Below are 55,613 nucleotides of genomic sequence, written 5' to 3' on the forward strand. Positions count from 1 at the left end.
CTGGCGGTCTTACTCTCAATCTTGGTCATGGTGGCGTTCCTTCGCGGGAATCAGGTGACGTTGAACATCACCAGCCTGCCATGACCGCCCTCTCTCAGCGAATTTGCAGAACTCTCAGCACACTACCGCCCGCGAGCCGGGAACCGATCGCCGCACGTCGGGACGGACCGGCTCATCATCCCATCGGGATGGCGGGCGGTCGACGGTGTCATCACCGTCCAGTTAGGGTGGCGGCGTCGCACGGCTGGCCCTCACCGAAACCCAACAAGCGACCGCATCCGGCCGGCTTGCCAGGATGCCTGCCTGATCAGCCCGAGGTTGAAAACTTCATAGTCCTCTTACAGCGCCAGGCTTCCCTGCTCCGCCTCCTCGGCGTTGGGGTCGCCGGGCGCCGTGGCCCAGGCGAGTTCGACCAGCGTCACGGTGCGCCGGCCGGCGCCGTCGAGCTGGCAGACGATGAGACCCTGCTCCTCGATATAGGTGAGCAGCCGCCGGGCCCGGCGCATGGAATGCGAGCCATAGGCGCGGGCGATCGCGCCATCGCTTGGGCACGGCCAGCCCTCCTTCGCCGCGCGCGCGATCATCATGAACACGCCCTGCATGTCCTCCGGCAGCAGCGAGGCGCGCACCGAGACGTCGCGCCACACATCGTCCTCGCTAGTTTCAGACCCCAGCCCGGCACGGGCGCGCGTCAACATGCGGCGGAATGCGGGCAGATCAGGCACGACCGAGGCGAGACCCTCGATGCGGCAGCGTACGACGAACTCCTGGTAGAGCACGCCGATCACGCGGAAGCCTGCGTCAGGTTGTGCAAGAATAGCGCGCAGCACGCGGTCCACCCGCTCGCGCCGCTCCGCCAGATCCTCGGCGCTGATTTGCGGCTCCGCCGGTTCGGGGCGGATGTCGCGCGGCGCCGATTTCGCCGCCATCAGCTGCTCCAGCAGGTCCGGCGACGCCACCCGGCGTGGCGCGCGCATCGTCTCCGGCGGCGGGGCGGCCAGGATGATGGCGCGGGCATCCTCGAGCGCCGCCTCCGGCAGCGGCATCAGCCTGGGCGTGCCGTTGCGCGGGCTGGTGTCGGTCGGGCCGATGCGCAGGCCGAGCGGGCGGCGCGACAGCGCCGGCCCCAGCGCCATGAACTGCCCGCGCTCCAGATCGCGAAACGCTTCCGCCTGCCGCCGTTCCATGCCCAGGAGATCGGCGGCGCGTGCCATGTCGATATCGAGGAAGGTGCGGCCCATGAGGAAGTTGGAGGCTTCCGCCGCGACGTTCTTGGCGAGCTTGGCCAGCCGCTGCGTGGCGATGATGCCAGCCAGCCCCCGCTTGCGGCCACGGCACATCAGATTGGTCATGGCGCCGAGCGAGAGTTTGCGCGCCTCGTCCGATACCTCGCCGGCCACCGCCGGCGCGAAAAGCTGCGCCTCGTCGACCACCACCAGCATCGGGTACCAGTGGTCGCGCGCGACCTCGAACAGCCCGCCGAGAAAGGCGGCAGCCCGCCGCATCTGGTTCTCGGCATCGAGCCCTTCCAGGTTGAGCACGGTCGAGACGCGATGGATACGCGCCCGCTCGCCGGCCGCCTGCAGCCCGCGCTCGGTATGCTCCTCGGCATCTATGACCAGATGGCCGTATCGTTCGCCCAGCGAAACGAAGTCGCCTTCGGGGTCGATGATGGTCTGCTGCACCCAAGGCGCGCTCTGCTCCAGGAGCCGCCGCAACAAATGCGACTTGCCGGAGCCCGAATTGCCCTGCACCAGAAGGCGGGTCGCCAGCAATTCCTCGAGATCGAGCTTCGCCGGGTCGCCCGCCGTCGTGTGTCCCATCTCGATCGCAACGGTCATGCCAGACTCATCAGCTCCTTCGCAGACGGGCTTATCAACCCGATCGCGGCCCGTCGAGCGTGGCATGGCCGGCGATTCGCGTTGCGCACAGCCGAGAGAACGACGACGTGGCCGCGATGGATGGCCGAAACCGGCGGGCCGTCTGCCGTTTACAGCCCTGACCTGTGGATAGTAACCACTTGTTCACCATGGGCCGGTGTTCCGATTGCGGACACCAGGCATCCGCCTAACCTGACCCTGCATCGTGCCCCAACGTGATGCACCCAACGCCCCCAAAAGGCGGCCGGCGTCTTCAAGTTTCTCTCCAAACGTATACGCCGGTCGCCACCCCTTCGGTTACAGCCTCGGCGCCGCCTCATGCGGCTCGATCTGTCCTGGGACTGGCGGCAATCGCGGCGCTTCCAGGCCCTCGAAGGGATCACGCCAGGCGTCGATGGCTTCAAGCCGCCCGTACCAGCGGGTGAGCGCGGGATAATCACCAAGCGGCAGCCCAGCGACATCGTTGAACGGCAGGAAGGTCGCCATGCGGAAGTCGGCATACGAGACTTCGTCCCCGACCAGCCATTGCCGGCCCGCAAGCGCGGTCTCCAGGATCGCCGCCGTCGTGTGAAACAGTTTCAGCCCCTCCTCGACCAGTTGGTGATCGATCGGCCCGATGTGATAGCGCTGCTTGGTGCCGCGCTCGAAATGCACCATGTCGCAGGCCCGCACGAAATTCTCCTTGCCCCAGCTCAGCCAGCGGATCATGTCGGGCTCATCCTCGCCGCTGCGCCAAAAATCCGAACCCATGTCGCGCGACAACCGGCAGGCTATGGCGTCGGCCTCCCACAGGCTGCCGCCCGGCCACGCCAGTATGGGGAGGGAAAGGTTGGGATTGAGTGGCCGGAATCGCTCCGCTTGCCCCGGCGTGAACGGCGACGCGAATTCGAAGGTCACTTTCGCCCCGAGATGACGCGCCACCGCGACCCCCAGGCGCGGATTGGGGTTGCGGCTGAAGTACAGTTTTGTTTCCGCCCCAGCCGGCATCGGCTCGACCTTGTCACTCATGAATGCCTCTCCTTGTCCCGGCGACCATCGCCAGATCAAGGACGGATGCGGCTGGTGCAATCCGACAAATCATACATTCCCCGCGGGCCGGGCGGAATGAGCAGCCCATTGAAACAGGACCGGTCGTGCAAAGTTTGGGTTGACCGCCTCCGGCGGCGAGGCGACACTTCATCCCGCAGCAAGGCAGGAGGAAGAACGATGGATGAGCCCGACCGCTGGCGCCACATGTCCAGCGCGCCAAAAGACGGCAGCCGGATACTCGTTACGGTCCGCCCGTCCGAGCAGGGGCCAGCGGAAGTCGACCTCGCCTACTGGTCACGCGCCGATCAGTTCGGTGAGGAAGGCTGGCGCGCCTCCGATTCCTCGCCCGGCCGCGTCGTCGAATACGCCGAGCCGGAGCTGAAGTGCTGGATGCCGATGCCCTCGGCCAATCTCAGCCGGGGCGCCTCGATGCCGGCGCCATGGGAAGGCGACGACGCGCAACAGCTGGACGGCTCGGGGATTTAACGCGCCGAGGGCGAAGCCGCCGATCTCCCCCCTCGTGGGGGAGATGTCCGGCAGGACAGAGGGGGGCGCCGTAGAGCGCCAACCTCAATCACAATCGAAGCTGCCATGCCGCATACGCCATTGCCCCCACAAAACCGCGCAAACGCTCGATCGATGCGCAAGGTCATGACCGACGCGGAGTTAAAGCTCTGGAATGAACTTCGCGCGCATCGACTGATGGGGCTTGGCTTTCGAAGACAATTGCCTATTGCCGGCTGTATCGTCGACTTTGCGTGCCCTCAGAAGAAGCTCGTCGTCGAACTCGATGGATCGCAGCACGGCGACGCAGAGCTTGCAGCGGCCGACACCTTCAGGACGAAGCGGCTGGAACAGGACGGCTGGACCGTGCTCCGGTTTTGGAATGACGATGTCATCCGCGACATCGAAAATGTCTGCCAACATATTGTCATCGTGGCGGGTTTGGGTGGTACGGACTGAGAGGCCGGCGGGACAGTGCCCCCCTCTGCCCTGCCGGGCATCTCCCCCACGAGGGGGGAGATCGGCCGCTTGGCACGCTCAGAACAAAAAGGCTGCCGTCGCCGGGTTCGGACCGTTGCGGCCGTCGGCCGCATCCATGCCGCCGATCGTCTCCAGGTCCTGCGCGTCCAGTTCGAAATCGAAGACGTCGAAATTGGCCGCGATACGGTCCTGGCGGACCGATTTCGGGATGACGATCAGCCCTTGCTGGAGATGCCAGCGGATCATCGTCTGCGCGGCGGACTTGCCGTGTTTGCGGGCAATGCCTGATATGGTCGGATCGCTCAGCAGGCGGCCGCTGCCCAACGGACCCCAGCTTTCCGTATGAATGTCGTGCCGGGCGTGAAACTCCCTGAGCGCGCGCTGCTGGAAGCGCGGATGCAACTCGACCTGGTTGACGACTGGTGTCACGCCCGTCTCGCCGATGATGCGTTCCAGATGATCAGGATTGAAATTCGAGACGCCGATCGACCTGATGCGGCCGGCCTGCTTCAGCTCGACGAGCGTCTTCCACGCCTCGACATATTTGTCCTGGCTGGGCACCGGCCAATGGATCAGGAACAGGTCGAGCTGCTCGACGCCGAGCTTCTGCATCGTGTCGTCGAAGGCACGAAGCGCCGCATCGCGCTGGTGAGCGCCGTTGCGCAGCTTCGAGGTGATGAACAGCTCGCTTGCCGGCACGCCGGCGGCGCGGATCGCCTCGCCGACTCCTTCCTCGTTCTGCTAACCCTGCGCGGTGTCGACCAGCCGGTAACCGGCCTCGATCGCCCAGCCCACTACCTGCGCGGTGATGTCGTGATCGACCTGCCACACGCCAAGGCCGAGCTGGGGAATGGCGGCGCCGTCGTTCAACGTGATCTGTTCGGGCATGATCTGGTCCTTTTGCGGGGGGATGGTCCAGCCTATCTAGGCCCGACATCGCGCAACGGCCAGTCGCCGAGGGAAAATTCGCGGTCCCTATTTCGGCCGGCGCACCGCCCGCACCACGCCGGCGTTTCCGCTGCCGCAGAAGAGGCGGTCGCCGCCATCGGACTCCAGCCCCGAGACGCCCATGCCGGCAGGCATGTCGAGCTTCTCCAGGACCTTGCCCGTCCGGGGGTCGACGCGGCGCAGATCGCTTTCGTCGCCCTCCCAGGTGGCGTGCCACAATTCGCCCTCGACCCAGGTCACCCCGGTGACGAAACGATTGGATTCGATGGTGCGCAGGATCGCCCCGGTCTCGGGATCGATCTGGTGGATCTTGCGCTCCCGGTGCTGCCCGACCCACAGCGTGCCTTCCGCCCAGGTCAAACCGGAATCGCCGCCATTGCCGGGTGCCGGAATGGTGGAAAGCACCTCGCCCGTGTCGGGATCGATCTTCTGGATGCGGTCCTTGGCGAGCTGGAAGAAATGCCGGCCGTCATAGGCGGTGCCGGCGTGAGCCGCGACATCGATCGAACGCAAGGCCTGCCCGCTCTCCGGGTCGAAGGCGTTCAGCCTGTCGCCCGAGGCGAACCAGACGTTCTTGCCGTCAAAGCTCACCCCGGCCACCGTCTTGGCACCTGGAAAGGGTCCGTATTCCCTCAAAATTTCGGCCGCTGAATGTTTCATTTCCTGATCCTTTAGTGTGGTCGTCATCCCGCTGACCTTTGCAGGCCGACATCACCTGAATATCAACACACTTAGCCGTTTGGCAGCGGCGCCGGGAGTAACAAGGTGGTCGTGAAACCCGCCACCGGCGGCGTCATCCAGCGGCGCGCCCGGCCTTGGCCGAAGGACTGCACCTTGCCGGCCTCGGCAAGCGGCTCGAGCGCCCGTTGCACGCTGCGCTGGCCGGTTCCAAGCGCCAGCGCCAGGGCCGAGCTCGACCAGGCTTCGCCGTCGGCCAGCAAGGCCAGCACGGCCGCGTGCCGCTCCTCGATCGGCCGCGCCAGCACCATCACCGCGCGCGCCTGGCGCGGCGCCAGCGTGAAGCCATGCTTGGTGGCGCTGATGCCGGCCAGTGCGCGAAGCTCTGCGCGCAGCCGCCCGATCTCGACGCGCAGGCGCGCGCGATGCGATTCATCGGCATGCCTGCCGCCGAAGGCCCGCGCCACGAGTTCGCCCCGCGACACATCCCCCGGCCAGGCTTCGGCGAGCGTCCGCGCCAAGGCGAACAGCACAGGCCGGCTTGCCAGCGAAACCGTGGTCCGCCCAACGCGCACGGCGTAGCGGAAAGCATCGACGACCAGAGCCGGCGATCCCTGCAACGCCTCGACCTCTTCGAGCAGCAGCGGCTGCTCCCTGCCGTGCGCGATCAATCGCGCCGCGGGTGTCTCCAGCGCCTGCCATGCGCTGTCGACCTCCGCGATCAGGCCGGGAATGCCGGCCTTGCGGGCGGCATGTCGCGCCCACTCCAGCGCCGCGCGTGCCGGCCTGGTCCGCAGGCGCCGCATGGCAATCCCGGCGACGGCGAGTTCGTGCGCGGCCCTGGCCGCCGGCGGAAGCGGCGCCGGGTCGAGCCCGGCCAGCACATGCTCGGCCTCGTCGAGGCGGCCGATCAGGAGCAGGCGCCGCACCTTGAGGTGGCCGGCATGCGCCGCGTTCAACCGGTCGCCGTGCTTTTCCAGCGCCGTGCGGGCCGCGTCGAGCGCCTTGGCCGGCCAACCGAGATCACGCGAGACCAGCGCGATCTCGGCCTCGGCGACGACGCATCTGGCGCGCGCGACGGCCTCTTTCGGACTGAAGGCGCGCGCGGCCCGCCGCAACAAGAGCTTGGCGCGATCGAAGTCGCCGAGCTGCGCCATGGCGATGCCGCGCAGCGCCAGCGCCGGCGCGTCCTCGCGCAGGGCGACGCGGTCGAGTGCCCCAAGCGGATCGCCGGCCGCCAGCGCCAGCGCTGCCGAGGTGATCAGCGAGTCCATTCAAATCCCGTCACACTTGTAACTCCCACCTCGGCACCGAGCCGCCCTAACTTACGTCAGTACCGTCAACCAGCAAGTCGGCCCAGCAAGTCGGCAATGACGGCACGCATAGGAGATACAAAGATGCCTGCTTCCACCGACCTCGACCTCGACACGGCCAATGATACGGCCAAGCACGCCGCACGCCACCCCTGCTGCGCCGGACCGGATCTCTTGGATTCCGCCGCGCCTGCGGCACCCCGACCTGCCCAGGCAACACCACACCGCAACGACGCCACGACTGGCAAAGGAGAAGACCAATGACCATGACGATGAAGACCCCGCCGATCGTTTCACGGCAAGATTGGGAAGCCGCGCACCAAAAGATGCTGGTGAAGGAAAAGGCGACGATGCGCGCCAGGGACGCGCTGTCGGCCGAACGCCGGCGCATGCCATGGACGGAAGTGGACAAGGCTTATGTCTTTGAAGGCCCCGACGGCAAGGTGAGCCTGCTCGACCTGTTCGAAGGTCGCCGCCAGCTCATCGTCTACCGCGCCTTCTTCGAGCCTGGCGTCTATGGCTGGCCGGAGCACGCCTGCCGCGGCTGCTCGCTCGGCGCCGACCAGGTCGGCCACCTCGCCCATCTCAACGCCCGCAACACCACGCTTGCCTATGCCTCGCGCGCGCCGCAGGCCGACATTGCGCGGCTGAAGCAGCGGATGGGCTGGGAGATGCCCTGGTACACGATCACCGACAGCTTCGACAAGGATTTCGGTGTCGACGAATGGCACGGCCACAACGTGTTCATTCATGATGGCGACCGCATCTTCCGCACCTATTTCATCAACAACCGCGGCGACGAGGCGTTGGGCACCGTCTGGAGCTATCTCGACGTCACGCCGCTCGGCCGCCAGGAGGTCTGGGAAGACTCGCCCGAAGGCTACCCGCAGACCCCGCTCTACAGCTGGTGGAACTGGCACGACAACTACGAAGCCGGAGCCGACAAGAAATGGGCCGAGGTGTCCGCCGCCGGCGAAGCCGCCTTCCGCGACAAGGCCAACCAGTAGCCGGCGCAAGCCTGTCCAGCCTGGGCTCCTCTCCCGCCTCCGGCAGGGGCTGAGGAACCCAGGTCCCGACGGGTCGCAATCACCAAGGGAATAAGACCATGAGCGATATCCAATCCGGCATCGGCAGCGCCGAAAATGCCGCCCCTCGTGGCATCGCCGACTGGCTGTGCCTGGCAGCAGCGCCCACCTTCGCACTGATGGCGCTGCTTTCCCGCCTTCAAGGCGGCGACGGGACCATGCCATGCATGGGCGCCTCGCCGCTGGCCGGACCAATCCTGACCGGGATGCCCGCCATGTACCTGCTGATGAGCGCTTTCCACCTGGCGCCCTGGCTGCGGGTGATCTCCCGCCGGTAGGCGCCCGCTTCCGCCTCACATCGCGATGTCGTTGACCGGCAGCAAGGGCTTGGGAAGGTCGCTCTCGCCGAGCCCGGCGCGCATCTCGATCTCGATGTCGCGGCAGATTTGCGAGATCGGCACATCGTTGGCGTTGCCCTCGAAAGGGTTGGCGCTGCTCTCGCCGACCTGGTCGAGGGACATGTAGGCCCAGCCCAGCAGCGTGCTGAACGGGATCGTCAGCCAGATGGCGATCGAGCCGAGCATGCCGTCCAGTTTGCCCATGTCGGCGAACACCGGAACCACGCCGAACGGCAGCAGCGTGCAGAAGATCATGACGAACATGGAACTGACGATGGCGTATTGCCGGGGATAGGGATTGTTCTTGATGCGGTCGCAGCGCGCCTGCTGGTCGTGGAAGTCGCGGATCAGCTTCGTCAGTTCGACATAGACCTGCGCCGGAACCTTGGCGTCCTTGAGCAGCCCGTTGACCTGGACCGACTGCATTTCGAGCAAGGCTATCGCCGGACGAGGCGATTTCAGGACATCAACGGTCTGGTCGCCCAGCAGCGGGCGCAATTCGTCGACGATCGAGCCCTCGTCCTCCTGGATGTGGTAACGCCGCCGGTATTCGATATTGGCGGCCTTCCCCATCGATTCCCATGGCATCGGCCGCCGCAGCGCGTATCGCAGCGCCGTCATCCAGGCGATGTGGCGGTAGATGAGCTTCCGAGCCGTCGGCGCATCGAGGAAGTCCCGGCAGAAATTGGACCACATCCGGCTGCTGGCCGTGATCTGCGTGAAAGCCTGCAGCGCCTCACCGCTGCGGGTGAGCACCTGCGAATTCTTGAAGCCGGTGACGAGCGATACCGTGGTGCCGAGCACCAGCACCACCGACCATGGCACGGAGAACCCGGCAATGCCCGGCAGGCGGTAGGCCGCCACGGCCAGCCCGCTCACCACCACCATGTAGAGCACGCTGCGCCGCGACCACAGCGCGAAATCGACCACCTTGTAGGAACGGCCTACATACATTGAATGCCCCTCAAATCATCCTGTCGCGCACGGTTGCGCGGCCATTATCCCCGTTCACCCAGCCTTCCCCGCTCCGAACCGCAAGCCGTCCATCAACAGCTTCACCAACCGGCGGGAGCGATCGCGCCATTCCGGCGTGTCGGGTGCCGAATAGATGCCGCCGAGCGCATGCAGCACGTCGGAGGCATCGACGTCGCCGCGGATCGTGCCGTCGGCCACCGCCGCCTCGACCAGTTGCCGCAGCGCCTGCGAAACCCTACCCGACGTGTCGGAGAAGAGCGTCGAATTGGTGGTGAACAGGATGCGCAGGCTGGTCGCCAGGCCGCGCTTGGTGGCGATATAGTCGACGAAGCGGCGCATCCACTCTTCCAGAGCGACATCGGAGGGATGTTTTGCCGCAAGCTCGCCGGCCGCCGCGCATAGCGCCTCCGCCTCGCGGCGGTAGACCACCTCGACCAGATGCTCGCGCGTCGGGAAATGCCGGTAGAGCGTGCCGATACCGACGCCGGCGCGGCGCGCGATCTCCTCCAGCGAGGCATCGATGCCGCGCTCGGCAAACATAGCCGCCGCGACCTCGGCCAGCCGGTCGCGGTTGCGCTGGGCATCCGCGCGCAGCGGTTTGTCGGCGGCGGCGGGTTTTTGGTCGACAGTTGTGACGGGCTCAAAAGCCAATTTTTTTCTCCACCAGGGATATGGGGGCTTGAACCATGCCCGGCCAGCCCCCACGTAAATAAACGGAGGCGCCTCCGTTTTAGTGGAGCACCTTTATCATATAATCAGGGAGCCCGGTATGTCACGTCTTTCGAAGCCGCAAGCTGTCACCTTCCCCACCCGCGGCGGATTGGCTGCCGCCTGACCTTGTCCTTCCCCTCCCAAGCGCCAGATCATCCCCCTCAGCGTCAAGCAACTGGAGCCAGACGCCCATGACCACCCTTCCCATCTCGCTTACCGTCAATGGACACCGCCACGAACTCGAGGTCGACACCCGCGTCACCTTGCTCGACCTGCTACGCGAGCGGCTTGAGCTCTCCGGCACCAAGAAAGGCTGCGACCGCGGCCAGTGCGGTGCCTGCACGGTGCTGGTCGACGGCAAGCGCATTAATTCCTGCCTCGCGCTGGCGGTCAGCCATGACGGCGCCGAGGTGTTGACCATCGAAGGCGTCGCTCACGGTGAAGAACTGCATCCGGTGCAGGCCGCCTTCATCGCCCATGACGGCTTCCAGTGCGGCTTCTGCACACCCGGCCAGATCATGAGCACGCTCGGCCTGATCGCCGAAGGACAGGCTGGAGACGATCCCGAGCGTATTCGCGAGGGGCTGAGCGGCAACATCTGCCGCTGCGCGGCCTATGGCGGCATCGTTGAGGCCGTCCTGGAAGCCCGGCAACAACTTGCCGGAACCGACCGGAGGACCGCGGCATGAGAGACTTCGATTTTATCAGGCCGGCCACCATCTCCGACGCCATAGCGGCGGCGGCCGGACCGGGCTCGGCCTATCTCGCCGGCGGCACCAATCTGCTGGATCTGATGAAGGGCGGCATTACCAGCCCCGAACGGATCGTCGACATCACCCGGCTGCCGGAACTCAATCGCATCGAAACGCTCGATGATGGGGGCCTGCGCATCGGCGCGCTGGTCCGCAATGCCGATCTCGCACACGATCCGGCCTTCGCCAAGGCCTATCCGGCGGTGGCCGAGGCGCTGCTGTCGGGCGCCTCGGCGCAGCTTCGCAACGCCGCCACTGTCGGCGGCAATCTGTTGCAGCGCACGCGGTGCAGTTACTTCTATGACACCGCCAGCGCCTGCAACAGGCGCGAACCCGGTTCCGGCTGCTCGGCCCTTGGCGGCGAGAACCGCCTGCATGCCATCCTGGGCTGGAGTGATGCCTGCATCGCCACCCACCCCTCCGATTTCTGCGTGCCCCTGGTGGCGCTGGACGCCGTGGTCGAGATCGAGGGCAAGGAAGGCCGGCGCCATGTGACGCTGGAGGAATTTCACCGGCTTCCGGGCGACACCCCGCAGCGCGAGACCGTGCTGGAGCCGGGCGAGCTGATCGTTGCGGTGCGCCTGCCGGCGGAAGCAGCTTCCTTCGCCGCTCACGCCCGCTACCTGAAAGTGCGCGAACGCACCTCCTATGCCTTCGCGGTCGTTTCGGCGGCCGCGGCACTTGTCGTCGATCGCGGCAAGATCCGCGGCGCAAGACTGGCGCTGGGCGGTGTCGCGGCCAAGCCGTGGCGTGCGCGTTCGGCGGAAGCGGTGCTGCTTGGCGCCGATGCCGACGAGGCGAGCTTCGTTCGCGCCGCGGATGCCGCGTTGTCCGACGCCAGCCCCTCCGGCGACAATGCCTTCAAGATCGAGCTGGCCCGCCGCATCGTCGTCAGGGCGCTGATGGCCGCAAAGGCCGGAACGCCCGAGCGGATGCCGGCTCTTCCTGCCTCCCCCTTTTCCTCCATTCCCGGAGTGCGCGATGACGCTTGAACTCAGTCTCAACCAGCAACCCGCCCATACGCGGCAGGGCTCCAGCATCGGCCAGCCGCTGACCCGCCGCGACGGATTCTTGAAAGTCACCGGGGCGGCGCGTTACGCCGCCGACAACCACCCGCCCGGCATGCTCTATGCCGTGCTCGCCGTCTCGAGCATCGCGCGCGGCCGGGTCGTGTCGCTGGATATCGAGGCGGCCAAGGCGCATTCGGGCGTGGTCGAGGTGATGACGCCGCTGAACCGGCCGGCGCTCGCCGTCGATCCGGATGCCAAGGACCATCCCTTCATGTTCCGGCTCGACCTGCTGCAGAACGATGGGGTTCGCTATCCCAACCAGAGCATTGCCGTGGTGATCGCGGAGACGCTGGAAGCGGCGACCGAAGGCGCGGCGCTGCTGTCGCCGCGCTATGAAACGCTGCCGGCGCGCGTTGGTCTCGATGGCGGCAAAAGCTTCGTGCCGCGCGGCGTCGGCGTCGGCAACCCGGCGGTGCAGGAGAAGGGCGATGTCGAGGCTGGCCTCGAATCGGCAAGGACGCGGATCGAGGCGGCTTACGAGACGCCGGCACAGTACCACAACGCCATGGAGCCCCACGCAATCGTCGCTGCCTGGGACGGCGACCAGCTGTCGATCGACACGCCCAGCCAGGGCCTTGCCATGGCGCAAGGGCGCATCGCCGGCCTGTTCGGCATCGCGCCGCGGAACGTCCACATCCGCAGCCCATTCCTGGGTGGTGGTTTCGGCTCCAAGGGCATGATCTCCGGGCCACAGGTGCTCGGCATCCTGGCGGCGCGTCTCGTCGGCCGCCCGGTCAAGCTGGTGCTGCGGCGCGAGCAGATGTACGGCCCGGTCGGCCATCGCGCCCCGACCCGCCAGACATTGCGCATGGGCATGGATGGCGAAGGGCGGCTGACCGCGATCTCCCATCACGCCAGGACCACATCGAGCACGTTCGACGATTTCTTCGAACCGGCGGCGGACGCCTCGCACACGCTCTATGCCAGTCCGGCCATCGCCACCTCGCATGATGCCGTGCGGCTCGACACCGGCACGCCGCTGTTCATGCGGGCGCCGGGCGAGGCCACCGGATCGATCGCGCTGGAAAGCGCCATCGACGAGGCGGCCCATGCCTGCGGCATGGACCCGCTGGAATTCCGACTCAGGAATTATGCCGAAGTCGAGCCTATGACCGGCAAGCCGTTCTCCTCCAAGGCGCTGCGCGAATGTTACGAACAGGCGGCCGAGGCGTTTGGCTGGGCGAGCCGGCCGCTGCAGCCGCGGCGGATGCGCGACGCGGACGGTTTCCTTACCGGCTGGGGGATGGGCACGGCGACGTTCCCGGCGCTCATGTTCCAGGCCGAGGCACGCGCGGTGCTGAGGGCCGACGGCAGCGGCTTGATGGAGACCGGCGCTCAGGACATGGGCCAAGGCGCCTGGACGGCCTTTGCCCAGATTGCGGCAGACGGGCTGGGGCTCGACATCGACCAGGTCGATTTCAGGGCCGGCAGTTCCGACCTGCCCAATGCGGGCATCGCCGGCGGTTCGGGTCACACGGCGACGGCCGGCATGGCCATCCACAATGCGGGTGCGGCCGTCATCGCCAGGCTTGCCGATCTCGCCACGGGCAACGAAGCCTCGCCGCTGTTCGGCGCCGGCAATGAAGGTGTCCTGGCGCGCGGCGGACGCCTCTACCGCCGCGATGACGAAAGCCGCGGCGAAAGTTATGGCGAGATCCTCGCCCGCGCGGGTCTTGCCGAGATCGAAGGCCATGGCAAGGGCGCTCCGGATCCGGCGTCGCAGGAGACCTACGCCAAGCACGCGCATGGGGCCGTGTTCGCCGAGGTGAAGGTCGACCCGGATTTAGGCCAGATCCGGGTCACCCGGCTGGTCGGCGCATTCGCCGCCGGACGGGTCATCAATCCGCGGCTGGTGCGCAGCCAGTATTATGGCGGGATGATCTGGGGCGTTTCCTTCGCGCTGCACGAGGAAGCCGTCACCGACCGGCGCTCCGGCCGGATCCAGAATGCCAACCTCGCCGAATACCATGTCCCGGTGAATGCCGACGTGCCGTCGGTCGAAGCGCTGCTGGTTCACGAGGACGACCCTCACGTGAACGCACTCGGCATCAAGGGCGTCGGTGAAATCGGCATCACCGGCACGGCCGGCGCCGTGGCCAATGCGGTCTGGCACGCGACCGGCGTGCGCCCGCGGCGCTTTCCGATCCGGATCGAGGACCTGTTGGGGTGAGGAGCGGTCCGTCCGAAGCAACGGGTTGGACCCTCCCTACCCTAACTCCAATTCATCCCCCAAGCGTCAAGCAACTGGAGCCAGACGCCCATGACGAGCAAGACCACAATTCCTGTCCATCTCGATATCAACGGCCGGCGTCACACGCTGGAACTCGAACCGCGTGTCACGCTGCTCGACGCCTTGCGTGACAGGCTCGGCCTGACCGGCACCAAGAAGGGCTGCGACCATGGCCAGTGCGGCGCCTGCACCGTCCATGTCGACGGCGAGCGCGTGCTGGCCTGCCTGACATTGGCCGCACAGGCCGCGGGTCGCACCATCACCACCATAGAGGGGCTTGCACGGGAGGGCGAACTGCATCCCGTGCAGGCTGCCTTCCTCGAACAGGACGCCTTCCAGTGCGGCTATTGCACGCCAGGCCAGATCATGTCGGCGGTGGCCTGCATTCGGGAGGGCCATGCCGGCTCGGACGAGGAAATCCGCGAATACATGGCCGGCAATCTCTGCCGCTGCGGCGCTTATCCGCACATCGTCGCCGCCGTCCGCCAGGCAGCGCTGGAGGCCGCGTCATGAGGGATTTTTCCTATCTTCGCGCCACTTCGGTCGACGCCGCCCGCCAGGCGGCCGCGCTCCCCGGCGCCATGTTGCTCGCCGGCGGCACCACGCTGATCGACCTCGCCAAATGCGGCGTCGCCGAACCCGACACGCTGGTCGACATCACCCATATCAAGGGACTGGACCGGATCGAGATCGGCGAGCACAGCGCCATCATCGGCGCGCTCGCCAGGATGGGCCATGTCGCCGAGCACGACGACATCAAGAGCCGCTTCCCCGCCATCTCGGAGGCGCTATGGCAGGCAGCGTCGGCGCAGATCCGCAACATGGCGACCATAGGCGGCAATTTGATGCAGCGCACGCGCTGCCCCTATTTCCGCGATCCCTCGAACTTTTCGGCCTGCAACAAGCGTGTATCAGGCAGCGGCTGTTCGGCGATCGGCGGCGTCACCAGGGGCCATGCCGTGCTCGGCACCAGCGACGCCTGCATCGCCATGTACCCAGGCGATCTCGCCACCGTGCTCGTCGCCTTCGACGCGACAGTCCGTCTCGGCGATCGGCGCATCCGGGTCGATGACTTCTTCCTGTTGCCCGGCACGACGCCGGACAGGGAACACGCGATCGAGCCGGGGGAGATGATCACCGCCATCGAAATCCCCTCTTCCGCCGCTGCCCACCGCTCGGCCTATCTGAAGGTCCGCGACCGGCAGTCCTACGAGTTCGCGGCGGCCAGTGCCGCCGTCGGGCTCGAACTGGAATCCGACGGACGCACCATCCGCGATCTGCGCGTGGCGCTCGGTGGTGTCGCCACCAAACCATGGCGGGCGCGGGCCGTCGAAGACGCGCTGAAAGGCAAGGTGCTGGAGCCGGAAGCTGTTCGCGCCGCCAGCCTGCTCGCCGTCGAAGGCGCCGTCGACCAAGGCGCCAACCACTACAAGATCGAGCTCGCGCCGCGCGTCGTCGCACGGGCTATTCTCAAGATGGGAGAAACGGCATGACCGTTCACAACATCAGACATGGCGATGCGTTCGACGGCGGCGCGGACGCGGTCGGCGGCCGGCTGTCGCGCGTCGACGGTCCGGCCAAGATCACGGGTGCCGCCAAATACGCCGTCGAGCAGCAGCTCGAAGGCCTCGCCTACGCCGCACTGGTCGAAAGTACCATCGCATCCGGCAAGGTGCGCGCCATCGACAGCAAGGCGGCCGAGGCAGCACCGGGCGTACTCAAGGTGCTGACCGCGGACACCATCATCAGCCTGAGAACCGCCTCGGACTGGTTCGGCACCCCCCCGCCCGACAAACCCTATTGCCCGCTGGCGCGCGACATCACCTTCTCGGGCCAGCACGTCGCCGCCGTCGTCGCCGAGACTTTCGAGCAGGCGGTCGCCGCGGCGGCGCTGGTCATGGTCAGCTATGACGAGACGCCGGCAATCGTCGACCTCAGCGACGGCAAGGCCGGCGACGGCATTCCGGTCGATGCCATGACCAAGGAATGGGGCGACGCGTCCGCCGCCTTCGCCTCCGCCCCGGTGCGGATCTGCGCCGCCTACAACACACCGCGCGAATACCAGGCGCCGATGGAACCGCATGGCCTGATCGCCCGCTGGGAAGGCGACCATCTCACCGTGTGGGAGCCGAGCCAATGGCTGGACGGCATGGCGCGCACCTATGCCGAATGGTTCGCCGTGCCGTTCGAGAATGTGCGGCTTGTGTCGCCCTATATCGGTGGCGGCTTCGGTTCCAAGGCACTGGCGCTCAGCCATGGCGCGATTGCCGCGAGTGCCGCGAAAATGCTCGGCCGGCCGGTGCGGCTGGTGATGACGCGGCCGCAGACCTTCACCAGCTATGGCGGCCGCGCCGCAACCCGCCAGACGGTGACGATCGGCGCCGACCGTGACGGCATGATCCAGTCGATCGTGCATCGCGGCGTCAACGAAACGTCCATCGACGGCATGTGGGTCGAGCCGCTGGGTTCGGTCACCTCGATCATGTACGCGACGCCGAACTTCTCGTCGAAACAGAATGTCGTGCGGGTGAATTCGGTGGTGCCGGGCGCCATGCGCGCGCCGGGTGAAAACCCATCGGCCTTCGGCATCGAAAGCGCCATCGACGAGCTCGCCTACGAGGTCGGCATCGATCCGCTGGAGATCCGGCTGAAGAACTACGCCGAACAGGACCCGCACGCGAAAAAAGCCTGGTCGACCAGACAGTTGCGCGAAGCTTTTGCAGCGGGCGCCGAACGCTTCGGATGGGCCAGGCGCACAGCTGAGCCGCGCTCGATGCGCGACGGCAACCAGCTGATCGGCTGGGGCGTCGCCGCCGGCACCTATCCGGTGCGGCGCGCCTATGGCGAAGCGATGGTGCGCATTCTGGCCGACGGCTCGGTCGAGGTCGAGAGCTCCTCGATCGACATGGGCCAGGGCACCTACACCATCCTGGCGCAGACCGCCGCCGAAACGGTTGGCGTGAGCGCAGACAACGTCGTGGTGAAGCTCGGCGATTCCCGGTTTCCCCGCGCCGGCGTCACTGGCGGCTCACGGCTGGCCGGCGTGATGACGGGCGCGGTCCACAAGGCGGCGACCTCGGCGCTCGACCAGCTGATCGGCTTGGCCATCATTGATCCGCGCTCGCCCTTCCACACGCTGCAGGCCAACACTTTGGTCGTCGCCAATGGCCGCATCGGCTCGCCTCGCGGCGATGGTCCCGATGTCTCGATCGCCGAACTGCTCAAAAGCATCGGCCGCGACCTCATCGAGGCGACCGGCGACACCATGCCGGCCAATTCGACGGCAGAGGATCGCTACAAGAACTACACCACCATCGCCATGGCGCTGCCGCACACCGAGGGCGACTATTCCCGCCATTCCTGGTGCGCGCATTTCGTCGAGGTGCGCGTCGACGAGGATTTCGGCACGGTGCGCGTGTCGCGGGTGGTGTCGGCGCTGGATTCGGGCCGGCTCTACAATCCGAAGCTGGCCGAAAGCCAGTGGAAGGGCGGCATCATCATGGGTATCGGCCAGGCGCTGCTCGAAGAAGGCATCGTCGACCGCCGCCACGGCCGCATCGTCAACAATAACCTCGCCGACTATCTCGTCCCGACCAATGCCGACATCCCCGAGATCGAGGTGATCTCGGTCGGCATCCCCGACCTGCACTCCTCCGTGCTCGGCGGCAAGGGTGTCGGCGAACTGGCGATCGTCGGCATGGCGCCGGCGATCGCAAATGCGGTGTTCCACGCAACGGGCAAGCGGATCCGGGATCTGCCCATCACGTTGGAGAAGCTGATCTGAGGGTGGAACTGCCAATCTCCCCCCTGGAGGGGGAGATGGCCGGCAGGCCAGAGGCTCGCGTGGAGCGCCGACCTTGATCGGCCGGCGATAGGAAGCCGCTTCCGGTCGAACCGACCCACTCTGTCGCCTTCAGCGACATCTCCCCCTTGAGAGGGGAGATCGGCTGCTTCACCACTCCAGCCCGAACACCAGCTTGCCGAAATGCAGGCCGCCGGCGGCCATGTGGGTGTAGGCTTCGCTCGCTTGATCGGGTGAAAACACCTTGTCGACAACCGGTTCGATCCTGGCCGCGCCGATGGCACGGGCGGCGTCGAAAAGATCGGATACGGATCCGGTGTTGTTGCCGACCACCTTCAGCGCCTTGATGATGATCGGCAGCAGATTGATGGTGGCTTCCGCACCGGTGACGAAGCCGATGGTGAACAGCGTGCCGCCGGGCGCGGTGGCGTTGACGGCACGGGCGAAGGTGGCGGTTCCGCCGGTCTCGACGATGAGGTCGGCGCCGAGGCCGCCGGTCAGCTCCAGCACCTTGCCGTCCCAGTCGGGCGTCGCGCGGTAATTGATGAGATGATCGGCGCCGAGCGCCTTCGCCCGCTCCAGCTTTTCGTCCGACGACGAGGTGATGATGACGGTGGCGCCGGCGGCTTTCGCGAGTTGCAGGGTAAAGATCGAGACGCCGCCCGTGCCAAGCAGCACCACGACCGAGCCCGGCCCGACATTGGCGGCGCGGATGGCGTTCCAGGCGGTGGTGCCGGCGATCGGCAGGGTCGACGCCGCCTCGAAGGAGAGATGCGCCGGGACCGCCACCAGCGAATTGGCCGGCAGCGCCACATATTCGGCCAGCGACCCCGGCATCGAGACGCCGCGCATCTGCGTCATCTCGTAAGGCCGGGGCGGCCCACCGATCCAGCGCGGCTTGGCATGCGTGACGACGCGATCGCCGATGGCGAACCTGGTAACGCCCTCGCCCAGCGCGACGATCTCGCCGGCGCCGTCGGCGACGGGGATGAGCGGGAAACTCGGTCCGGGATAATTGCCGCTCGCCACCGCGACGTCGACGAAATTTAGGCTCGCCGCACGCTGGCGGATCAGCACCTCGCCGCGCTGCGGTTCGGGGGTTGCAACGGTGGCGGCGCGGAAGGCGTCCAGCCTGGGCTGGCTGAGTTCGATGGCTTTCATGGTTTCACTCCGGTGGGACGATTTGTTCGATTGAATGAACCTATTTGCTGCGCTATCTCTGGATAATCCTTGTTTTTTGCAATTGAGAACTGTGAATGATGCAGCAATCTCACGAACCCGCTGCCCTTGCCGAGATGGCCGCCTTCGCTGCTATCGCCGAGGCGCGCTCCTTCACCCGGGCGGCGGCACGTGTCGGGCGCGACGCGACCATCCTGTCGCGGCGCCTGCAATCGCTGGAGGCGCGGCTTGGGGTGAGGTTGCTCTCGCGCACGACGCGCAGCGTGTCGCTGACCGAAGCGGGTGCCGAATTCCTGGTGCGTGTGCGCGCCATCCTCGCATCCGTCGACGAGGCTGAGGCCGCCGCGTCCGCGCATGCCGGGGGCGGCCCGCGCGGCGTGCTCAGGCTGGCGCTGCCCGGCACGTTCGGGCGCATGTGGATCGGGCCGCTGCTGCCTCAGTTCCTCGCCGAATTTCCCGATGTCCGCATCGAGGCCGAATTCTCCAACCGCTTCACCGATCTGGTCGCCGAGAATTTCGATGTCGCCGTGCGGCTGGGCAGCCTGGAGGATTCGCGCCTGGTGGCACGCAAGGTGGCGACGCGACGCCGGTTGCTCTGCGCCGCTCCCTCCTATCTCGCCCGCAAGGGCAGGCCGGAGACACCCCAGGCGCTGCTCGACCACGCCTGCCTGGGCTTCTCGGGCTTCCAGACCTTTCCAGCCTGGGAGATGACCGACCGCGAGGGCCGGCGCGCACGCATCGAGGTTTCGGGGCCGTTGGTCACCGACGATGCCGAGGTGCTGGTCGACGCCGCCGTGCAAGGCGTCGGCTTGATGATGAGCACCGACTGGCTGGTCGGCCGCGAGCTTGCCGACGGACGGCTGGTGCCCGTGCTGGAGGAGTGGACGCTGGCGGACGAAGGCGCGGTCTACGTCGTCACGCCCTCGGCCAAGGGAAAAGCCGCCAAGACCCGCGCCTTCACCGACTGGATCGGCAAGCGCTTCGCGCCGGAGCCGCCCTGGCGGCGGTGAAGGTTGAAGCTATGTGGCTGGCGAAGACGCCGATCGCCCCCTCGTGGGGGAACTACGCGCTCTTCCCGTGCTTCAGGAATTGGCTGAGCAAGTCCACCGGCAGCGGGAACACCACCGTGGATGAGCGCTCGCCGGCGATGTCGTGCAGGGCCTCGAAATAGCGCAGCTGCATGGCCTGCGGCTCGGCGGCCAGCATGCGGCCCGCCTCGACCAGTTTCGCCGCCGCCTGCTGCTCGCCTTCGGCATTGATCACCTTGGCGCGCCGCAGCCGCTCGGCCTCGGCCTGTTTGGCGATGGCGCGGACCATGTTCTCGTTGAGGTCGACATGCTTGATCTCGACATTGGACACCTTGATGCCCCACGCATCGGTGCGCTGGTCGAGGATTTCCTGGATGTCGCTGTTGAGCTTGTCGCGCTCGGCCAGCATCTCGTCGAGCTCGTGCTTGCCGAGCACCGATCGCAGCGTGGTCTGCGCCAGCTGGTTGGTGGCGGCCATGTAGTCCTCGACCTGGATGACCGCCCGCTCGGCGTCGACGATGCGGAAATAAAGCACGGCATTGACCTTGACCGAGACGTTGTCGCGCGAAATCACGTCCTGCGGCGGCACGTCCTGCACCACCACGCGCAGGTCGACCTTCACCATCTGCTGGACGAAGGGGATCAGAATGATCAGGCCGGGTCCCCTGACCCCGCTGAAGCGGCCGAGCGTGAAGACCACGCCGCGCTGATATTCCCTGAGGATGCGGATAGCCGCGGACAGGAACATGACCACAAGAAGCGCAAGTACCAGGTAGGCCACATAACCGATGTTCATTGCCTTGCTCCATTCCTTCCCGCGTCGCGCCGTCGCACGGTCAGCACGAGGTCGGCGATCTCGGTCACCTCGACGCTGTCGCCGGCCGCGACGGGTTCATCGGCCTTCGCCCGCCAGCGCTCACCCAAGGCCAGCACATGGCCCTCGCCGCCCTGCCAGTCGAGGATCTCGGCCGGCTGGCCGCGCATTGCCTCGCCGCCGACGCGCGGCGGCTTCCGGCGCGCCGCCCAGAGATAGGTGCCGCTCAGAAGCGCCAATCCAAGCGTCAGCCCGGCGGTGGGACCGATGACGGCCCATGACAGGGCAAAGCCCGGCCCCTCGACCCGCAGCAGCATGGCGGCACCGAACAGAAAGGCGGCCACGCCGCCGAGCCCGAGCACGACGGTGGGATTGAAGGCCTCGATGATCAGGAAAATGACGCCGAGCAGCATCAGGGCAAGGCCGGTATAGTTGATAGGCAGGAGATCCAGCGCATAGAGGCCGAGCACGAGACAGGTGGTGCCGATGACGCCGGGCGCGACCGCGCCCGGGCTGGTGAACTCGAAGACGATGCCATAGACGCCGACCAGCATCAGGATGACGGCGGTGTTCGGATCGGTGATGACGGAAAGCAGCTGGATGAACCAGCCCGGCTCCAGCGTCTCGACCGGCAGCCCCTTCGTCGCCAGCACCACTTTCTTGCCCGCCACATCGACGGTGCGCCCATCGGCCAGTTGCAGCAGCTCGGTGGCGTCGCGGGCGACGAGATCGATCACATGTTCCTGTAATGCCGCATTGGCCGAAAGGCTCGCCGCTTCGCGCACGGCCTTCTCGCCCCAGTCGCCGTTGCGCCCGCGCAGTTCGGCAAGAGAGCGGATCAGGGCGACCGCGTCATTGGTCACCTTGGCCATCATCGCGTCGCCCGCCGGCCGCCCGCCGGCTTCCTTCTGGTCGCCCCCGCCCTTCTGGTCACCCACCTCCTTCTGATCGCCCTTGTCGCCGCCCGGAAGCGACGGCAAGCCGCCAATCTCCATCGGCGTCGCCGCACCCAGATTGGTGCCGGGCGCCATCGCCGCGACATGGGTGGCATAGAGGATATAGGTGCCGGCACTTGCCGCATGGCCGCCGGCCGGGGCGACATAGCCGATGACAGGCACCGGCGACGCCAGGATGTCGGCGATCATCTCGCGCATCGAGGTGACCAGCCCGCCCGGCGTGTCGAGCTTTAGGATGAGGACCGCCGCGTCCCGCCTGGCCGCGGCATCGAGTGCTTCCTTGAGCTGCCTGCTGCTTGCCGGCCCGATGGCGCCGTCAATGGCGACGCTCAGCGCAACCCTTTCGCTCCCGGCTGAGGAGAAGGGAGAAAGCACAGCCGCGACGACGAAGGCCGCGGCAAGAAGGGCCACCCGCGCGAAGGTCACGCTCAAACTCCTAGCCAAGATATGGGTTCGATCTCACCGAAATCCATGGGCGCGGCCTCCCGATCGCAAGCGGGTGGCCAGATCGGCACGGGTGGTCCGGCAAACGGATGCCGGCGGACATTCACAAAAGTGCCCGAACGCGGCGCGCGGCACCCATCGCCCTCGCGGCACCAGGGCGCCAGCCCAAATTTCGTGTACCTTGGACGCGCATTCCATATCTGCGGGAGGAGCCCGTCACTCGCGCGCCGAGCCCCCACCCTTGGTCCGTCCCAATCACGCGTGCGCGTGCGGGTGACGGAAGTCCCAGACGGCCCAGCCGGATACGGCAACCACCAGCACGCCGAGAACGACGTCAGTGGCCATCGCATGTGTGTTCGCCATGAAACCGAGTAGCCAGGGCGAAACGATCAGCCAGAGCCCGAGAACGACACTCACCCATTCTTCCCACTCGGCGAATGCGGTAAGCGCTGCCAGAGCCATGACACCCAGCACGACGCCAACAACCCAGGCGTTCCATGCAGGTGCGGTTTCAGCAGCGAAGCCGATTATCCAAGGTGAGATGAACAGGCAGATGGCAAGGACCAGATTGAGCCAGTCCTGGCCCTTCTTTCCTTCCATGAGCATGTTAGCCATGACAACCTCCATAGATGAAGCTTGACCAAAGCATTACAGTCGCGTGCGACGCACGCTTAGTCATTGATGTAATTATGCTTCACGTGGCTTGCAAGACCTGCTCGGCGGCAGCCTCGGCTGGGCGTAGGTGGGGTTGTATTCTTGCGAAGTCCAGGAGCCGACGTCGGAGATCGGCGACGAAGAGACGGCCTCTCCTACTCCGGCGACGGCACCGGCGGCTTGGAGGTCAGCGCCGTGCCGGCGGCGGCCACGATTAAGGGCGGCGATGCCGGCCAGTTGCGGCCAGCGCGCCGAGCCCCGGTTCCAGGCGAGTCAGCGTGCCATGGATGCGCGCCGGCATGCGGGTCAGCGACATCGCCATGATAAGCGGATTCAGCGATGTGTCGTACTTCAACCGCTGCTTCCGTCGCCGGTTCGGCCGTACGCAGACGAGCGCCAGATGGACCTGGGCACCTCCGCGACGGGTGAACCGGCGCGGCCATGCCCGATTGTCTCCGTGAGAGACCGAAAAGCCAGGGCACCGGCGGCAATCAGCGGGCCAAACCGCCACAGTGCGCGAAAAAGGCACGGCACCTCACTCCAGTCCAATTCCAGTGCGGCCTTGCCCAAGACAACAGCCGGGCGCCGATGACATGTCAGCCTCAGGGCGAAACGACTGTCATGTCAGGGGATTGAATGCCGCAGAATGGATTTGAAGGCCGCAAGGCGCAGGCGTTGAAATATCTGGCGCTGACGTCGACGGCGCTGATCGGCCTTGGCCAGCCGATCCCTGCATCGGCAGCCGAGGTCTGGACCGGCGCCGCCTCCACGAACTGGTTCGCCACCGGAAACTGGAAATCCGCCGCTGTCCCGACATCGAGCGACGACGTCATTCTCGATCCGGTATTCCCTCACCCGACCGTGGTCGATGCGGCGAATGCGGCCGCCCATTATCTGTTTATGGGCACCATTTCGAGTTACTCGGGCTCGCTGACGATCACCAATGGGGGCACGCTTGCCGACACCGCCGGCTTCGTCGGCTACGTTTCGAACGCGAACGGCACTGTAAAGGTCGTTGGACCAGGCTCCATTTGGAACAACAGTTCGGATCTTTTCCTTGCCTTGGGCACCGGCAGCACCGGCACCTTGACGATCTCCGGCGGCGGCGCTGTGAGCGACACAGTGGGTCATGTCGGCTATGGCCTGGGCACCGGCACCGCAACGGTGGACGGGCCGGGCTCGACATGGATCAACAGTGGGGATCTCTACATCGCCGAATTTGGCACCGGCACGCTGGACATCACCAATGGCGGCTTGGTCAGCAATGCCGTGGGGACCGTAGGTTGGCATGCGGGCTCCACCGGCGCGGTGACGGTCGACGGAGCGGGTTCGATATGGGCGAATTCTTCCCACCTGTTCGTCGGCGATCAGGGCACCGGTGCGCTGAACATTTCGAAAGGCGGCACGGTCAGCAATCAGAGCGGCATTCTGGGCAATCTGGCGGGCTCCATTGGCACAGCAACTGTCGACGGTGCTGGCTCGGCCTGGGCGAACGCGGCGCTCGCGGTCGGGAACGCGGGCTTCGGCGCGCTGACGATCACGAATGGCGGCGTGGTCACCAGTTCGGTGGGTTATGCCGGCTATGATGTGGGCTCCCAGGGCCAGGTGACGGTCGATGGTGCCGGCTCGACCTGGAGCAACACCTCCGACCTCTTCATCGGCTTCCAAGGTGAGGGCAGGCTGGGGGTCTCGAACGGCGGCGCGGTCAGCAACAAAAACGGCATGATCGGCGCGATGGCAGGCTCGACCGGCCTGGCGTTCGTCGATGGCGCCGGCTCGACCTGGAAAAGCAGCTCCAACCTGGCTGTGGGCGATTACGGCGACGGCACCCTGGCGATCTCCCACGGCGGCGCCGTCAGCAGCTTCTGGGCGACCATCGGCGCGAAGGCAGGCTCGACCGGCACGGTGTTTATCGAAAACACCGGCTCGACCTGGACCATCAACTCCAACCTGGCGGTAGGCGATTTCGGCGCCGGCACCCTGGGGATAACCGAGGGCGGCGTCGTCAGCAATGCCTCGGCCTATGTTGGCGACTCGGCGGGTTCGACCGGCACAGTGTTCGTCAGAGGCGCGGGAGCGGCCTGGAACAGCAGCGGGAACCTGTATGTCGGCGGGCTCGGCACGGGCACGCTGACGGTCTCCCAAGGCGGGGCCGTCAGCAGTGGCGCTGCCACCATCGGCGGCGGCGCCGCCGCGGTCGGCACTGTAACGGTCGACGGCGCCGGCTCGACCTGGACGGACAGTTCGGATCTGATTGTCGGCGACCAGGGTACGGGCACGCTGACGATCACCAATGGCGGCGCCGTCAGCGATAACTCGGCCTATGTTGGCGACTTCGCGGGCTCGACCGGTACGGCGCTCGTCGACGGCGCGGGTTCGACCTGGACAAACAGTTCGAAACTGGTCGTCGCCGATCAGGGCACCGGCATGCTGACGATTTCAAATGGCGGCATTGTCAGTGACATCAAAGGCTTCGTCGCGCTCGAAATCGGTTCGGCCGGCGGGGTTTCGGTCAATGGACCGGGGTCGACCTGGATGAATTCGGGCGATCTGTCCGTCGGCTTCAAGGGCGCCGGTTCCCTCCAGATCGGCAACGGCGGCCAGGTCGTCAATCAGGCTGCGACCCTCGGTGAATTCGGTACCGCCACAGCGGCGGTGACAGTGAACGGGCCGGGATCTTCCTGGAGCACCGATAAGCTTCTTACCGTGGGCAGCAGCGGCCATGCGACACTTTCAATCTCCGGCGGCGGTTCAGCGGATGCCGATACCGTTTTTGTCGGCGCGGGAGCAACGGGCACGGGTGGGGTTAGCGTCGACGGCGCGGGCTCCAAATGGACCAACAAGAACGAGATGTATCTCGGCGGCCTCGGAAATGGCACGCTCGCCGTCACCAATGGCGGCGTGGCCTCCGGCGGCCTGGCTTACCTGGCGATCGGTGCCGATGCATCGGGCCAGGCAACCGTCGACGGCCCGACCTCGCTATGGGAGGTCCATGGCGACTTGGCGATCGGTTTCGGCGGCACGGGGTCAGTGACGCTCTCCAACGGCGGCACGGTCATAGCGGACGGCCTTACCGTGATCGCCAGCCAGGCCGGCTCAACCGGCAACCTCAACATCGGCGGCGCGGCAGGCTCCGCGGCGACGGGCGCCGGCATCTTCGATCCGGCGGTCTTACAGTTCGGCAATGGTACGGGCGCGCTCAATTTCAATCACACTGACGCCAACTACGCGTTCGGTGCTGCCGTCAGCGGACTGGGAACGATCAACCAGATCGCCGGCAACACCAACCTGACGGCCAATTCGAGCGGTTTCACCGGTGCGACCAACGTGAGCGGCGGACGGCTGGCCGTGAACGGGTCGCTGGCGAGTTCGCTTGTGACCATCACCGGCGGCACACTGGGCGGCAACGGCACGGTGGGCGCCATCGTGGCGCAATCGGGCGGCATCATCGCGCCGGGCAATTCGATCGGCACACTGCATGTCGCGGGCAATCTCGACCAGGCGGCGGGCTCGATCTACCAAGTCGAGCTGACCTCGACCGGCCAGTCCGATCTTATTGATGCGACGGGTACGGCGACCATCGCCGCCGGCGCCATTCTCGACCTGGTCAAGACGGACGCCGCGCCTTACGTGGTTGGCACGCATTACACGGTACTGGAGGCCGACGCCGGCGTCACCGGCACCTACACGATCAGCGGGCTGGGCCCGTTCAGCGGCCTTTTCGCCAGTTACGACCCGACGCATGTCTATCTTGACGTGATGCAGGCAAAGGCCTTCGCCGACGTCGGCCTGACGCCCAATCAGATCGCCACCGGCGGCGGCGCCGAAAGCCTTGGCAGCGGCAATCCGCTGTTTGATGCCATCTTCGCCCTGCCGAGTGAAGCCGCCGCCCAGGACGCTTTCGACCAGCTTTCGGGCGAAATTCACGCCTCGGCCAAGGGCATGCTGCTGGAGGACAGCCGCTTCGTCCGCGACGCCGCCAGCAATCGCATCAGCGCCGCCTTCGGCGATATTGGTGCGGCAGCGTTGCCGGTCATGGCTTATGGCGAAGGCGGGCCCGAAATGGTCGCCGCCGATATCGACCGCTTCGCCGTCTGGGGCCAGGGCTTCGGCTCCTGGGGCAAGACGGATTCCGACGGCAACGCCGCCGCCTTCGACCGCTCGACCGGTGGCCTGCTGGCCGGTGCCGACACTTTGGTCGGCGGCTGGCGCATTGGCCTCATTGGCGGCTACAGCCATTCCTCCTTTGAGGTGGATGAGCGTCAGTCATCCGGCAAGAGCGACAGCTACCATCTCGGCCTCTATGGCGGCACAAATTGGGGTGCCATCGCCTTCCGCACCGGTGCGGCCTACAGCTGGAGCAGCCTCTCGACAAAACGCTCCGTCGCCTTCAACGGCTTCGCCGATCAGCTCTCGGCCGACTACGACGCCGGCACGGCGCAAGTGTTCGGCGAACTCGCCTATAAGGCCGATGCCGGGCGCTTCAAGTTCGAACCCTTCGCCAATCTCGCTTATGTCAGCCTGCATACCGACGGTTTCACCGAAACGGGCGGTGCGGCGGCCTTGACCAGCACCGGCGCAAGCACCAACGCCACCTTCACCACGCTGGGCCTGCGGGGCTCGACCGGCTTCATGCTTGGCGGCATCGACGCCACCGCGCGCGGCATGCTCGGCTGGCGCCACGCCTTCGGCGATGTCACGCCGACGTCCAGCTTCGCCTTCACCGGCGGTGACGCCTTCACGATCGCCGGCGTGCCTGTCGCCAGGGACGCCGCGGTGATCGAGGCCGGCCTCGACCTCGACATGTCGGCCAATGCGACGCTCGGCCTGTCCTACACCGGGCAGTTCGGCGGCGGCACGGTCGACCAGGGCGCGAAGATCAATCTGGGCCTGCGGTTTTGAACAACCGGCCGTGCAGCGTGAGCCTGCGCCTTCCTCGACCCGACGCTACTCCGGCGAAGGCACCGGCGGCTTCGAGGTCAGCGCGGTGCCGGCGGCGGCCACGATCACGGCGGCGATGCCGGCCAGTTGCGGCATGGTCAGACTTTCCCGCAGGAATAAAAACCCGGCCAGCGCGCCGAGCCCCGGTTCCAGGCAGGTCAGCGTGCCATAGATGCGCGCCGGCATGCGGGTCAGCGCCACCATTTCCAGGAAGAACGGCAGCGCGCTGGAAAACAGGCCGACGAGCAGCGCGCTGACCAGGATCGATGGCGCGAGCAGCGCCGATCCTGCTTCCGCCACGCCGAAGGGCAGCACCAGCACGGCGGCGATGGCCATGCCATAGGCGGTGGTGCGGGTGCCGAGTTCCGCGCCCGCCTTCTGCGCCAGCACGATATAGAGCGCCCAGAACCCGCCGGCGGCCAGCGCCAGCATCACGCCGACCGGGTCAAGCGGCTGCAGCGAGCGGATGAAGGGCGACAACAGGACGATGCCGGCGACCGCCAGCGCGATCCAGGCAAAGTCGCTGGCCCGCCGCGAGGTCAGCGTCGCCACCAGCAGGGGACCGGAAAACTCCAGCGCCACCGCGACGCCGAGCGGGATCCTGGCAAGCGCTGCGTAGAACAGAAGGTTGAGCGCGCACAGCGTCACCCCATAGGCGACGAGCCACGGCAGAGTGGCGCGCGAGGGCCGCATCTGCCAGGGCCGCAGCACCGCGATCAGCATCAGCGCGCCGATGACCAGCCTGAGCGTCGTCGTGCCTTGCGCGCCGATCACCGGGAACAGCGTCTTGGCGAAGGTGGCGCCGATCTGGATCGACACCATGGCGCCCATCAGTGCCGCGACCGGCAAGGGTGCTGCTTCGCGGCTGGCAACCGGCATTGATGTCACTTGTGCTTCATCCTCCATGCCGGCAGGCGCAAACCTGCTGGCAGGAACGCAATAGGCTGAACCGGCCTTGCTGTCGTGAGACAGCGCGGATGCGTCGATGAGGGCACGGCCAAATGGCACGAACGGCGGTCGCGCAGTTCAGCCGGAAAAGGACACGCCCCTGTGGCGCATGCCCGCCTGCACGCCGCGCACGATCAGCCGGGACAGGACTTCCATGTCCAGCGGCATTCCCGGACGCCAGACATCGAGCAGCAGCGCAACGCGGGGCTCGTCGGCGTTGTTCATCACCTCGTGCGGGAAAGTGTCGTCCCAGAGCAGGCCCTCGCCATCCGTGATCCGCTTCTCCCGATGATTGATCATCATGATGGTCGCCGGGCGGCCATCGGCCTGCCGCGGAATGACCAGCCCGAGATGAAAGCGCATGATGCCGCGAAACGGTCCGCGATGGCTGGGAATGTGCTTGCGCGGCGCCAGGAACGAGATGGCCGCCGATTTGACTTCGGGGCACTCGGCGAGCAACCGGCTCAGAACCGGCATCCGCGCCAGGTTTTCGGGTATCCCGATGTCGTAGGCCTTGAGCACGAACATGCGCCAGTCGAGGCCGTCATTGGCCGAGATCTCGGCCTGTTCCGGCATGATGTCGTGGAAGCGCGGCGCCCCACCCGGCCGCACGGCAAGCGCTTCGTCGCGAATGGCCTGCCAGGCGGCGGTGAATTTCGCCGCGTTTGGAAAATCGGTGGCGGCATCGAGGATAGCCGGCGCGTCTATGCGCTTTTCATAGACACGCCGGACCCCATCGGATGCAAGATCGTAGATGCGCGACATCTCATTGCCTCGAGAGCACGATAAACGGGCCGCCGATGGTTCGGGTTGCACTTTTTGTTCATTGCGTCGTGAACTACGATACTATCCGCGGCCCCGTCTTGACGTCGACGATCTCGGGCTTGGCGGTATCGACCGCGCCATCTCAACCGCCGCCGAGCGCCTCATTTCGACGTAGTTGGTCGCCGGCCGGACGCGGCTCCGCAGCAGCGAATCCTCAGCCGAGTAGAGCAAGCGCTGGGCGTGGAGCGCGTCGAGAAGACTTGTCTCGCCGAGCGCGATCAATACCGAAGACCGGTAGGTGATGAAATACTGGTCGCGATGCGCCTGGCGGCCTCGACGGCCGCTTTCGACTGCCCGGCATTGAACAGCGTACGCTGAGCCCGAAGCGCTGGGGCAACGAGACCTGCGAAGCGTGCTACGACGTGGCGCGCAGGTTCCTGCGGATGGGCCGCCTGCCCGTTGCACGGGCTTTCTCGGCCACCACGGCGGCGATCTCCACCACCTCGCCCTCGCGCGGTCTGCCGTTGGTGGCCTTGTGGAGCCGCTCGTAGGGCAGCAATTCCTTGATCCGGGCATTGAGCGACGCGATTTCGGCCCGCAGATCCTCGCATTCCTGCCGTTGGACATCCCGTTGTATGTCCTCCGACGCCTGCTGCAGCGTGAGCTGCGAAAGATTGGCGTTCGCCCTGGAAAGGCTCAGCTTGTCGGCTTCGTTCTCATCCGTGAGCGCGGACAGTCTTTCATCGGCGATCTTCTTTTCGGCCACTGCGTCGTCCAGCTCGGTCTTGAGCCTGGCCATCTCGGCGGCGGCCGCGCTGTTCTCGTTCGAGGCCCTCTCCAGCCGTGATTCCAGGTCTTGTATCTCGGAACGCAATCCGCGCATTTCCGTCTGGGCGCGAGCCCGTTCGGCTTCCCAGTCGCCTTCCATCATGCTGGCCGACTCGGACTTTTCCGCCAGCTTGGCCTGTGTGGCCTCGAGCGCCTTCTGCAGCCGGATCTCCTCTTTCTCGCTCTTGCCGAGCGCCGCCATCAGTTCGGCAAGCCGCGCCGCTTCGCTGGCGTGGATTGTCGAAAGCTCGTCCAGCCTGTGGCGCGCCTGGGTCTCCCGCTTCAGCACCTTGTCGAGCTCGGCCGAAAGGCTGACATGTTTTTCCCGCAGCATCTTGCTCTCGCGCAGGCGCCTGTTGGCTTCGACCGTCCTGGCCGTCAGCCGGTTGGCGATGTCGCCGAATTCGGCGTCGCGTTTGGCGCTGGCATTGGCCGTCTCCGTGAGCTCGAGCCTTACCGCCGCAAGCGTTGCGCGAAGCGTCTCCCGGTCCTGGACCAGGCTTGTCTCGCGCTGCTGCAGCAATTCGCACGCGCCGTCACGCTCGCGCAGCTTTGCCGCCGTGTCGTGCAGCTTTTCCGACAGCGTCCTTTGCTCCGCGATCAGGCCGGCATTCGCGAGCTCCAGCTCGTTGGCGCGAAGAATGTCGGTGTGGAGGATGTTGAGGAATTCGCGCGTCAGATGGTGCGAGGTCGAGATTTCCGATAGTTTGCCGTTGATCTCGTCCAGATAATCCCTGGCGTCGTGGAACATCCCTTCGAAGGCATTCAATGCCGCCAGCCGGGTCTGGGCATGGGGGGTCAGTCGTGGCGCGGTTTTGGCGGTTTCGGCATTGCCCGCGTCATCCGGATTGTCCGCGGCATCCGCATAATCGGCATCGGCTTGTGGCGGCGAGGCATCGGCGCCTGACTCGGCTTCAGGGACACCGTCGCCCTTTGGCGGTGACTCGAATTCGCTATCGAGGCTGGCATCCAGGGCGTCCGCCAGATCGTCCTGCAACTCCTGGAGTGCATTATCTACGTCTTCAGCACGCTTGATCAGGCTCTTGAAGTTCATACGGAACTCCCTCTTACGCAACCAAAACCGGATATTTAACAAACTGCTAATATGTATCCTTACATCCGCTTATTCCGCAGGGGAAGCCCCCGGTGGAAAATGTAAATTTTCGACATTGGCGATCTGGATGCCGCGGGCAGCCGGTGCCAAGCCTCCGGCGCGGACCGTGGCGTTCGCGACGGTGTGAACGTGGTGTGCGGCCTGATATGGTGCCGGCAAACGGTTTGCAGGTCGAACGGGAGGGCGTGGAGATGTCGATCAAGGTGATCGGAACCGGCTTCGGCCGAACGGGCACGGATTCGATGCGCGAGGCGCTGGCCATTCTCGGCTTCGGCCCCTGTCATCACATGCACGAAGTGATCGGCAACGAGGAGCAGAAACGGATGTGGCGCGCGCTGGCCCAAGGTGCCGCGCCGGACTGGAACCGGCTGCTCTCGGGCTATGTCTCCTGTCTGGACTGGCCCTCGGCATACTATTGGCGCGAACTGATCGAATTCTATCCGAATGCCAGGGTGATCCTGACCTACCGATCGGCCGAAAGCTGGTGGGAGAGTTTTGAAAAAACGATCGCGGCGGGACTTGAGCAAAGCGTGGATCGGGAATCGCTGGGCCTTGCCCTGATCGCCAGGCAGGTGTTCGGCGGCCGGCCTGGCGATCGAGCGCATGCCATTGCCTGCTACGAGGCCAATGTCCGTGCCGTGTACGCCGGGGTGCCACCGGAGCGGCTGCTGGTCCACGCCCTTGGCGATGGCTGGGAACCGCTGTGCACCCATCTCGGCGTTGCGATACCGGATCAGGACTATCCCAATCGCAACAGCGCCGCGGGCTTCAGGTCGAGATTTTCGCTGAACTGATCTGGACCAATACCGGCGGTGCCGGCCCGGCAAATCCGGGTTCCTCGCCCCCTCTGGAGCGGGGCGAGGAGAAAGCGTCGACGCTACCCCGCCATGGCCAGCGGCACGGCGCTCTTGTTGGGGATCTGGATGTCGATTTCCAGGGTCGACATGGTCTCGCCGCGGTCCATCGAGACCTGGAGATAATCCTGGTCGATCTGCACATGCCTGGCGATCACAGCCATGATCTCCTCGCGCAGGATGGAGACGAGATCGGGCTGGCCACGGCTACGGCGCTCATAGGCGAGCAGCACCTGCAGCCGCTCGCGCGCCACCGGCGCGCTGGTGCGCCGCTTGAAGAGGTCGAGGATACTCATGCGGCCCTCCTTCCGAGCAGACGGTCGAGAAAACCCTTGCGTTCGAAGGGCACCACCACCGGCAAATCTTCGCCTTCGAGCCGCCTTGCCGCTTCGAGATAGGCCTTGGCGGCGTTGTTGAGCGGTTCCGACAGCGTCACTGGCGAACCGAGATTGGAGGCGCGCAGCACATCCTGGCTTTCGGGGATGATGCCAAGCAGCGGCACGGAGAGGATTTCCAGCACGTCGTCGATCGACAGCATTTCGCCGCGCGCGGCCCGCGCCGCGTCATAGCGCGTGACCAGTACGTGCTTGGCGATCTGCTCGCCCTGTTCGGCGCGCATGGTGCGGGCGTCGAGCAGGCCGATGATGCGGTCGGAATCGCGCACCGACGACACTTCCGGATTGGTGACGATGACGGCCTCGTCGGCGAAGCGCATGGCGAGCTGCGCGCCGCGCTCGATACCGGCCGGGCTGTCGCAGAAGACATAGTCGAAGACCGATCGCAGCTTGTCGATCACCTCGCCGACGCCCTGCTCGGTCAGCGCATCCTTGTCGCGCGTTTGCGAGGCCGGCAGCAGGAACAGCGTGTCGACGCGCTTGTCGCGGATCAGCGCCTGCGACAGCTTGGCTTGACCCTGGATGACGTTGACGAGGTCGAACACCACGCGCCGCTCGGCGCCCATGATCAGGTCGAGATTGCGCAGGCCGACGTCGAAATCGACCAGCGCTACCTTCTTGCCGGTCTTGGCGACCGCGGCACCCAGCGCGGCCGTCGAGGTGGTCTTGCCGACGCCCCCCTTGCCCGATGTGACGACCACTACCTTGCCCATGGAAAAAGCCTCCGTTGCCTGTTGTCGTTTGTTATGCCGTGCGCCGCACGGTCAGAGCCTGCCATCATGCCATCCCAAGCCGGTCCGAGGCTTGCGCGCAGTGCCTCGGCGCATGTCCGGACCGGAACCGTGAAACCGGGCGTCAGCATCCCGCCGCCCTAGTTCAGCGGCACGACGGCGAGCATGTCGCCTTCGAGGAAGGCCTGCACCGCCTTGCCGCGCGAGACGCCTTCCATCTCTTCGGCGGTGGTGTACCAGCCGTCGACCGAGATCAGTTCCGCCTCGTTCCTGCGGCAGAAGATGCGCGCCGACCGATTGCCCTGCGAGCCGGCGATGGCGCGGCCACGCAGCGTGCCATAGACATGGATCGAGCCCGCCGCGATGATCTCGGAGCCGGACGCGACCGAGCCGAGCACGATGACATCGCCATGCGGATGGAAGATCGACTGGCCCGAGCGGATCGGCGACTTGACCATCAGCGTGCCGGCCTGGACCGCTTCCACCACGCCGGCTTCCGCCGCCTTGGCAGCCTTGCCCTTGCCGGCCTCGGCCTTGATTTCGACCGGCTTGCCCTCTTCGGGCTTGCCGGCATCCTTGCCGCGATCCGAAAACACCGTCTCCAGCTTGCCGGCTTCTTCCAACGCCTCCGCCTTGCCCTTGCGGCCGGAAAGCAGGCCGTCCGAAGTCGCTTCCTTGGCGCCGGTCAAAAGCGGCGGCAGGTCAAGCCCCAGCGAAGCCCCTTCGAGCTCGATCGCATAGACCCGAATACCGCGCGCGCCAAGCGAAGCGACCAGCAGCGCGATATCGGCGACCTCGGGCTTCAGCACGTTCAAATCGAGCACCACCGGCCGCCCGGCAAAATAGCCCGGCGAATTGCCGATCCAGTGATCCAGCCCCTCCAGCCAGGCCGAAATCGGCGCCTCCGGCGTAAGCGAAAAGGCCACGAAAGAACGGGCGCGAAAACGAATGGATTTTGTTTCGACGGGGGCGGCAAAGGTCACGGCCAGCGAATCCTTACTGAGAGGTAAACGCTAGGGGGTTAATGGTTAACGAATGGTTAACGGGGAGGGCCAACCTGGCAGCACGCACGGGAAATTGGAGGCCGGCTACGCGCCGGCAGCGGACACCGGCCTACATGTTGGAGTGTGTTGATTTGGGCCGCTCCAAGACGGCCCCCGTAAAACCGGCGCTTAGAATTTGGTCCTCAACGTAGAAGGCGCTGGCGTTCAAGGGAGCTAATCGCGTTGCCGACACCGTCTTCGGCCCGGATCGCTTCGCCGAGCTTGCTTGCTCTCTGATGCATAAATGCACTCCCCGTGGCCTCTGCGATGGCCGCGGCCAGCAGGTCCGCGGATAGCTTCTTCTTGTCGATTGCGGCAGGTCCCGCGCCCAGATCCTCGATCCGCTTTGCCCAGAACGGCTGGTCACCAAAGAACGGACAAATGACGTTCGGCTTGCCGGCTCGAAGCGCGGCCGCTGTTGTGCCAGCGCCGCCGTGATGGACGCAGGCCGACATGAGCGGGAACAGCATCTCGTGCGGTGCGCCCTCGATGAAGTGGACATGACCGATCCCGAGATCGCTTCTAATGGCGCCGCCGCCGATTGCGAGGACGCCGCGTCTTCCGGCCTTGGCCAGCGCGTCAACCACGAGTTTCGTCAAGGACAGCGGATCGATGCCCGGCATGCTGCCGAAGCCGACATAAACAGGCGGCTCCCCACCCTCTATGAAACTTTGGAGGTGTGCGTTTGGACGCCAATCGGTATTGCCGCTCAGGAACCAGTAGCCCGTCACTGCAACCGTGTCCGGCCAGTCGGGCGGAACGGGCAGGACGTGTGGACTGTAAGCATAGAGCGTTGCTCGGGGGCGCAGCTTTTTCTCCGGTTTCCGCGGGAGTTCGAGCTCGGTGGCGCGCCACTCGCCGACCATTTTACGAAAAAGCGCATCGCCGCTATGCGCCATCACACTGTGCGTAAGCTTGTTGAGGGGACCAAGCGAACGGAACTGAACCAGCGGGCTTGCAAATGCGGCTGTCGGCGTGAAGCCTGGCAGGGGCGAGGCGAGAACGGCTGGACAGGATTGCTTTTCCGCGATGTGCGGCGCGGCGATCGCCTTGGGATGATAGATGAACAACTCAGGGCGAAACTGCCGGGCGGCCTGCCACTCGGCCGTGAGTTGTTTGCGTCCGATCGGCCTGAACTGTTTGATCATCTTGAAGCCGGCAGCGAAGCCGGCACTGCCGGCCATCGCTGCCTTTGCTTCCGGGGTTTCCATCAGCTCGAGGAATTCAGCGGGCAGATGCGCGAACGCGATCCCACGCGTCCGGACGAAAGATTCGAACTGAGAGGGCGCGGCGATCAGCACCTCGTGCCCCGCTTGCCTAAGACCGAGTGCGAGAGCCAGATAGGGCTGCACGTCGCCGCGTGTGCCAAGGGTGTGGATTGCGACTCTCATAAACTCGCTCCTGAGAAATGCTTCTCCGGAGGACAACACAGAGTGCCCAGATGAACTCGTTGCTGAAAGGCCATAAGCCGTTCCGAAGGGACTACTCCCGTTGGCGGCCCGACCAACGTTCATACCTGCCCAGCGGAACTGACCGGACACCCGCAGTTTCTATGGCAGCCCAGGCGTCAGCTTTCAAGTCGAATGTCCGCTCCGGGCCCACCAGCGGCCGGCAGATCAAGAGCTAGCTTGTGCCCTGGACACCGACAATGTCCGCGTCCGCTTAGTAGAGGAGCCGGGCTCTAAGAATGCCCGACATGCGGGCATTGCTGCCATTCGTACGCGCTGCCATTCGTACGCAGAGGATGGCGAGGCTCCAAAGGGTCAACAACGGTCTTAGGCTGGTCGCTGGAGCGCGTCGTGATAGCTATGCAGCCGGCAAGATGCGGTAATCCCCTCACCCCCGCTTAAAATACTGCACCTCCCGTTCATGCTTCTCCGCCGCTTCCCTTGTATCAAACGTCCCCAGATTCCGCCGCTTCCCCGTCTTCTCGTCCTTCTTCCTTGAATATAGCCGGTATTTTCCGTCTTTCAGCTTCCTGATCATCGGTCTCTCCCTTGGCGAAGGACCCGGCGATCGCCGAGCCCTTCCTGTTGTCAGTCGCGGTGTTCGGGCATGGCTTTCAGCTGGTCCTTGGTCCAGCTGGTCACGGCGTGGACGTCGCCGTCCTCGTCGCGCATGAAATCGAGTTCGTTGGCGGCGACGGCGACCGGTTTGGCGCCGATGCCGAGGAAGCCGCCGACATCGATGACGACCTGGCCGCTGCCATGCATATGGTCGACGGAGCCGATCTTTTCGTCGTTGGGGCCGTAGATCGTCGCGCCTTCAAGCGTGTCCGGGGTCAGTTCGGCGGGGCGGAGCCTGACGTGGTTTGCGTGGTCCATGAGTGCATCTCCTCTGGGGGGTTGGGACAGGGTGAACCTCCGAGGCGACCAAGGGTTCCGACATTGCCGCGGATGACGGAAGTAGCGGGCGCAGATGACAGAGGGGGGCGTCGTAGAGCACCGACTTCGCGGATTTTTGGGGCCGGCTCGATGAATCATCTTCTCATCAAGCCGCGCCAACGCATTGTCTCTAAATGCCTCGCGTTCAGCGCCTGCGCTTCGCCTTGAGGTTGCGCGCGGCCTGCTCGATCGCGGCGCGGTCGGTGCCCAGCCTGTCGATCAGCTCCTGCGCCTCGTCACCCGATATGCCCGTGCGTGCCGCCAGCGCTTCAACCTGCAGCACGTCTGAGCTGGCGATCTCGCCGGTCTGCGGCAGCGCATCGTCCGCCGTCAGCGGCAGGGCGGCTTCCCGGTCGATCTCCATCTCGGCCTGGCGCCAGTGCCGGTCATGGTCGCCATGCGCGCCGCCTTCGCGCTGCCAGATCTCGTAGGCGCGGTTCCTGATCTTGTCGTCGCGGTCGTCGCTCATCTCGATTCCTCCACTCATGTGAGGCATGAACGCCGCGCTTATCCGAACGATCCAAAAAATTTGCGTGATCGTTGGCGATCAAAAAGGGCGCCGCCTTCCAGCGCCCGCATCCGGCGGCTATTCGCACTGGCGCCTGGGTCCGCCGGAATAGGGCTGGTAGCTGTTGTCCTCCGGCCGGTAGGAGCGGTAGCGGTTGAAGCAGGAACCGACATGGTCGGCGGAAAGCCCCGCCGTGGCGGCCGAAGCGGCGTCGCCCGTTTCGGCATAGCTGACTTCGGCTGAAGGCTTTGCGCCCTGGTCGGCGCCGGCGTCGAGATAGGGCGAGACGCAGGGGCGTAGCCGCCCGCTATAGGACAAGTAGCTGTTGTCGTCGGGATGGTAGGAGCGGTAGCGGCTGGCGCACCACTGGAGATGGGACGCCGGCAGCGCCGCGTCGCTTGCCGCGGGCTCGATCGAGCCGGTCGCGGCCGGATCGGGTGCCGGCTCCTTGGCGGCGATGTCGGGCGGGGCGGGTTGGTCGGCCGGCAAGCGTTCGAGGTTCTGCGCCGCCTTGTTCACCGGCCGCGCGTTCCTGGTCCAGAGCTCCGCCACGCTGACGGTCGGCCTTGCCTCATGCGCGGGCTTGGCGGCAAGCAGCCAGGCGGCAAAGGCGAGCCCGCTGCCGAAAACCGCCAGCGTCAAAACGAAGCCGCTGACCAGTGCCACAATCGCTTTCACGTCACGCTCCTTCAGCCCCTGCTTATAGAATGCGGAGCATCAAGGCTGGTTCCAGCAAAGTGCGTGTCGCGTGCTTGGACGAGGCGCGGGCCCAGCTCCCCCTCAAACCGGCAGCCTCAGGGAAAACTGGTCTCCACCGCCAGCAGCGCCGCCACCATGTCCTTGTCGCGCCGCCGCTGCTGCAGGTAGCCGGCCAGGAGCCAGTCCAGCGAGAACCTGCCGGCGCCGGCCGCGGCCAGCACGAACATGCCGCCTGATATGGCCAAATCCTTTTCGAAATGCAGCAGTTCGTTCTGGCTGGCAAAGTCGGTGTGGAACAGGGTTGCCGTGGCAAGGCAAAACAGGCCGAGCCCGATGGCGCCCAGCCGCGTCAGCAGGCCCGTTGCGACGGAAAGCCCTGCCCCCAGTTGCAGGGCTACGATAGCGATGAACAGCGGCAGGCCGACGCCAAGCGCCGCCATTGCCTTGGCGGCGCCTTCGAAATGGGTGGCCAGCGTGGCGCCCTCATGCAGGAAGATGAGGGACAAAAGCAGGCGGCCGGCGAGCAGCGCCACGTCCCTCAGATACAGTCTGGTGGCGAGCAGCTTCGCGGCGCGTTGGTTCAGGGTCATGGTCGGCTCCAATATTTTGGGCACAGGCGACGCCAAGCGGGAATGGCGCCTGCCGAATGTGATGTCTGAAAGGGCCGGAGCCGGCTCGAGGGAGAGGCGCCGGCTCCGGCAATGGGCGCCAGCCACGAGCGCCCGAATTTTGGTGTGTTGGGGACGGGTTCGCGCCAAGGCCCCCTCATCCGGCCGCTGCGCGGCCACCTTCTCCCCGCCGGGGGAGAAGAGGCAGGCGCTTGTGCCGGCCTCCTCCTCTCCCCTCGGGGAGAGGTCGGATTGCCCCGAATTGCCCTTCGCAATTCGGTTGGCAATCCGGGTGAGGGGGAACTTACTTCGTCACCGTGGTGTCGATGGCCTTTTGCAGGTCGGAAAGCTCCTCGCAGCCGGCGGGGCAGAGTTTCTGCAGTGAGGCCAGTTGCTGATTGGCCTTGGCCATGTCGCCGGTCTCGACATAGAGCTCGCCCAGATATTCGCGGGCCGCCTTGTGGTCGGGCTTCAACTCCAGCGCCTTGTTGTAGTAGGTCAGCGCGGTGTCGAAGTCGCCGGTCTTGCGCAGTGTGAAGCCGAGCAAATTATAGACGTCGGCCTGCTGGTTGTCCTGCGCAAGGTCCCGCAGATCGGCCAGCGCGCCCTTATAGTCCTTGGCGTCGAGCTTGGCCTTGACGGCGGTGAGGTCGGGCGCGTCGGCGCCCTCGATGTCGTCCACCGCAAAGGCCGGCATGATTGTGGCGACGGGAACGACGGTCAGCACGGCAATGGCGCCGAGCAGGCCGAACAGGGCGTGCTTGCCCCGGTAGGATTGTTTCATTGTCTTTCTCGCTTGGGTTGGGTGCTGGCGCTCAAATCTGGACCGGAGTGAAGCCATAGGCATTGCCGTCTTTCACAAAGACGCCGGTGCCGGGGAACGGGAAGTGCGAGCCGGAAATGCGGATGTTGTCGGCGATCACCCGGTCGATGATCTTGTGGCGCGTGGCGATCGCCGTCGGCCCGTCCTGGTCGTAGGCGCCCTGCCATTCCGGGTGCGGCGCCAGCAGCGCCGGCACATACATGGTGTCGGCCGAGATCATCAGCTGCTCCTTGCCGGAGTTGGCGAGGTAGACCGAGTGGCCGGGCGTGTGGCCCGGTGCGGCGACGATCTGGATGCCGGGCGCCACCTCGGCGCCGTCCTCGACCAGTTTCCAGTTCTTCCATTTCGGGAAGTTTTCGGCGATGCGCTTGCCCGCCGGCTTGCGGCCTTCGGGCAGCTTGGCCAGCCGGCTCGGGTCGGTCCACCAGTTGTATTCGGTGGCGTTGACGATCAGCTCGGCATTGGGGAACACCGGCGTGTTGGTGCCCTTCTCCATCAGGCCCCAGACATGGTCGGGGTGGAAATGCGAGATCATGATGGTGTCGATCGCCTTGTAGTCGATGCCGGCGGCGGCCATGTTGGCCGGCAGATGCGTGGCGTTGGCCTGCCACTGGCCGACGCCGGAGCCGGCATCCATCATGATCAGCTTGCCGCCCATCTTGAGCACGGCGACGGTGAGCGGAATGGGCATGAAGTCGGTGGTCAGCCCGGCCTTGGCGAGTGCCGCCTTGGTGTCGTCGACCGAGACATCCCTGATGAAGGCCGGGTCATGCGGCTTCTTCCAGATACCGTCATAGATGGCGGTCACCTCGATGTCGCCGACCGTGTATTTGTAGAAGCCGACGGTGGGCTCCACCGGCGTCTGCGCGAAAGCGGGCCGGGTGAATTCCAGCTTGCCGGCAAGGCCGAAGGCGGCAGCGGCGGCGGCGGATTGAAGCACTGTGCGGCGTGTCATGCTGAACATGGTGATCTCCTCTGTTGAGTTGTGGCTACCTTTGACGGAATGACGGAGGACCGCTGGCCCTCAGTCGCTGACCGCGGATCGGAGCGGCACCGTCGGGATCCGGTGCCGGCCCATGAACTCAGTTGCCCCAGATGCCCTGGCCTGGTTCCTCCGCATCAGAGTGCATTGCCGCCTGCACGCCGTGGCGGACCATGCGCGGCGTGGCGGTAGAGGCGGTGTGGGTGTTGTCGACGGTCACGGCGGCCGGCGTGAGGGCGCTCGTGCCGAAACAGTCGCTGCCGGCAAAGGCAGAACTCGAGGCGAGCAACATCGCAGCCACGCTGAGAGCGAGCTTTGTCATTTCGGTAAATCCTTGTTTCGTTTTCCTAGAGATCGCGGCCGCAAAATTGCCCCGCTTGCAGAGAGGACTCGGAAGGGCTCCGCTTTATTCCCGGGGGCGGTGAGATTTTTGGAACGGGCCGAAACCGGCGGCAGCGGCCATGCGGAAGGGCGCACCCAGACACAATCCAGAAACAAGTTTCAACAGTTCGGAAAAACTGGCGAAAAGATCGGATGGCATAAGCATCCCTCAACGGCCGGAAATCCGGCCGCCGCACAGGCATACGGGGTTTGGGTACGGGCGATGCAACGAGGTTCGAACGGATGGATGGGTGCCCTGCCCGGCCTGTCGCTCGCCGCCGGCAGCGCCCAGGCGATGCGCACGCCTCCGCCCCGGGCCGATGCTCCCGAACATGTGAAAACGGAGCGGCTGGTTCTGTGATAACCGCCCGGCCAAAGAGGACCCGGCGGTCAGCGATCGCCGGTCGGGATACCGGAATCTTCCATTTTGGAAGCTTCGGTCATTCCACCTCCATCAACAACGACCAAATTGCAGCGGCGGCACAGCCGACAATGCCTGCTCGCGCGGCGGCATGATCGAGATGTGCCTGTGAAAGCTTTGCCAGGACGAGAAAGTTTGGAAATGGACCACGGTATCGATATCGCCGAACTGGACAGGGAAGCGGCAAGATCGGGCGGAGAGCCCGAGACCAGCCCCGACAGCGCCGATGCGCTTGCGGGAATTGCCTCCGGAGCGCGCAGCCAGGTCCTGGTGGGTGCCGATTTTGCCCGCGCAGGTCAGCCGGGCGAGCGGCTCGACAAGGTCTTCGAGCAACTCGCCGAAACATTCGCCACGCTGCCGGCGGTGATCTCGGAGGGCCGCGGCTGGACCTATCAGGAGCTGGATAGCCGTGCCAACCAGTTCGCCCGCCTGCTGGTCAAGCGCGGCGTGCGGCCGGGTCACCGGGTCGGCCTCATCCTCGACCGGTCCGCGGAAACCTATGTGGCCCTGCTCGCCGTGGTCAAGGCGGGCGCCGCCTTCGTGCCGCTGGCCACCGCCTTTCCCGAAGAGCGCATGGCGCTCATCATCGAAGATGCCAGTGTCAGCCTGATCGTCACCATCGCCACCTATGCATCGCGGGCCGACCAGCTGCCGGTTCCGCATCTGTTGATCGACAGCGCCGCCGCCGAAATATCAGCCCAGTCCGACGCGCCGCTGAAGCCGCACAACGCGCCGGCCGCCACTGCGATCGAAGACATCTGCTACATCCTCTATACGTCGGGCACGACCGGTCGGCCCAAGGGCGTGGCCATCCGCCACCAGAGCTTCGTCAACTTCATCCGCGTCGCCGCCGCGTCCTACGGCTACCGGCCGGGCGATCGCGTCTACCAGGGCATGACCATCGCCTTCGACTTTTCCTCCGAGGAGATCTGGGTGCCGTTCGTCGCCGGCGCGACCGTCGTGCCAGCACCCGGCCAGATGCCTCTGGTGGGCGAAGAGCTCGCCGATTTCCTGCGCCATCACGACATCACCTGCATGGCCTGCAGCCCGACGCTTCTGTCGTCGATGACGTCGGACGTGCCCAGCCTGCGCACGCTGCTGGTGGGCGGCGAGGCCTGCCCCCACAATCTGGTGGCGCGCTGGTCGAAGCCCGGCCGGCAGATCCTCAATACCTATGGCCCGACCGAGGCGACCGTCACGGCAACAATGGGTGCGCTGACGCCGGACCGGCCGGTGACGATCGGCGCGCCGCTGCCCACCTATTCGATCGTCATTCTCGACCCTTCGCTGCCGCAACTTGCCGAACCTGGTGAACTGGGCGAGATCGGCATTGCCGGCATCGGCCTGGCCGTCGGCTATCTCAACAGGCCGGACCTGACCGAACAGAAGTTCATCGCCGATTTCCTCGGCCTGCCGAACAACCCGTCCAAGCGCATCTACCGCACCGGCGACCTTGGCCGGATCAACGACGCCGGCGAGATCGAGTATGCCGGGCGCATCGACACCCAGGTGAAGATCCGCGGCTATCGCATTGAACTCGGCGAGATCGAGGCCGTGCTGCTGGACCAGCCTGAAATCGCGCAGGCCGCCGTCACCACCTGGGAGATCGAGCCCGGCCGCGTCGAGCTCGTTGCCTATTACGCGCCCAAGGCCGGCCAGCCGGCGCTCTCGCGCGCCGACATCGCCCAGACGATGAAGCGGCGGCTGCCGGATTACATGGTGCCCTCCTATCTCGAGGAACTGCCGGCGATCCCGATGACGGTCTCCAACAAGGTCGATCTTCGCCAGCTTCCCAAACCGACGACCGTACGGCTTTCGGCCGACCGCGCCATGGTGCCGCCCGGCAATGACGACGAGCGTTTCCTGGCCGACGCGCTATGCGCCGTGCTGAGATTCGACGACGTGTCCGTCGAGGACAATTTCTTCGACGATCTCGGCGCCAACTCGCTGCTCATGGCGCATTTCTGCGCCCGCGTGCGCACCCGCAAGGAATGGGCGACGACGTCCATGCGCGACATCTATCTCTATCCAACCGTGGCGCGCCTGGCCAAGCACCTGAGCGTGGCGGAAGAGATGACGACGGCCACCAACGAGCCCGTTCTCACCCGCCAGGCGTCCAACCTCGCCTACTGGACCTGCGGCGCGGCGCAGCTGCTGTTTTACGCACTCTACAGCTACGTGGCGCTGTGGGCGGTCAATGACGGCCTCAACTGGGTCTATGACACGCTCGACGACCCGCTTCAGCTATATGTCAGGTGCGTGGTGCTCTCGGCCGGCGTGTTCTTCGGCATGTCGGGCTTCGCCGTTGCCGCCAAATGGGTGCTGGTCGGCCGCTGGAAGGCGGAAGTGTTCCCGATCTGGGGCCTGCGCTATTATCGCTTCTGGGTGGTCAAGACCTTGATCCGCACGGCACCTGTCGTGCTGTTCCGCGGAAGCCCGCTCTACAGCCTGTACCTGCAGCTTCTGGGAACCAGGATCGGCAAGAACGTGGTCATCGAATCCCGTGCCGTGCCCGTGTGCACGGACCTGATTTCGATCGGCGACCGTACGATCCTGCGCAAGGAATCGCTGATCCTCGGCTATCGCGCCCAGGCCGGCTATATCCACACCGGGCCGCTGACCATCGGCCGTGACGCTTTCGTCGGCGTCGGCTGCACGCTCGACATCGACACCGCGATCGGCGACGGCGGGCAGCTCGGCCATTCCTCCTCGCTCCAGCGCGGGCAAAGCATCCCGGACGGCGAACACTGGCATGGATCGCCGGCGGTGCCGACCACGGCGGACTATTGCAAGGTGCGCAACGTCAACCCTCCCCGCATTCGGCGTTTCCTCTACGAAGCCGTGCAGCTGATAGGGCTGTTTGCCATCGTCACCCCGCTGCCGCTTTTGTTCCACAGCTATTGGGAGAATGTCGGCGACGACTATCAGGAGACGATCGGCATCGTGGCGATCGGCACTACGGTCACGCTTTTCGGCTACATCGCCGCGGCCTTCCTCGCCGCCACGGTGGTGCCGCGCCTGTTCAGCCTGATCCTGAAACCCGGCCGCACCTACACGCTTTACGGCTTCCGCTACTGGCTGCAGACGGTTGCCGAGTTCTCGAGCAACTCGCGCGTGCTCGGGCTGCTGTTCGGCGACAGCTCGGCCATCGTCCACTACATGAGCGCCATCGGCTGGAACCTCAACAAGGTGGTGCAGACCGGCTCCAATTTCGGCTCCAACCAGCAGCACGAAAACCCGCTGCTCTGCGAGATTGGCACCGAGACCATGGTGTCGGACGGGCTTTTCATGATCAACATGCACAAGTCCGCCTCCGCGTTCCGGCTCGAGCCGACGCGGATCGGCGAGCGCAACTATCTCGGCAACAATATCTACTATCCGCCGGATGGACGCACGGGCGACAACGTCCTGCTCGGCACCAAGGTGATGGTCCCGATCGACGGGCCGTTGCGCGAGAATGTCGGCCTTCTGGGCTCGCCGCCCTTTGAAATCCCGCGCATGGTGAACCGCGACAAGGAACTCATCGCCGGCATCGACGAGGCAGACCGGCGCCAGCGCATCCCGCTCAAGAACCGTCACAATCTGGTGACGATCCTCCTGTTCATGGCCACGCAATGGGTCATGCTGTTCGCCACGCTGGCGATCTGGGACCGGGCGCTCAACTATTACACCGAATGGGCGGAAATCGCCCTCTTCGCGGCGGTGCTTTTGACCTCGGCGATCACCATTCCGTTCTACATCTTCGTCGAGCGGGCAAGCCTTGGTTTCCGCAGGCTGAAGCCGCGGATAACGACGATCTACGACGTCACCTTCTGGCGCCATGAGCGCCACTGGAAGCTCGCGGATTCGCCTATCGTGCGCCTTTTCGCCGGCACGCCGTTCCGGCCGATGATCCTGCGCATGCTGGGCGTCAAGGTGGGCAAGCGCGTCTATGACGGCGGCGCCAACCTGACCGAGCGTTCGCTGGTGGAGATTGGCGACGATGTCACGCTCAACGAGGGCTGCGTCATCCAGGCCCATTCGCTGGAGGAAGGCGCGTTCAAGTCCGATTTCATCCGCATCGGCGATGGCTGCACGCTCGGGCCGTCCGCCTTTGTCCATTACGGCGTCGTGATGGGCAAGGGATCGATGGTCGATGCCGATTCCTTCGTGATGAAGGGCGAAGAGCTGGAGCCCAACTCCATCTGGCGCGGCAACCCGGCCAAGCTGCACCGGTTCGTCGAGCCGATCATGGAAGACGGCTCCAGGGCGTCCTGACGCTTGAGCCCGATATCATCGGAGGCTACGTGGCAGAGCGATCGGAAGGCACGGTGGACATCCGTATCGCTCCCGTGACCAAGGCCAATCGCGCTTTGGTCACCGCGTTGCAGCTGGCGCCGGAGCAGATGGATTTCGTCGCCAGCAATGCGGACTCCCTGCGCGAAGCCAGATCCGATCGGGACGCGCGGCCGCGCGCGGTGACGGCCGGGGCCCAGCTTGTCGGATTCCTGATGTACGAGGCGCCACGGGACGACGACGAGGCGCGCATCTACCGTTTCATGATCGACCGCGCCTGGCAGGGCCGGGGCTACGGCAAGGCCGCGCTGCGGGCGGTGCTGGAGGAAATCCGCGGGCTCGGCCACATCAGGCACGTGTCGATATGCTACGAACCGGAGAACGAGGCGGCACGGCGGCTCTATCGCAGCGCCGGTTTCGTCGAGGAGGGGCTCGACGAGGACGGCGAAATGATCGCCGATCTCGTCCTCCCGGCCGGCGACCGATGACGCCATCAGCCGATCCGTCCGAGGAAATCGCCCTGGCGCGCGCCATGGCCGCCATGGCCCCGGCCGGGGTCCGCACCGGTTGCCGGATCATCCGCGACGGCGACGAAGTCCATCTGTTGCCGGCGGAGGCAGGCTCGATCCCCGCACGCCAGCCGGCCATGCGGCGGGCCAGTGGCGCGGCGCGCTGGATCGCGCACCGGCTGCTCGCGGACGTCGGTTTCGACGGTTTCGCCCTCTTGCGCACTCCATCAGGTGCACCCGCCTGGCCGGAGGGGATAACGGGCTCGCTCGCGCATGACGATGACATGGCGGTGGCGGCGGTCGCGCCCGTTGCCGGCATCGGCTCGCTCGGCATCGACGTCGAGCCGGCGCTGCCCCTGCCCGATGACATTTTCTCGCTCGTAGCCATTCCCGCCGACCGGATGGGTGCAGCAGACCGGCAGCTTGCCGGCCGCATCCTCTTCGCCGCCAAGGAAGCGGTCTACAAGGCTGCCTATCCGCTGGATCGCGAAGTGCTGGGCTATGAGGATATCGCCGTGGACCTTGAAACCGGCCACGCGACGACGAGCATCGGCCGCAAGGTCAGCATCGCATACTGCATCGCCCCGCGCGTGGTCGTGGTGGCGTTTATTGCAAAATAGGCATCGGCCTATTCGCCAACCACCTCGCGATAATCCCTCACCTCCCCATCCAGCCCGCGTATCCGCCAGCTCTGCCCGTCCTGCCCCTCGACATGGCAAGGTCCGAGCGGCACCTTGCCTCCCCCATCCGGCAGGTCGATGACATAGACCGGATTGCAGATGCCCGACAGGCGCGCGCGCAGCGCTTCCACCAGCGCCTGGCCCTCGGAGATCGTGGTGCGCCGGTGCGCCATGCCACGCGCCAGATCGCCATGGTGCAGGTAATAAGGTTTGACGCCCAGTCGGTACATCAGCTCGCGGCAGAGCTCTTCCAGCACCTCGACCGTATCGTTGACGCCTTTGAGCAGAACGCTCTGGTTGAGCAGCACGAACCCCGCCTGCCGCAAGGTGCGGCAAGCCGCTTCGGTGGCATCGGTGATCTCCCGAGCGTGGTTGAAGTGGGTGACCACCGTGACCATCAGCCGGCCCTGCAGCGCCGCGACGAGCCCTGGCGTGATGCGCGAAGGCAACGCCACCGGCACACGCGTGTGGATGCGCAACAGCCGCACATGGGGGATGGTCTCGATGCGGGCACGGATTTCGGCAAGCGCCGCATCGGGCAGCGACAGCGGATCGCCGCCGGTCAGGATCACCTCGCGGATTTCGGGGTGGCCGGCGATATAGGCCAGCGCCGGCTCCAGCGCCTCGCGCGTATAGCCCCGGCCGATCGAGGTCAGCGATTCCTTGCGGAAGCAGAACCGGCAATAGACCGCGCATTGATAGGTCGGGAATAAAAGCACTCGGTCGGCATGGCGATGCGTCAGGCGAGGCACCGGGCTGAACTGGTGATCGGCGATCGGGTCGCCGAGCTCGCCCTCCGCCTCGTCCAATTCCCCAGGCGACGGGATCACCTGCGCCCGGATCGGATCGGCGGGATCGTTCCAGTCGATCAGGTCGAGATAGCTCTTTGGCGCGCGCACCTTGTGGAGCGTGGCGGCGGCTTGCGCGGCTTCACGTTCGGCCGGCGAGAGCGGCAAGGAGGCGAGGTCGCGCACATGGCGCACGCCGGCGCGGACGTCGTCCTGCCAAGCGGCGTCGGCGGCGCGGGTTGCATCTTTGAGGTTTGGCATCGGGCGTCTCGGGCTGTTCGCGCGGACCTATCGGCTGGATGGGCTGTCGGGTCAACCGCTGTAGCAACGCCAACCATGTCCGCCGCGCTCTACGGCGCTCCCGGACATCCCCCTCAAAAGAGGGGAGATCGGATGTCGCGACGGCCTTCGCCAATCTCCAAATTTACAAGGGGAACGCCGGCGCCCGAGCTGCCAATCTCCCCCCTTGAGGGGGAGATGTCCGGCAGGACAGAGGGGGGCGCCGTAGAGCACCGCCTTTGCCTTCACAACCTCCGCCCACCCGCGCCCGCCATAGACACAAAGGCGCTTTCTATGTTTTCGAACCTCAGTTCCGGATAGAGCGTCCCGGCTTCAGGCGTGGCCATCTCCAGCGCGGTCTCGCCGCGGATCCAGAACGCGCGCAGCAACCCAAGGCCGGGAACCGCCGCGATCAGCGCCTCAAGCTCCTCGGCGCTCATCTGCTTGACGCGCGGCGAGCGGCCGCTCACCCGGCGCCACAACTCGATCATCGCGCTCTGCGTGATCTTGTTCTGCGCGATCCGGATTTCGCCGCGAACGGCGTCCGGATCCTCCAGCGCGCGCATTGTGACCGCCGCGATATCCTTCTCGCTGACAAACGTCGCCGGCACATTGCCGTCGCCATAAAGCGTCACCTCGTCGGGCGGCAACGGCGACGAGCCGAAGCGCGTCAGGTCGCCCAGTGTCGCCACCCAGGTCGAGAAGAAGCCGTTGGTGTAGATCACCGTATAGGGCAGGTCGGCCTCCCGGACCGCGTCGAAGACGGCCCGCTTGATGTCGAGCGGTTCGATAGAGCCGGGTGCGGCGGCCGCAAAGTCGAGGCCGAAGCCGGCGGACGGCACATAGCGGGAGACGCCGGCATCCCTGACGGCGCGCACCAGCGTCATTTCGCTGGCCGATCCGACATGCACCGAGCTGATGACACGATCGACCTTGCCGACGGCGCGCACAAGGCTGTCGTAGTCGTCGAGATCGCCGACATGCACCGTGGCGCCCAATTCCTTGAGCGGGCGCATCCGCGCTTCATTGACTGATGTGGTCGACCGGACGAGGACATGGAGGCTGTCGCCATTGCGCGCGCTGGCCTTCGCCATCTCGCTGCCGAGAAGTCCAGTCGCGCCGATGATCAATGTGCTGGTCATATCCCCCTCCCATTGCCAAGGACGGAACCGTCCCAGTCGCGTTCGAGGCCAATGTCATGCAAACGGCGATCGGAAAGCCGGGAGATCTGGCGCAGCGTGCGGCGGCGCTCGAACGCTGCCGCGCTTCGCATGGCAAGGCCGCTCACCACGGTGCCGATGGGTCGAAGGGTCAAGGTCATGATCCGTCTCCTGTGTTTCACTGGGCGCAAGCCTGCCGATGTCGCCCGGGCGGGGCGAGCATGACGATTGCTCACACTTGTCTGGTCAATTCAGCGCATCGATGAACCGGAAGTCCGGTATGGATGCTTGGTACGCCTGAATATTGGGTCATTCGCGGCTGGACGACAAACGACTCTTTGTGCAGGATTTGTGAGCAACGCTCACAGGTCGAACCATGCCGCGCAGATTGCCGCCCCTCACCGCTTTGCCCGCCTTCGACGCGGCCGCGAGACATTTGAGTTTCTCCAAGGCCGCCGAAGAGCTCAACCTCACCCATGGCGCGGTCAGCCGCGCCATCCGCAACATCGAGGACAGGCTGGGCATCCAGCTCTTTGATCGCGGCACACGCTCCGTGCGCCTCACCGCTGTCGGCGCGGCCTATGCGGCGGAGGTCGGCAAGGCGCTCGACCAGATCGCCGCCGCCACCATCGCCGCCACGCCCGACCGCTCGACCCGCATCCTCAACGTCAGCACGTCGGACGGTTTCGCCGGCCGCTGGCTGGTGCCGAGGCTGCACCGCTTTCATCGCGCCAATCCCGACATCGACGTGCGGCTGGCGACCTCGGGCGTGCTGGCCGATTTCGTCAGCGACGGCATCGACATATCCATCCGCTACGGCCGTGGCGGCTATACCGGGGTGACGGCGGAATTCCTCGCCGATGAAGAGGTCTTCCCCGTCTGCAGTCCCGAACTCCTGGAAGGCGACCATCCGCTGCGGCAGCCCGGGGATTTGAGGCATCACAAGCTGATCCACGACGCCTTTCGCATCGACTGGGCGACATGGCTTGAACAGGCCGGCGTCGAAGGCATCGACCCCAAGCGCGGCGTGCGCTTCGATTCCGCCACCTTCGCCGTCGAGGCCGCGGTGCATGGCGAAGGCGTGCTGCTCGGCCGCAGCGCGCTGGTTTCGGCCGATCTCGCGGCAGGCCGGCTGGTCCGGCCCTTCGACCTCGCGTTGAAATCAGCGGCCAGCTACTACGTCGTCTATCCCGAAGGCGCGCTGCGCCAGAAGAAGATCAGGGCCTTCCGCGACTGGCTGTTCGCCGAGATCGCGGTCGACTGGGTCGGCGCGAAGAAGAGCGGCTGATCCGAACGCTCACCTTCCCTCTCTTGCCGGCGAGATATCGCCGTCCGTTCGGAGCGGAGGCTGCGCAGCCAGTCAGTCCGACGGCTCGTCAGGCCGCTTGGGCATCACGATCTGGATGGGACGGCTGCCGATCGGCGCTCCGGTCCCGCGATCGATGCTGACCGGGTCGATTTCGGTTCCTGTCTCGGCGTCGAAGAACCGGGTGAAATCGCCGCCGCCGCGGTGCCTTGCCCCCCATGCGGCGAGCGAAAACAGCACGGGAAGCAAATCCTGACCCGCCTGGGTCAGCACATATTCATCGCGTGGCGGCCGCTCTGAATATCGCCGTTTCTCCAGCAATCCTTCCTCCGTCAGGGTTGCCAGCCGGCTGGCCAGCATCGTCGGGGCAATGCCGAGGTTCTTGCGAAATTCGTCGAAACGGCTGAGCCCCGCATGGGCGTCGCGCATGATCAGCATGCTCCACGTGTCGCCCACCGAGCCGAGGCTGCGGGCGATCAAACAGGGCTGGTTGGAAAGATTCTTCACGTCGATACCATTTTGATAGTGACTTACTACTAATTTGATAGTATCTGATCCCGCGAAGCCGTTCCACCGAAAAGTGAAGGTGACGGCCGGACCTCGCGCCGCTGGAGTTCCCAAATGAAGTTCTATCTGTGCAAGTACATCCCGCCCCGCGCCGACTTTCTCGCGACCATGACCGGCGACGAGCGGGAATGGATGAAGCAGCATGGCGCCTTTCTGGACGAGCTGCTCGATCGCGGACTGATCGTCGCCCATGGTCCGGTGATGGATCCAGGCGGCGGCTATGGCCTGTCGCTCTACCGGATCGCCGACGACCAGGACATCCAGGCGATAACCGCGCAAGATCCCATCGTGAGGAATGGCGCCGGCCATTACGAACATCACCCCATGCTTCACCTGAGCGTGCGCGGCTGACCCGTGCGTCAGCACAAGCGCCATGACCATGCATCTCGAAGGATATTGAAATGAGTACCAAAAATCGCGGCGTCGCCGTCGTCACCGGGGCAGCCGGCGGTATCGGGCTTGCAACGGCCAAGGCCCTTCTGTCGGCCGGCTACCGCGTCTTCGGCACGAGCCGGAAAGCCGCAGCCGGGTCGCCAGCCGGGATCACCATGCTGAGCTGCGACGTGACCGATGCGGACTCCGTCGCACGCATGGTGTCGGAGGTGATAAGCCAGGCCGGGCGCATCGACCTGCTCGTCAACAATGCCGGCAATGCACTGATCGCGGGTGCGGAAGAATCGTCGGTCGAACAGGCAAAGGCCCTCTTCGACGTCAACGTCTTCGGTCTCATCCGCGTCACAAACGAGGTGCTGCCGATCATGCGGCGCCAGGGCAGCGGCCGGATCGTCAACATCAGCTCGGTCGTCGGCTTTGTCCCCAGCCCGTTCAGCGCGCTCTACACTTCCACGAAACATGCCGTCGAGGGCTATTCCGAATCGCTGGATCATGAGGTCCGCCCCTTCGGTGTTCGCGTCCTGCTGGTCGAACCGGCTTTCACCCGCACCGCTCTCGATCACAATGCGACGAAGCCGGACAGGATGATGAGCGTCTATGATCAGGCGCGGGCAACGGCGACCGCGGTCTGGAACAGTGCGATCGAAGCCGGCGATGCTCCCGAGATCGTCGGCCAGGCGGTCGTCACCGCGGCCACCGCGACATTGCCGAAGCTGCGCTATCCCGCCAGCAAGCAGGCGCGCCGCCTGTACCTGCTGCGACGGTTCGTTCCCGCGAATGCTTTCGACAAAAGCCTTCGAAAACAGATGAACCTGCCGGCGTGACAAACGCCACCGTTCGGCGGGCCAGTTTTGAGACGCCGCCCTGAACGAAGCGAGACAGGTGGACAGCCAGGAGCTGCCCACCCGCCCCCCGCCACCATACCCCCACGAAGAGAGCGGACGTTGGTATGCGCGGCCACCAGTCGTCATATGGCGGGTATCGCGTTCGAAGGCCTATTCCTTGGCGCGAAAAGCTTCCGGCACGATGAAAACCTCGTCGGCGCGGCCATAGCCGCCGTCGGCGACTTCCTCCACCAGCACCATCGTGTAGGGCCGCACGCCTTCACCAAAAAAGTCGACGAACATGGCCGTCGTGCGATGGATGAGGTCTTCCTTCTGCGCCTTGGAGAGCGCCGCCTGTGGCATCTTGATGTTGGCGAATGGCATGATCGGTCCTTGTTTCTGGAGGTTGGTTTCAGGTTTTGGGATGGAGCAGGTCGGCAGGCAGCAGCGGCCTGCCGCCTCAGATCACGCCGCCATTGGCGCGGATGATCTGCCCATTGACCCAGCCACTGTCCGGTCCGGCCAGGAACGAGACCACGCCGGCAATGTCGTCGGGCTGGCCGAGCCTGCCGAGCGGGATCATTTTGGCGGTGGCCTCGATCTGCGCCGCGCTCTTGCCGTCTGTGAACAGCGCCGTCTCGACCGGCCCGGGCGCCACCGCGTTGACGGTGATGCCGCGCGCGCCAAGCTCCTTGGCCAGGATATGCGTCATCGCCTCGACGGCCGCCTTGGTGGCGGCATAGACGCCGTAACCCGGCTGGTAGAGGCCAACGACGCTGCTGGAGAAGTTGACGATGCGGCCGCCATCGCGAAGGCGTTTTGCGCCTTCGCGCATGCCACGGAACACGCCGGCGAGATTGATCGCGACCTGGGTGTCGAAGAAGGCGTCATCGGCCTGCGCGATCGGCGAAAGCTTCATGATGCCGGCATTGTTGATAAGGATGTCGATGCCGCCGAACGCCTTCTCGCCGGCGTCGAAAAGGCTGGCGATGCCGGCCGGATCGGCGATGTCGGCCTGCACGGCGATCGCCTTGCCGCCATCGGCTTCGATGGCGCGCACCAGCGCCTCGGCCTCCGCGTGTCCCCGCGCATAATTGACGACGACGGCGATACCGTCGCCGGCCAGCCGCCGCGCGATCGCCGCACTGATGCCCTTGGAGGCGCCAGTCACGATCGCCGCCCTGGTTTGTCCCGTACTTGTTTGGTCAGATGTCATGGAAGTCTCTCCGTTTTCTCGGTGAGACGGATATAGGCGAGGCCAATTTCCGGATAATCATCCGCGACTTGACATCACTATTCGGAAACTGCGAACAAAGGTCATGGATCGGCTCGACACGATGCGGCTCTTCGTTCGCGTGCTGGAGCGGCGCAGCTTCACCGCTGCCGCCGCCGATCTCGGCCTGCCGCGCTCGACCGCGACGGAAGCGGTCCGGCGGCTGGAAGAGCATCTTGGCGCGCGGCTGCTGGAGCGCACGACGCGCCAGGTGAACGCCACGCAGGACGGCGAGGCCTATTACCGGCGCTGCCTGTCGATCCTGGCCGAGATCGAGGATGCCGAGGCCGCCTTCCGCGATGCCGAGCCGTTCGGCCTGCTGCGCATCGACGCCAGCACGCTGCTCACCCGCACCTTCCTGTTGCCGCGCCTGCCGGAATTTTTAAGCCGCTTTCCCCGCATCGATCTGCAGATCGGCCAGGGCGACCGGCTGGTCGACCTCGTGCGCGAGGGTGTCGACTGCGTCATCCGCGTCGGCGAACCGCCCGACAGCGGCATGATCATGCGGCGCCTTGGCGTGATCCGCGAGATGACCTGCGCCAGCCCCGTCTATCTCTCTCGCCACGGCACGCCCGCCTCCCCCGATGCGCTGGATGGCCATCAGGCGATCGGCTTCGTCTCCTCGCGCACCGGCGAAGTGCTGCCCTTCGAATTCACCGTCGCCGGCAAGACGCGCGAGGTCAGGCTGCCCGGCCGCGTCGCCGCCAACAATTCCGACACCGCCGCCGACCTCGCGCGGCTCGGCCTCGGCCTCATCCAGGCGCCGCGCTATCGCTTCGAGAAGGACCTTGCCGACGGCACGCTGGTCGAAGTGCTGGCCGAGTACCCGCCTTCGCCGACACCGCTGTCGGCGCTCTACCCGCAGAACCGGCAGCTCTCGCCGCGCCTGCGCGTCTTCCTCGACTGGGCGGCACGCATCTTCGCCGAGGCGAACTTGTAAGAGCAATTCCAGGAAAAGTGTGTAGCGGTTTTCCGTCCGGAATTGCGTCAACACAAAGGAACTGGCACCCGCCGTTGCCCATCGGCGCCATCTGGTGTCAATGTCGCCGCGACAGTGCGCCATGGGACATGGAGCGCCGTCAGGGAGGATTTCCATGACCACGACACAGACCGGCTTGCCGCGCTATGACGATGCCGTTGCGGGCTTTCGTATCGAGGATGAGATCGCCAGACTGCAGGGCGACCCCGCGACCGGCATCAACGCCTATGTCGAATGCTGCGGCCGGCACACCGGCGGAAACCGCCTGGCGCTGCGCGCCATCTCAGCCGGGGGCGAACTCAGCGAATTCAGCTTCGACGATCTCGCCGACATGTCGGGTCGTGTCAGCACTCTGCTGAAGCAGTTGGGCGTCGGCCCCGGCGATGTCGTTGCCGGCATGCTCCCGCGCATACCCGAACTGGTGGCGCTGATCCTCGGCGCCTGGCGCATCGGCGCCGTCTACCAGCCGCTGTTCACCGCCTTCGGCCCGAAGGCGATCGAGCATCGCCTCGGCTACAGCGCGGCTAAGCTGGTGGTGACCAATCCCGCCAATCGCGGCAAGCTCGACGAGGTCGCGAACCCTCCGCAAATCGCTGCCATCCTCGGCGCTGGCGATGCGGTGGCTGAAGGCGACATCGATTTCCGCACCGCCCTCGCCGCCGCCTCCCCCGACTGCGAGCCGGTGATGCGCAAGGGCGAAGACCTGTTCATGATGATGTCGACCTCGGGCACCACGGGCCTGCCCAAGGGCGTGCCGGTGCCGCTCAGCGCGCTCATGGCCTTCGGCGCCTATATGCGCGATGCGATCGGCCTGCGCCCCGACGACATCTTCTGGAACATCGCCGATCCCGGCTGGGCCTACGGCCTCTACTACGCCATTACCGGCCCTCTGCTGCTCGGCATCGCCACCACCTTCAACGAAGGCGTCTTCACCGCCAACAGCACCTATGACGTCATCGAGCGGCTCGGCGTCACCAGCCTTGCCGGCTCGCCCACCGCCTTCCGCCTGCTGCTCGCCGAAGGCCCCGAGGCGGCCGCGCGTGTAAAAGGCCGGCTGCGCGTGGTGAGCAGCGCCGGCGAGCCGCTCAACCCGGAAGTGATCCGCTGGTTCGACGCCCATCTCGCCGCGCCAATCCATGACCATTACGGCCAGACCGAGAACGGCATGATGGTCAACAACCACCATGGCCTCGCGCACCCTGTCCGCGCCGGCTCCGCCGGCTTCGCCATGCCGGGCTACCGCATGGTGGTCCTCGACGACGCCGGCAACGAACTCGGTCCCAAC

Annotated in this window: 54 protein-coding genes and 2 pseudogenes (1 of these 56 running past the window's edge); 23 read left to right on the plus strand and 33 right to left on the minus strand. The window is 65.7% G+C overall.

Annotation, left to right across the window (positions count from 1 at the left end; translation table 11 throughout):
* Positions 1–338: 338 nt before the first annotated feature.
* Both O7B34_RS18130 and O7B34_RS18135 read right to left on the minus strand, forming a co-directional pair.
* Entirely contained in the window at positions 339–1,841 is a 1,503-nt protein-coding gene (locus O7B34_RS18130; protein WP_337140157.1) for an ATP-binding protein, read from the minus strand.
* A 336-nt stretch (positions 1,842–2,177) separates the two neighbouring features.
* A complete protein-coding gene (locus O7B34_RS18135; protein WP_337147327.1) occupies positions 2,178–2,888 on the minus strand; it encodes a glutathione S-transferase family protein in 711 nt (236 codons plus the stop codon).
* A gap of 198 nt (positions 2,889–3,086) precedes the next feature.
* On the opposite strand from O7B34_RS18135, the gene O7B34_RS18140 reads away from it, so the two are divergent.
* Positions 3,087–3,395 (plus strand): hypothetical protein, encoded by a 309-nt coding sequence (locus O7B34_RS18140; RefSeq protein WP_027146346.1) that lies wholly within the window; start codon positions 3,087–3,089, stop codon positions 3,393–3,395.
* A 153-nt stretch (positions 3,396–3,548) separates the two neighbouring features.
* On the plus strand, positions 3,549–3,872 hold the full coding sequence (locus O7B34_RS18145) for an endonuclease domain-containing protein (RefSeq protein WP_337147329.1): 324 nt from the start codon (positions 3,549–3,551) through the stop codon (positions 3,870–3,872).
* 78 nt (positions 3,873–3,950) lie between these two features.
* On the opposite strand, the pseudogene O7B34_RS18150 reads toward O7B34_RS18145, so the two are convergent.
* The 3 genes and pseudogenes from O7B34_RS18150 to O7B34_RS18160 all read right to left on the minus strand — a co-directional run bounded on the left by O7B34_RS18150 (position 3,951) and on the right by O7B34_RS18160 (position 6,793).
* Positions 3,951–4,781, minus strand: a pseudogene (locus O7B34_RS18150) (aldo/keto reductase).
* 87 nt (positions 4,782–4,868) lie between these two features.
* Positions 4,869–5,501 (minus strand): Vgb family protein, encoded by a 633-nt coding sequence (locus tag O7B34_RS18155; RefSeq protein ID WP_140509462.1) that lies wholly within the window; start codon positions 5,499–5,501, stop codon positions 4,869–4,871.
* Positions 5,502–5,572: 71 nt separating this feature from the next.
* Complete coding sequence (locus O7B34_RS18160) at positions 5,573–6,793, minus strand: helix-turn-helix domain-containing protein (RefSeq protein ID WP_337147331.1); 1,221 nt, start codon at positions 6,791–6,793, stop codon at positions 5,573–5,575.
* 299 nt (positions 6,794–7,092) lie between these two features.
* Here O7B34_RS18160 and O7B34_RS18165 point away from each other — a divergent pair, with 299 nt between their 5' ends.
* A complete protein-coding gene (locus O7B34_RS18165; RefSeq protein ID WP_140509458.1) occupies positions 7,093–7,839 on the plus strand; it encodes a DUF899 domain-containing protein in 747 nt (248 codons plus the stop codon).
* A 98-nt stretch (positions 7,840–7,937) separates the two neighbouring features.
* A complete protein-coding gene (locus tag O7B34_RS18170) occupies positions 7,938–8,195 on the plus strand; it encodes a hypothetical protein (protein WP_337147332.1) in 258 nt (85 codons plus the stop codon).
* Positions 8,196–8,210: 15 nt separating this feature from the next.
* On the opposite strand, the gene O7B34_RS18175 is transcribed toward O7B34_RS18170, so the two are convergent.
* Positions 8,211–9,209, minus strand: a complete 999-nt coding sequence (locus O7B34_RS18175; RefSeq protein WP_337147334.1) for a bestrophin family protein — start codon at positions 9,207–9,209, stop codon at positions 8,211–8,213.
* Positions 9,210–9,263: 54 nt separating this feature from the next.
* Positions 9,264–9,881 carry a TetR/AcrR family transcriptional regulator gene (locus O7B34_RS18180; RefSeq protein WP_337147336.1) on the minus strand — a complete coding sequence of 206 codons (618 nt, stop codon included), beginning with the start codon at positions 9,879–9,881 and terminating at the stop codon, positions 9,264–9,266.
* A gap of 251 nt (positions 9,882–10,132) precedes the next feature.
* On the opposite strand from O7B34_RS18180, the gene O7B34_RS18185 reads away from it, so the two are divergent.
* From O7B34_RS18185 to O7B34_RS18210, 6 genes are all read left to right on the plus strand, one after another.
* Positions 10,133–10,630 carry a (2Fe-2S)-binding protein gene (locus O7B34_RS18185; protein ID WP_140771420.1) on the plus strand — a complete coding sequence of 166 codons (498 nt, stop codon included), beginning with the start codon at positions 10,133–10,135 and terminating at the stop codon, positions 10,628–10,630.
* Positions 10,627–11,685: an FAD binding domain-containing protein gene (locus O7B34_RS18190; RefSeq protein WP_337147337.1), complete on the plus strand. Its 1,059-nt coding sequence runs from the start codon at positions 10,627–10,629 to the stop codon at positions 11,683–11,685. Before O7B34_RS18185 ends, O7B34_RS18190 begins: the two co-directional genes overlap by 4 nt.
* Positions 11,675–13,933: a xanthine dehydrogenase family protein molybdopterin-binding subunit gene (locus O7B34_RS18195; protein ID WP_337147338.1), complete on the plus strand. Its 2,259-nt coding sequence runs from the start codon at positions 11,675–11,677 to the stop codon at positions 13,931–13,933. The genes O7B34_RS18190 and O7B34_RS18195 overlap by 11 nt, the downstream gene beginning before the upstream one ends.
* A 90-nt stretch (positions 13,934–14,023) precedes the next feature.
* Positions 14,024–14,506: a (2Fe-2S)-binding protein gene (locus tag O7B34_RS18200; RefSeq protein WP_337147340.1), complete on the plus strand. Its 483-nt coding sequence runs from the start codon at positions 14,024–14,026 to the stop codon at positions 14,504–14,506.
* Complete coding sequence (locus O7B34_RS18205; protein ID WP_337147341.1) at positions 14,503–15,486, plus strand: FAD binding domain-containing protein; 984 nt, start codon at positions 14,503–14,505, stop codon at positions 15,484–15,486. Before O7B34_RS18200 ends, O7B34_RS18205 begins: the two co-directional genes overlap by 4 nt.
* Positions 15,483–17,777, plus strand: coding sequence for a xanthine dehydrogenase family protein molybdopterin-binding subunit (locus tag O7B34_RS18210; RefSeq protein ID WP_337147342.1), 2,295 nt, complete (start codon positions 15,483–15,485; stop codon positions 17,775–17,777). The genes O7B34_RS18205 and O7B34_RS18210 overlap by 4 nt, the downstream gene beginning before the upstream one ends.
* Before the next feature lie 168 nt (positions 17,778–17,945).
* Here the strand turns inward: O7B34_RS18210 and O7B34_RS18215 are convergent, their stop codons facing one another.
* Positions 17,946–18,956, minus strand: coding sequence for a zinc-dependent alcohol dehydrogenase family protein (locus O7B34_RS18215; protein ID WP_337147344.1), 1,011 nt, complete (start codon positions 18,954–18,956; stop codon positions 17,946–17,948).
* A gap of 98 nt (positions 18,957–19,054) precedes the next feature.
* Here O7B34_RS18215 and O7B34_RS18220 point away from each other — a divergent pair, with 98 nt between their 5' ends.
* The gene (locus tag O7B34_RS18220; protein ID WP_337147582.1) at positions 19,055–19,984 is read left to right on the plus strand and encodes a LysR family transcriptional regulator; all 930 of its coding nucleotides are present in this window, start codon (positions 19,055–19,057) and stop codon (positions 19,982–19,984) included.
* A 52-nt stretch (positions 19,985–20,036) separates the two neighbouring features.
* Here the strand turns inward: O7B34_RS18220 and O7B34_RS18225 are convergent, their stop codons facing one another.
* From O7B34_RS18225 to O7B34_RS18240, 4 genes are all read right to left on the minus strand, one after another.
* A complete protein-coding gene (locus O7B34_RS18225) occupies positions 20,037–20,798 on the minus strand; it encodes a slipin family protein (protein WP_337147346.1) in 762 nt (253 codons plus the stop codon).
* Positions 20,795–22,198 (minus strand): NfeD family protein, encoded by a 1,404-nt coding sequence (locus O7B34_RS18230; protein WP_337147347.1) that lies wholly within the window; start codon positions 22,196–22,198, stop codon positions 20,795–20,797. Before O7B34_RS18230 ends, O7B34_RS18225 begins: the two co-directional genes overlap by 4 nt.
* 273 nt (positions 22,199–22,471) lie before the next feature.
* Entirely contained in the window at positions 22,472–22,831 is a 360-nt protein-coding gene (locus O7B34_RS18235; RefSeq protein ID WP_337140140.1) for an SPW repeat protein, read from the minus strand.
* Positions 22,832–23,084: 253 nt separating this feature from the next.
* A complete protein-coding gene (locus O7B34_RS18240) occupies positions 23,085–23,225 on the minus strand; it encodes a hypothetical protein (RefSeq protein ID WP_337147589.1) in 141 nt (46 codons plus the stop codon).
* Between O7B34_RS18240 and O7B34_RS18245 the strand changes: the two are divergent.
* Positions 23,173–23,331, plus strand: a pseudogene (locus tag O7B34_RS18245) (AraC family transcriptional regulator); the annotation flags it as partial. The gene O7B34_RS18240 and the pseudogene O7B34_RS18245 overlap by 53 nt on opposite strands.
* Before the next feature lie 175 nt (positions 23,332–23,506).
* Positions 23,507–27,772: an autotransporter outer membrane beta-barrel domain-containing protein gene (locus O7B34_RS18250; protein WP_337147348.1), complete on the plus strand. Its 4,266-nt coding sequence runs from the start codon at positions 23,507–23,509 to the stop codon at positions 27,770–27,772.
* 45 nt (positions 27,773–27,817) lie between these two features.
* Here the strand turns inward: O7B34_RS18250 and O7B34_RS18255 are convergent, their stop codons facing one another.
* From O7B34_RS18255 to O7B34_RS18265, 3 genes are all read right to left on the minus strand, one after another.
* On the minus strand, positions 27,818–28,699 hold the full coding sequence (locus O7B34_RS18255) for a DMT family transporter (RefSeq protein WP_337147350.1): 882 nt from the start codon (positions 28,697–28,699) through the stop codon (positions 27,818–27,820).
* A gap of 138 nt (positions 28,700–28,837) precedes the next feature.
* Positions 28,838–29,524 (minus strand): aspartyl/asparaginyl beta-hydroxylase domain-containing protein, encoded by a 687-nt coding sequence (locus tag O7B34_RS18260; RefSeq protein WP_337147352.1) that lies wholly within the window; start codon positions 29,522–29,524, stop codon positions 28,838–28,840.
* A 415-nt stretch (positions 29,525–29,939) separates the two neighbouring features.
* Positions 29,940–31,406: a hypothetical protein gene (locus tag O7B34_RS18265; RefSeq protein ID WP_337147354.1), complete on the minus strand. Its 1,467-nt coding sequence runs from the start codon at positions 31,404–31,406 to the stop codon at positions 29,940–29,942.
* A 251-nt stretch (positions 31,407–31,657) separates the two neighbouring features.
* On the opposite strand from O7B34_RS18265, the gene O7B34_RS18270 reads away from it, so the two are divergent.
* Positions 31,658–32,260, plus strand: a complete 603-nt coding sequence (locus O7B34_RS18270) for a sulfotransferase family protein (RefSeq protein ID WP_337147355.1) — start codon at positions 31,658–31,660, stop codon at positions 32,258–32,260.
* Between the two features lie 83 nt (positions 32,261–32,343).
* Here O7B34_RS18270 and minE read toward each other — a convergent pair whose 3' ends face one another.
* From minE to O7B34_RS18330, 12 genes are all read right to left on the minus strand, one after another.
* Positions 32,344–32,616, minus strand: a complete 273-nt coding sequence (gene minE / locus O7B34_RS18275; protein ID WP_027144293.1) for a cell division topological specificity factor MinE — start codon at positions 32,614–32,616, stop codon at positions 32,344–32,346.
* Entirely contained in the window at positions 32,613–33,428 is an 816-nt protein-coding gene (minD, locus tag O7B34_RS18280) for a septum site-determining protein MinD (RefSeq protein ID WP_027144292.1), read from the minus strand. The genes minE and minD overlap by 4 nt, the downstream gene beginning before the upstream one ends.
* A gap of 158 nt (positions 33,429–33,586) precedes the next feature.
* The gene (minC, locus tag O7B34_RS18285) at positions 33,587–34,429 is read right to left on the minus strand and encodes a septum site-determining protein MinC (RefSeq protein WP_337140134.1); all 843 of its coding nucleotides are present in this window, start codon (positions 34,427–34,429) and stop codon (positions 33,587–33,589) included.
* Positions 34,430–34,632: 203 nt separating this feature from the next.
* On the minus strand, positions 34,633–35,880 hold the full coding sequence (locus tag O7B34_RS18290; RefSeq protein ID WP_337147356.1) for a glycosyltransferase: 1,248 nt from the start codon (positions 35,878–35,880) through the stop codon (positions 34,633–34,635).
* Between the two features lie 445 nt (positions 35,881–36,325).
* Complete coding sequence (locus tag O7B34_RS18295) at positions 36,326–36,475, minus strand: hypothetical protein (protein ID WP_140509404.1); 150 nt, start codon at positions 36,473–36,475, stop codon at positions 36,326–36,328.
* A 50-nt stretch (positions 36,476–36,525) separates the two neighbouring features.
* Complete coding sequence (locus tag O7B34_RS18300; RefSeq protein WP_027144288.1) at positions 36,526–36,813, minus strand: hypothetical protein; 288 nt, start codon at positions 36,811–36,813, stop codon at positions 36,526–36,528.
* Positions 36,814–37,018: 205 nt separating this feature from the next.
* Complete coding sequence (locus tag O7B34_RS18305; protein WP_027144287.1) at positions 37,019–37,342, minus strand: DUF2934 domain-containing protein; 324 nt, start codon at positions 37,340–37,342, stop codon at positions 37,019–37,021.
* 117 nt (positions 37,343–37,459) lie between these two features.
* The gene (locus O7B34_RS18310) at positions 37,460–38,059 is read right to left on the minus strand and encodes a BA14K family protein (RefSeq protein ID WP_337147357.1); all 600 of its coding nucleotides are present in this window, start codon (positions 38,057–38,059) and stop codon (positions 37,460–37,462) included.
* Between the two features lie 116 nt (positions 38,060–38,175).
* Positions 38,176–38,670, minus strand: a complete 495-nt coding sequence (locus O7B34_RS18315) for a DoxX family protein (RefSeq protein ID WP_337147358.1) — start codon at positions 38,668–38,670, stop codon at positions 38,176–38,178.
* Between the two features lie 322 nt (positions 38,671–38,992).
* Positions 38,993–39,472, minus strand: coding sequence for a tetratricopeptide repeat protein (locus O7B34_RS18320; protein WP_337147359.1), 480 nt, complete (start codon positions 39,470–39,472; stop codon positions 38,993–38,995).
* 31 nt (positions 39,473–39,503) lie between these two features.
* Positions 39,504–40,475 carry an MBL fold metallo-hydrolase gene (locus tag O7B34_RS18325; protein WP_337147360.1) on the minus strand — a complete coding sequence of 324 codons (972 nt, stop codon included), beginning with the start codon at positions 40,473–40,475 and terminating at the stop codon, positions 39,504–39,506.
* Positions 40,476–40,593: 118 nt separating this feature from the next.
* Complete coding sequence (locus tag O7B34_RS18330) at positions 40,594–40,815, minus strand: DUF680 domain-containing protein (RefSeq protein ID WP_337147362.1); 222 nt, start codon at positions 40,813–40,815, stop codon at positions 40,594–40,596.
* 108 nt (positions 40,816–40,923) lie between these two features.
* Between O7B34_RS18330 and O7B34_RS18335 the strand changes: the two genes are divergently transcribed.
* The 4 genes from O7B34_RS18335 to O7B34_RS18350 all read left to right on the plus strand — a co-directional run bounded on the left by O7B34_RS18335 (position 40,924) and on the right by O7B34_RS18350 (position 46,699).
* Positions 40,924–41,235, plus strand: a complete 312-nt coding sequence (locus O7B34_RS18335; protein ID WP_337147363.1) for a hypothetical protein — start codon at positions 40,924–40,926, stop codon at positions 41,233–41,235.
* A gap of 201 nt (positions 41,236–41,436) precedes the next feature.
* The gene (locus O7B34_RS18340; RefSeq protein ID WP_337147364.1) at positions 41,437–45,552 is read left to right on the plus strand and encodes a Pls/PosA family non-ribosomal peptide synthetase; all 4,116 of its coding nucleotides are present in this window, start codon (positions 41,437–41,439) and stop codon (positions 45,550–45,552) included.
* Positions 45,553–45,611: 59 nt separating this feature from the next.
* Positions 45,612–46,058 carry a GNAT family N-acetyltransferase gene (locus O7B34_RS18345; protein WP_337147583.1) on the plus strand — a complete coding sequence of 149 codons (447 nt, stop codon included), beginning with the start codon at positions 45,612–45,614 and terminating at the stop codon, positions 46,056–46,058.
* Entirely contained in the window at positions 46,055–46,699 is a 645-nt protein-coding gene (locus tag O7B34_RS18350) for a 4'-phosphopantetheinyl transferase family protein (protein WP_337147365.1), read from the plus strand. The genes O7B34_RS18345 and O7B34_RS18350 overlap by 4 nt, the downstream gene beginning before the upstream one ends.
* 8 nt (positions 46,700–46,707) lie before the next feature.
* Here the strand turns inward: O7B34_RS18350 and O7B34_RS18355 are convergent, their stop codons facing one another.
* The 3 genes from O7B34_RS18355 to O7B34_RS18365 all read right to left on the minus strand — a co-directional run bounded on the left by O7B34_RS18355 (position 46,708) and on the right by O7B34_RS18365 (position 49,147).
* Entirely contained in the window at positions 46,708–47,808 is a 1,101-nt protein-coding gene (locus O7B34_RS18355; protein ID WP_337147366.1) for a KamA family radical SAM protein, read from the minus strand.
* Between the two features lie 263 nt (positions 47,809–48,071).
* A complete protein-coding gene (locus O7B34_RS18360; protein WP_337147368.1) occupies positions 48,072–48,968 on the minus strand; it encodes an NmrA family NAD(P)-binding protein in 897 nt (298 codons plus the stop codon).
* Positions 48,965–49,147 carry a DUF1127 domain-containing protein gene (locus O7B34_RS18365; protein ID WP_337147369.1) on the minus strand — a complete coding sequence of 61 codons (183 nt, stop codon included), beginning with the start codon at positions 49,145–49,147 and terminating at the stop codon, positions 48,965–48,967. Before O7B34_RS18365 ends, O7B34_RS18360 begins: the two co-directional genes overlap by 4 nt.
* A gap of 215 nt (positions 49,148–49,362) precedes the next feature.
* Between O7B34_RS18365 and O7B34_RS18370 the strand changes: the two genes are divergently transcribed.
* Positions 49,363–50,274, plus strand: a complete 912-nt coding sequence (locus O7B34_RS18370) for a transcriptional regulator GcvA (RefSeq protein ID WP_337140119.1) — start codon at positions 49,363–49,365, stop codon at positions 50,272–50,274.
* Positions 50,275–50,346: 72 nt separating this feature from the next.
* On the opposite strand, the gene O7B34_RS18375 is transcribed toward O7B34_RS18370, so the two are convergent.
* Positions 50,347–50,799, minus strand: coding sequence for a winged helix-turn-helix transcriptional regulator (locus O7B34_RS18375; protein WP_337147370.1), 453 nt, complete (start codon positions 50,797–50,799; stop codon positions 50,347–50,349).
* Between the two features lie 114 nt (positions 50,800–50,913).
* Between O7B34_RS18375 and O7B34_RS18380 the strand changes: the two genes are divergently transcribed.
* The gene (locus O7B34_RS18380) at positions 50,914–51,210 is read left to right on the plus strand and encodes a YciI family protein (protein ID WP_337147371.1); all 297 of its coding nucleotides are present in this window, start codon (positions 50,914–50,916) and stop codon (positions 51,208–51,210) included.
* Positions 51,211–51,260: 50 nt separating this feature from the next.
* A complete protein-coding gene (locus O7B34_RS18385; protein WP_337147372.1) occupies positions 51,261–52,076 on the plus strand; it encodes an oxidoreductase in 816 nt (271 codons plus the stop codon).
* Between the two features lie 171 nt (positions 52,077–52,247).
* Here the strand turns inward: O7B34_RS18385 and O7B34_RS18390 are convergent, their stop codons facing one another.
* Together O7B34_RS18390 and O7B34_RS18395 are read right to left on the minus strand one after the other, a co-directional pair.
* Complete coding sequence (locus O7B34_RS18390) at positions 52,248–52,460, minus strand: tautomerase family protein (protein ID WP_027144271.1); 213 nt, start codon at positions 52,458–52,460, stop codon at positions 52,248–52,250.
* 76 nt (positions 52,461–52,536) lie between these two features.
* Complete coding sequence (locus O7B34_RS18395) at positions 52,537–53,292, minus strand: SDR family oxidoreductase (RefSeq protein WP_337147373.1); 756 nt, start codon at positions 53,290–53,292, stop codon at positions 52,537–52,539.
* A gap of 103 nt (positions 53,293–53,395) precedes the next feature.
* Here O7B34_RS18395 and O7B34_RS18400 point away from each other — a divergent pair, with 103 nt between their 5' ends.
* Together O7B34_RS18400 and O7B34_RS18405 are read left to right on the plus strand one after the other, a co-directional pair.
* A complete protein-coding gene (locus O7B34_RS18400; protein ID WP_337147375.1) occupies positions 53,396–54,289 on the plus strand; it encodes a LysR family transcriptional regulator in 894 nt (297 codons plus the stop codon).
* 154 nt (positions 54,290–54,443) lie between these two features.
* Positions 54,444–55,613, plus strand: partial view of an acyl-CoA synthetase gene (locus O7B34_RS18405; protein WP_337147376.1) — the 5' portion only. 489 nt of this gene lie beyond the right edge of the window; the window shows 1,170 of its 1,659 coding nt (coding positions 1–1,170); its start codon is at positions 54,444–54,446; the stop codon falls past the right edge of the window.

The organism is Mesorhizobium sp. Cs1299R1N3 (assembly GCF_037179625.1).
Taxonomy (GTDB): Bacteria; Pseudomonadota; Alphaproteobacteria; order Rhizobiales; family Rhizobiaceae; genus Mesorhizobium; species Mesorhizobium salmacidum.

What these genes read in the sequence shown, in the direction of transcription:
- O7B34_RS18260 (WP_337147352.1), bottom strand. Translation starts at nt 29,524, where the DNA reads ATGTCGCGCATCTACGATCTTGCATCCGATGGGGTCCGGCGTGTCTAT.
- O7B34_RS18350 (WP_337147365.1), top strand. Translation starts at nt 46,055, where the DNA reads ATGACGCCATCAGCCGATCCGTCCGAGGAAATCGCCCTGGCGCGCGCC.
- O7B34_RS18140 (WP_027146346.1), top strand. Translation starts at nt 3,087, where the DNA reads ATGGATGAGCCCGACCGCTGGCGCCACATGTCCAGCGCGCCAAAAGAC.
- O7B34_RS18325 (WP_337147360.1), bottom strand. Translation starts at nt 40,475, where the DNA reads ATGTTCAGCATGACACGCCGCACAGTGCTTCAATCCGCCGCCGCCGCT.
- O7B34_RS18135 (WP_337147327.1), bottom strand. Translation starts at nt 2,888, where the DNA reads ATGAGTGACAAGGTCGAGCCGATGCCGGCTGGGGCGGAAACAAAACTG.
- O7B34_RS18165 (WP_140509458.1), top strand. Translation starts at nt 7,093, where the DNA reads ATGACCATGACGATGAAGACCCCGCCGATCGTTTCACGGCAAGATTGG.
- minD (WP_027144292.1), bottom strand. Translation starts at nt 33,428, where the DNA reads ATGGGCAAGGTAGTGGTCGTCACATCGGGCAAGGGGGGCGTCGGCAAG.
- O7B34_RS18390 (WP_027144271.1), bottom strand. Translation starts at nt 52,460, where the DNA reads ATGCCATTCGCCAACATCAAGATGCCACAGGCGGCGCTCTCCAAGGCG.
- O7B34_RS18295 (WP_140509404.1), bottom strand. Translation starts at nt 36,475, where the DNA reads ATGATCAGGAAGCTGAAAGACGGAAAATACCGGCTATATTCAAGGAAG.
- O7B34_RS18170 (WP_337147332.1), top strand. Translation starts at nt 7,938, where the DNA reads ATGAGCGATATCCAATCCGGCATCGGCAGCGCCGAAAATGCCGCCCCT.
- O7B34_RS18340 (WP_337147364.1), top strand. Translation starts at nt 41,437, where the DNA reads ATGGACCACGGTATCGATATCGCCGAACTGGACAGGGAAGCGGCAAGA.
- O7B34_RS18290 (WP_337147356.1), bottom strand. Translation starts at nt 35,880, where the DNA reads ATGAGAGTCGCAATCCACACCCTTGGCACACGCGGCGACGTGCAGCCC.
- O7B34_RS18250 (WP_337147348.1), top strand. Translation starts at nt 23,507, where the DNA reads ATGCCGCAGAATGGATTTGAAGGCCGCAAGGCGCAGGCGTTGAAATAT.
- O7B34_RS18395 (WP_337147373.1), bottom strand. Translation starts at nt 53,292, where the DNA reads ATGACATCTGACCAAACAAGTACGGGACAAACCAGGGCGGCGATCGTG.
- O7B34_RS18155 (WP_140509462.1), bottom strand. Translation starts at nt 5,501, where the DNA reads ATGAAACATTCAGCGGCCGAAATTTTGAGGGAATACGGACCCTTTCCA.
- O7B34_RS18360 (WP_337147368.1), bottom strand. Translation starts at nt 48,968, where the DNA reads ATGACCAGCACATTGATCATCGGCGCGACTGGACTTCTCGGCAGCGAG.
- O7B34_RS18300 (WP_027144288.1), bottom strand. Translation starts at nt 36,813, where the DNA reads ATGGACCACGCAAACCACGTCAGGCTCCGCCCCGCCGAACTGACCCCG.
- O7B34_RS18185 (WP_140771420.1), top strand. Translation starts at nt 10,133, where the DNA reads ATGACCACCCTTCCCATCTCGCTTACCGTCAATGGACACCGCCACGAA.
- O7B34_RS18265 (WP_337147354.1), bottom strand. Translation starts at nt 31,406, where the DNA reads ATGAACTTCAAGAGCCTGATCAAGCGTGCTGAAGACGTAGATAATGCA.
- O7B34_RS18205 (WP_337147341.1), top strand. Translation starts at nt 14,503, where the DNA reads ATGAGGGATTTTTCCTATCTTCGCGCCACTTCGGTCGACGCCGCCCGC.
- O7B34_RS18225 (WP_337147346.1), bottom strand. Translation starts at nt 20,798, where the DNA reads ATGAACATCGGTTATGTGGCCTACCTGGTACTTGCGCTTCTTGTGGTC.
- minE (WP_027144293.1), bottom strand. Translation starts at nt 32,616, where the DNA reads ATGAGTATCCTCGACCTCTTCAAGCGGCGCACCAGCGCGCCGGTGGCG.
- O7B34_RS18130 (WP_337140157.1), bottom strand. Translation starts at nt 1,841, where the DNA reads ATGACCGTTGCGATCGAGATGGGACACACGACGGCGGGCGACCCGGCG.
- O7B34_RS18320 (WP_337147359.1), bottom strand. Translation starts at nt 39,472, where the DNA reads ATGAAACAATCCTACCGGGGCAAGCACGCCCTGTTCGGCCTGCTCGGC.
- O7B34_RS18380 (WP_337147371.1), top strand. Translation starts at nt 50,914, where the DNA reads ATGAAGTTCTATCTGTGCAAGTACATCCCGCCCCGCGCCGACTTTCTC.
- O7B34_RS18315 (WP_337147358.1), bottom strand. Translation starts at nt 38,670, where the DNA reads ATGACCCTGAACCAACGCGCCGCGAAGCTGCTCGCCACCAGACTGTAT.
- O7B34_RS18385 (WP_337147372.1), top strand. Translation starts at nt 51,261, where the DNA reads ATGAGTACCAAAAATCGCGGCGTCGCCGTCGTCACCGGGGCAGCCGGC.
- O7B34_RS18190 (WP_337147337.1), top strand. Translation starts at nt 10,627, where the DNA reads ATGAGAGACTTCGATTTTATCAGGCCGGCCACCATCTCCGACGCCATA.
- O7B34_RS18145 (WP_337147329.1), top strand. Translation starts at nt 3,549, where the DNA reads ATGCGCAAGGTCATGACCGACGCGGAGTTAAAGCTCTGGAATGAACTT.
- O7B34_RS18210 (WP_337147342.1), top strand. Translation starts at nt 15,483, where the DNA reads ATGACCGTTCACAACATCAGACATGGCGATGCGTTCGACGGCGGCGCG.
- O7B34_RS18200 (WP_337147340.1), top strand. Translation starts at nt 14,024, where the DNA reads ATGACGAGCAAGACCACAATTCCTGTCCATCTCGATATCAACGGCCGG.
- O7B34_RS18220 (WP_337147582.1), top strand. Translation starts at nt 19,055, where the DNA reads ATGCAGCAATCTCACGAACCCGCTGCCCTTGCCGAGATGGCCGCCTTC.
- O7B34_RS18400 (WP_337147375.1), top strand. Translation starts at nt 53,396, where the DNA reads ATGGATCGGCTCGACACGATGCGGCTCTTCGTTCGCGTGCTGGAGCGG.
- O7B34_RS18195 (WP_337147338.1), top strand. Translation starts at nt 11,675, where the DNA reads ATGACGCTTGAACTCAGTCTCAACCAGCAACCCGCCCATACGCGGCAG.
- O7B34_RS18355 (WP_337147366.1), bottom strand. Translation starts at nt 47,808, where the DNA reads ATGCCAAACCTCAAAGATGCAACCCGCGCCGCCGACGCCGCTTGGCAG.
- O7B34_RS18160 (WP_337147331.1), bottom strand. Translation starts at nt 6,793, where the DNA reads ATGGACTCGCTGATCACCTCGGCAGCGCTGGCGCTGGCGGCCGGCGAT.
- O7B34_RS18270 (WP_337147355.1), top strand. Translation starts at nt 31,658, where the DNA reads ATGTCGATCAAGGTGATCGGAACCGGCTTCGGCCGAACGGGCACGGAT.
- O7B34_RS18370 (WP_337140119.1), top strand. Translation starts at nt 49,363, where the DNA reads ATGCCGCGCAGATTGCCGCCCCTCACCGCTTTGCCCGCCTTCGACGCG.
- O7B34_RS18215 (WP_337147344.1), bottom strand. Translation starts at nt 18,956, where the DNA reads ATGAAAGCCATCGAACTCAGCCAGCCCAGGCTGGACGCCTTCCGCGCC.
- O7B34_RS18330 (WP_337147362.1), bottom strand. Translation starts at nt 40,815, where the DNA reads ATGACAAAGCTCGCTCTCAGCGTGGCTGCGATGTTGCTCGCCTCGAGT.
- O7B34_RS18175 (WP_337147334.1), bottom strand. Translation starts at nt 9,209, where the DNA reads ATGTATGTAGGCCGTTCCTACAAGGTGGTCGATTTCGCGCTGTGGTCG.
- O7B34_RS18305 (WP_027144287.1), bottom strand. Translation starts at nt 37,342, where the DNA reads ATGAGCGACGACCGCGACGACAAGATCAGGAACCGCGCCTACGAGATC.
- O7B34_RS18235 (WP_337140140.1), bottom strand. Translation starts at nt 22,831, where the DNA reads ATGGCTAACATGCTCATGGAAGGAAAGAAGGGCCAGGACTGGCTCAAT.
- O7B34_RS18365 (WP_337147369.1), bottom strand. Translation starts at nt 49,147, where the DNA reads ATGACCTTGACCCTTCGACCCATCGGCACCGTGGTGAGCGGCCTTGCC.